The sequence below is a fragment of the Streptomyces sp. JJ36 genome (assembly GCF_021696945.1).
Taxonomy (GTDB): domain Bacteria; phylum Actinomycetota; class Actinomycetes; order Streptomycetales; family Streptomycetaceae; genus Streptomyces.
The window spans coordinates 56,912-114,582 of the sequence record NZ_JACYHE010000003.1 but is presented as its reverse complement, the minus strand read 5'-3'; the positions used below and the strand labels follow the sequence as shown (position 1 = coordinate 114,582).

The 57,671-nt window shown below is 74.1% G+C and carries 45 protein-coding genes and 1 pseudogene (1 of these 46 cut by a window edge); 21 read left to right on the top strand and 25 right to left on the bottom strand.

Annotated elements, in window-relative coordinates:
* Both HOY81_RS27245 and HOY81_RS02230 read left to right on the top strand, forming a co-directional pair.
* Positions 1–861, top strand: partial view of an NAD(P)-binding protein gene (locus HOY81_RS27245; RefSeq protein ID WP_237317439.1) — the 3' portion only. The gene continues 657 nt to the left of window position 1, outside the view; only the last 861 of its 1,518 coding nucleotides appear in the window; its start codon lies beyond the left edge, outside the window; it ends in the stop codon at positions 859–861.
* Positions 858–1,040, top strand: coding sequence for a hypothetical protein (locus HOY81_RS02230; protein WP_237317437.1), 183 nt, complete (start codon positions 858–860; stop codon positions 1,038–1,040). Before HOY81_RS27245 ends, HOY81_RS02230 begins: the two co-directional genes overlap by 4 nt.
* Before the next feature lie 159 nt (positions 1,041–1,199).
* Here the strand turns inward: HOY81_RS02230 and HOY81_RS02225 are convergent, their stop codons facing one another.
* The 5 genes from HOY81_RS02225 to HOY81_RS02205 all read right to left on the bottom strand — a co-directional run bounded on the left by HOY81_RS02225 (position 1,200) and on the right by HOY81_RS02205 (position 8,023).
* Positions 1,200–1,970: a polysaccharide deacetylase family protein gene (locus HOY81_RS02225; protein ID WP_237317435.1), complete on the bottom strand. Its 771-nt coding sequence runs from the start codon at positions 1,968–1,970 to the stop codon at positions 1,200–1,202.
* Positions 1,971–2,151: 181 nt separating this feature from the next.
* Positions 2,152–4,785 carry a glycoside hydrolase family 3 N-terminal domain-containing protein gene (locus HOY81_RS02220; RefSeq protein ID WP_237317433.1) on the bottom strand — a complete coding sequence of 878 codons (2,634 nt, stop codon included), beginning with the start codon at positions 4,783–4,785 and terminating at the stop codon, positions 2,152–2,154.
* 50 nt (positions 4,786–4,835) lie between these two features.
* A complete protein-coding gene (locus HOY81_RS02215; RefSeq protein WP_237317431.1) occupies positions 4,836–5,804 on the bottom strand; it encodes a carbohydrate ABC transporter permease in 969 nt (322 codons plus the stop codon).
* Positions 5,805–5,813: 9 nt separating this feature from the next.
* Entirely contained in the window at positions 5,814–6,710 is an 897-nt protein-coding gene (locus HOY81_RS02210; RefSeq protein WP_237317428.1) for a carbohydrate ABC transporter permease, read from the bottom strand.
* On the bottom strand, positions 6,707–8,023 hold the full coding sequence (locus HOY81_RS02205) for an extracellular solute-binding protein (RefSeq protein WP_237317427.1): 1,317 nt from the start codon (positions 8,021–8,023) through the stop codon (positions 6,707–6,709). The genes HOY81_RS02210 and HOY81_RS02205 overlap by 4 nt, the downstream gene beginning before the upstream one ends.
* A 173-nt stretch (positions 8,024–8,196) precedes the next feature.
* Between HOY81_RS02205 and HOY81_RS02200 the strand changes: the two genes are divergently transcribed.
* The 5 genes from HOY81_RS02200 to HOY81_RS02180 all read left to right on the top strand — a co-directional run bounded on the left by HOY81_RS02200 (position 8,197) and on the right by HOY81_RS02180 (position 13,995).
* Positions 8,197–9,270, top strand: coding sequence for a LacI family DNA-binding transcriptional regulator (locus tag HOY81_RS02200; protein WP_237317424.1), 1,074 nt, complete (start codon positions 8,197–8,199; stop codon positions 9,268–9,270).
* A 171-nt stretch (positions 9,271–9,441) separates the two neighbouring features.
* On the top strand, positions 9,442–10,713 hold the full coding sequence (locus HOY81_RS02195; RefSeq protein ID WP_237317422.1) for a Gfo/Idh/MocA family protein: 1,272 nt from the start codon (positions 9,442–9,444) through the stop codon (positions 10,711–10,713).
* Positions 10,714–10,742: 29 nt separating this feature from the next.
* Positions 10,743–11,648 carry a PmoA family protein gene (locus HOY81_RS02190; RefSeq protein ID WP_237317550.1) on the top strand — a complete coding sequence of 302 codons (906 nt, stop codon included), beginning with the start codon at positions 10,743–10,745 and terminating at the stop codon, positions 11,646–11,648.
* Positions 11,642–12,421, top strand: a complete 780-nt coding sequence (locus HOY81_RS02185) for a cupin domain-containing protein (protein WP_237317420.1) — start codon at positions 11,642–11,644, stop codon at positions 12,419–12,421. The genes HOY81_RS02190 and HOY81_RS02185 overlap by 7 nt, the downstream gene beginning before the upstream one ends.
* Positions 12,422–12,639: 218 nt before the next feature.
* Positions 12,640–13,995 carry an endo-1,4-beta-xylanase gene (locus tag HOY81_RS02180; protein WP_237317418.1) on the top strand — a complete coding sequence of 452 codons (1,356 nt, stop codon included), beginning with the start codon at positions 12,640–12,642 and terminating at the stop codon, positions 13,993–13,995.
* A gap of 304 nt (positions 13,996–14,299) precedes the next feature.
* Here the strand turns inward: HOY81_RS02180 and HOY81_RS02175 are convergent, their stop codons facing one another.
* On the bottom strand, positions 14,300–14,743 hold the full coding sequence (locus HOY81_RS02175) for a DoxX family protein (RefSeq protein ID WP_237317416.1): 444 nt from the start codon (positions 14,741–14,743) through the stop codon (positions 14,300–14,302).
* 176 nt (positions 14,744–14,919) lie between these two features.
* Between HOY81_RS02175 and HOY81_RS02170 the strand changes: the two genes are divergently transcribed.
* A complete protein-coding gene (locus tag HOY81_RS02170; protein WP_237317414.1) occupies positions 14,920–15,912 on the top strand; it encodes a sigma-70 family RNA polymerase sigma factor in 993 nt (330 codons plus the stop codon).
* A 42-nt stretch (positions 15,913–15,954) separates the two neighbouring features.
* On the opposite strand, the gene HOY81_RS02165 is transcribed toward HOY81_RS02170, so the two are convergent.
* Positions 15,955–16,845 carry a Gfo/Idh/MocA family protein gene (locus HOY81_RS02165; RefSeq protein WP_237317548.1) on the bottom strand — a complete coding sequence of 297 codons (891 nt, stop codon included), beginning with the start codon at positions 16,843–16,845 and terminating at the stop codon, positions 15,955–15,957.
* Between the two features lie 470 nt (positions 16,846–17,315).
* On the opposite strand from HOY81_RS02165, the gene HOY81_RS02160 reads away from it, so the two are divergent.
* From HOY81_RS02160 to HOY81_RS02145, 4 genes are all read left to right on the top strand, one after another.
* Complete coding sequence (locus HOY81_RS02160) at positions 17,316–18,623, top strand: histidine kinase (RefSeq protein WP_237317412.1); 1,308 nt, start codon at positions 17,316–17,318, stop codon at positions 18,621–18,623.
* Positions 18,624–18,628: 5 nt separating this feature from the next.
* Positions 18,629–19,279, top strand: coding sequence for a response regulator transcription factor (locus HOY81_RS02155; RefSeq protein ID WP_237317545.1), 651 nt, complete (start codon positions 18,629–18,631; stop codon positions 19,277–19,279).
* Positions 19,280–19,384: 105 nt separating this feature from the next.
* Positions 19,385–20,149, top strand: a complete 765-nt coding sequence (locus HOY81_RS02150; RefSeq protein ID WP_237317543.1) for a TetR/AcrR family transcriptional regulator — start codon at positions 19,385–19,387, stop codon at positions 20,147–20,149.
* Positions 20,150–20,253: 104 nt separating this feature from the next.
* Positions 20,254–21,399 carry an alkaline phosphatase PhoX gene (locus HOY81_RS02145; protein ID WP_237317410.1) on the top strand — a complete coding sequence of 382 codons (1,146 nt, stop codon included), beginning with the start codon at positions 20,254–20,256 and terminating at the stop codon, positions 21,397–21,399.
* A gap of 19 nt (positions 21,400–21,418) precedes the next feature.
* On the opposite strand, the gene HOY81_RS02140 is transcribed toward HOY81_RS02145, so the two are convergent.
* The 8 genes and pseudogenes from HOY81_RS02140 to HOY81_RS02105 form a co-directional block, all read right to left on the bottom strand.
* Positions 21,419–22,015, bottom strand: a complete 597-nt coding sequence (locus HOY81_RS02140; protein ID WP_237317408.1) for a hypothetical protein — start codon at positions 22,013–22,015, stop codon at positions 21,419–21,421.
* A gap of 254 nt (positions 22,016–22,269) precedes the next feature.
* Entirely contained in the window at positions 22,270–27,636 is a 5,367-nt protein-coding gene (pulA, locus tag HOY81_RS02135) for a pullulanase-type alpha-1,6-glucosidase (RefSeq protein ID WP_237317406.1), read from the bottom strand.
* 100 nt (positions 27,637–27,736) lie between these two features.
* Positions 27,737–29,077: pseudogene (locus HOY81_RS02130) on the bottom strand (alpha-amylase family protein); the annotation flags it as partial.
* A 259-nt stretch (positions 29,078–29,336) separates the two neighbouring features.
* Entirely contained in the window at positions 29,337–30,362 is a 1,026-nt protein-coding gene (locus tag HOY81_RS02125; RefSeq protein ID WP_237317404.1) for a LacI family DNA-binding transcriptional regulator, read from the bottom strand.
* A complete protein-coding gene (locus HOY81_RS02120) occupies positions 30,359–31,987 on the bottom strand; it encodes a glycoside hydrolase family 13 protein (RefSeq protein ID WP_237317402.1) in 1,629 nt (542 codons plus the stop codon). The genes HOY81_RS02125 and HOY81_RS02120 overlap by 4 nt, the downstream gene beginning before the upstream one ends.
* 63 nt (positions 31,988–32,050) lie before the next feature.
* Positions 32,051–32,881, bottom strand: coding sequence for a sugar ABC transporter permease (locus HOY81_RS02115; RefSeq protein WP_237317541.1), 831 nt, complete (start codon positions 32,879–32,881; stop codon positions 32,051–32,053).
* A gap of 2 nt (positions 32,882–32,883) precedes the next feature.
* A complete protein-coding gene (locus tag HOY81_RS02110; protein WP_237317400.1) occupies positions 32,884–33,909 on the bottom strand; it encodes a carbohydrate ABC transporter permease in 1,026 nt (341 codons plus the stop codon).
* A gap of 15 nt (positions 33,910–33,924) precedes the next feature.
* Complete coding sequence (locus HOY81_RS02105) at positions 33,925–35,196, bottom strand: extracellular solute-binding protein (protein WP_237317398.1); 1,272 nt, start codon at positions 35,194–35,196, stop codon at positions 33,925–33,927.
* A 198-nt stretch (positions 35,197–35,394) separates the two neighbouring features.
* Between HOY81_RS02105 and HOY81_RS02100 the strand changes: the two genes are divergently transcribed.
* Together HOY81_RS02100 and HOY81_RS02095 are read left to right on the top strand one after the other, a co-directional pair.
* On the top strand, positions 35,395–36,450 hold the full coding sequence (locus HOY81_RS02100; protein WP_237317395.1) for a LacI family DNA-binding transcriptional regulator: 1,056 nt from the start codon (positions 35,395–35,397) through the stop codon (positions 36,448–36,450).
* A gap of 42 nt (positions 36,451–36,492) precedes the next feature.
* Entirely contained in the window at positions 36,493–37,368 is an 876-nt protein-coding gene (locus HOY81_RS02095) for a phosphatase PAP2 family protein (protein ID WP_237317392.1), read from the top strand.
* 54 nt (positions 37,369–37,422) lie between these two features.
* Here HOY81_RS02095 and HOY81_RS02090 read toward each other — a convergent pair whose 3' ends face one another.
* From HOY81_RS02090 to HOY81_RS02070, 5 genes are all read right to left on the bottom strand, one after another.
* Complete coding sequence (locus HOY81_RS02090; RefSeq protein ID WP_237317390.1) at positions 37,423–40,407, bottom strand: bifunctional [glutamine synthetase] adenylyltransferase/[glutamine synthetase]-adenylyl-L-tyrosine phosphorylase; 2,985 nt, start codon at positions 40,405–40,407, stop codon at positions 37,423–37,425.
* A 104-nt stretch (positions 40,408–40,511) separates the two neighbouring features.
* Positions 40,512–41,873, bottom strand: a complete 1,362-nt coding sequence (locus HOY81_RS02085; protein WP_237317388.1) for a glutamine synthetase family protein — start codon at positions 41,871–41,873, stop codon at positions 40,512–40,514.
* 187 nt (positions 41,874–42,060) lie between these two features.
* The gene (locus HOY81_RS02080; RefSeq protein ID WP_237317386.1) at positions 42,061–43,089 is read right to left on the bottom strand and encodes an endonuclease/exonuclease/phosphatase family protein; all 1,029 of its coding nucleotides are present in this window, start codon (positions 43,087–43,089) and stop codon (positions 42,061–42,063) included.
* A 238-nt stretch (positions 43,090–43,327) separates the two neighbouring features.
* Positions 43,328–43,939, bottom strand: coding sequence for a TetR/AcrR family transcriptional regulator (locus HOY81_RS02075; RefSeq protein WP_237317384.1), 612 nt, complete (start codon positions 43,937–43,939; stop codon positions 43,328–43,330).
* Positions 43,936–45,564 carry an MFS transporter gene (locus tag HOY81_RS02070; protein ID WP_237317382.1) on the bottom strand — a complete coding sequence of 543 codons (1,629 nt, stop codon included), beginning with the start codon at positions 45,562–45,564 and terminating at the stop codon, positions 43,936–43,938. The genes HOY81_RS02075 and HOY81_RS02070 overlap by 4 nt, the downstream gene beginning before the upstream one ends.
* A gap of 192 nt (positions 45,565–45,756) precedes the next feature.
* On the opposite strand from HOY81_RS02070, the gene panB reads away from it, so the two are divergent.
* The 4 genes from panB to HOY81_RS02050 all read left to right on the top strand — a co-directional run bounded on the left by panB (position 45,757) and on the right by HOY81_RS02050 (position 49,610).
* Positions 45,757–46,602 carry a 3-methyl-2-oxobutanoate hydroxymethyltransferase gene (gene panB / locus HOY81_RS02065; protein WP_237317380.1) on the top strand — a complete coding sequence of 282 codons (846 nt, stop codon included), beginning with the start codon at positions 45,757–45,759 and terminating at the stop codon, positions 46,600–46,602.
* 165 nt (positions 46,603–46,767) lie between these two features.
* Positions 46,768–47,781, top strand: coding sequence for an ATP-binding cassette domain-containing protein (locus tag HOY81_RS02060; protein WP_237317378.1), 1,014 nt, complete (start codon positions 46,768–46,770; stop codon positions 47,779–47,781).
* Entirely contained in the window at positions 47,778–48,632 is an 855-nt protein-coding gene (locus tag HOY81_RS02055) for an ABC transporter permease (protein ID WP_237317376.1), read from the top strand. The genes HOY81_RS02060 and HOY81_RS02055 overlap by 4 nt, the downstream gene beginning before the upstream one ends.
* Before the next feature lie 165 nt (positions 48,633–48,797).
* Complete coding sequence (locus HOY81_RS02050) at positions 48,798–49,610, top strand: site-2 protease family protein (RefSeq protein ID WP_237317373.1); 813 nt, start codon at positions 48,798–48,800, stop codon at positions 49,608–49,610.
* On the opposite strand, the gene HOY81_RS02045 is transcribed toward HOY81_RS02050, so the two are convergent.
* Positions 49,597–49,797, bottom strand: coding sequence for a hypothetical protein (locus HOY81_RS02045; RefSeq protein WP_237317371.1), 201 nt, complete (start codon positions 49,795–49,797; stop codon positions 49,597–49,599). The two genes, HOY81_RS02050 and HOY81_RS02045, sit on opposite strands and share 14 nt — an antisense overlap.
* Before the next feature lie 185 nt (positions 49,798–49,982).
* Positions 49,983–50,675, bottom strand: a complete 693-nt coding sequence (gene npdG, locus HOY81_RS02040; RefSeq protein WP_237317369.1) for an NADPH-dependent F420 reductase — start codon at positions 50,673–50,675, stop codon at positions 49,983–49,985.
* Positions 50,676–50,804: 129 nt separating this feature from the next.
* On the opposite strand from npdG, the gene HOY81_RS02035 reads away from it, so the two are divergent.
* Together HOY81_RS02035 and HOY81_RS02030 are read left to right on the top strand one after the other, a co-directional pair.
* Entirely contained in the window at positions 50,805–51,431 is a 627-nt protein-coding gene (locus HOY81_RS02035) for a hypothetical protein (RefSeq protein ID WP_237317367.1), read from the top strand.
* A 42-nt stretch (positions 51,432–51,473) separates the two neighbouring features.
* A complete protein-coding gene (locus tag HOY81_RS02030) occupies positions 51,474–52,814 on the top strand; it encodes an MFS transporter (RefSeq protein WP_237317365.1) in 1,341 nt (446 codons plus the stop codon).
* 189 nt (positions 52,815–53,003) lie between these two features.
* Here HOY81_RS02030 and HOY81_RS02025 read toward each other — a convergent pair whose 3' ends face one another.
* Positions 53,004–53,243: a hypothetical protein gene (locus tag HOY81_RS02025; protein WP_237317363.1), complete on the bottom strand. Its 240-nt coding sequence runs from the start codon at positions 53,241–53,243 to the stop codon at positions 53,004–53,006.
* A 52-nt stretch (positions 53,244–53,295) separates the two neighbouring features.
* On the opposite strand from HOY81_RS02025, the gene map reads away from it, so the two are divergent.
* Positions 53,296–54,153, top strand: coding sequence for a type I methionyl aminopeptidase (gene map, locus HOY81_RS02020; protein ID WP_237317361.1), 858 nt, complete (start codon positions 53,296–53,298; stop codon positions 54,151–54,153).
* Positions 54,154–54,204: 51 nt separating this feature from the next.
* Here map and HOY81_RS02015 read toward each other — a convergent pair whose 3' ends face one another.
* Complete coding sequence (locus HOY81_RS02015) at positions 54,205–56,400, bottom strand: AAA family ATPase (RefSeq protein ID WP_237317539.1); 2,196 nt, start codon at positions 56,398–56,400, stop codon at positions 54,205–54,207.
* Positions 56,401–56,788: 388 nt separating this feature from the next.
* A complete protein-coding gene (locus HOY81_RS02010; RefSeq protein ID WP_237317360.1) occupies positions 56,789–57,331 on the bottom strand; it encodes a TerD family protein in 543 nt (180 codons plus the stop codon).
* Positions 57,332–57,671: the final 340 nt, after the last annotated feature.

The following is a 57,671-nucleotide window of genomic DNA, read 5'->3' as shown; positions in this document are numbered from 1 at the left end:
CACCAGCCGCCGGCGGCCGCGGCCCGGCACGCGGCGCTGGTGCTCACCACGGTGGACGCGGGCACGGGCGGCGGCGCGCACGCCTCCCCGGCCTGGTATCTGGTGCTGTCCACCGGCACGCTGCTCTGCGTGCTCGGCTTCACCGCGCTCTTCACCGCCGGGCTCGTCGACCACCTCACCTCCGGCCGGCTCACCGGCCTGGTGGGTGCCCGGGCGGTGCCCCGGCACGGCCATGTGCTCGTGGTGGGCCTCGGCCAGGTCGGGCTGCGGCTCTGCCGGGAGCTGCGGGCGCTCGGCATCCGGGTGGTGGCGGTGGAGCGGGACCGGGAGGCGCCGTGCGTGCCGCTGGCGAAGGAGCTCGGCATACCGGTGGTGTTCGGCCGCGGTGGCGACCGGTTTCTGCTCCGGAAGCTCGCGCTCTCCCGGGCCCGGGCGATCGCGGCGGTCTCCTCCGACGCGCTGGAGAACATCACGGTCGCGGTGGCGGCCCGCGCCGTCGCCCCGGAGCAGCGAATCGTGCTCCGCTCGGGCGGCGAGGAGGACGTGATCTCCGAGTCCCGGTCGCTCTTCCGGATCGCCACCGCCTGTGACCTCGCCGAGGTCGGCGGCTCCCATGTCGCCGCCACCGCGCTGGGCCTGCGCCCGCTGGCCACCTTCACCTCCGGCCGCGGGGTGCAGGTGCTGCACGCAGACGGCCGGGTGCACCCGGCGGCGCACTGCGCACGGGTCTGCGCGCCCGCCGGACCGCCGGGCCCCGGCTCCCCCGGCCCCCACATGGCGGCGCGTCCGCGCCCGGCCGCCGCGGCCTCCCCCGCGGCCACCGCCGGCGCCACGCACCGTACGGAAGGAGAGACGCGATGAGCGAAACCGTGCACCCCGTCCACACCACCGCCCCCGGGTACGGCGGCCCGGAGCCGGACGCCCGCGGCGGACCGACGGGCTGGTGCCACTGCGGGTTCCCGCTGCTGCCCTGCCGGGACTGCGCCGAGTCCCGCTGCCTGAGCTGCGACCCCTACCGCTCCGACGACTGCTTCCGCTGACGCCCGCCGCCGGGCGTGCCGGCCCCGGGCCGCCGGTCGCAGCACCGCCCACCCCGTCGCGTCCGCACCGCCTGCTGCTCCACCGGGCCCGCCGCGGCCGGCCGCCGGCCGGGCCGGCGGCCGGCGAGCGGGCGGTACGCACCCTGCGCGGGTGCGGTGTCAGCCGCGGCGGGCGGGGAGGTCGAAACGCCAGCCGGCGGCGCGCAGCTCCGGGATCAACCGGTCCACGGCCTCGACGGTCTGGCTGCGATCACCGCCGCCGTCGTGCAGCAGCACCACGGCACCCTCGGTGAGGCCCTCCCGGAGACGGCGGAGCAGCTCCTGCGTACCCGGCGGCTCCCAGTCGGTCACCGCCAGCCGCCAGCCGAGCGGCTGCATCCCGAGCCGGGCCGCGACCTCGGGCGACCGCCCCCAGTTTCCGTAGGGCGCCCGGAAGTACGGGATCCGGGCCCCCGGCGCGGCACGGCGGATGGCCGCCGTGGTGCGGGCCAGGTCCCGCCGGATGCGGTGCTCCGGCCAGGCGGCCAGGTCGTCGTGGTGCATCGAGTGGTTGCACAGCGTGTGCCCCTCGGCGGCGATCCGGCGGACGATCCCCGGGTGCTGCGCGACATGGTCGCCCCAGAGACAGAAGGTGGCGGTGACCCCGTGGTCCCGCAGCACCTCCAGGAGCCGCGGCGTGTGGACCGGGTGCGGCCCGTCGTCGAAGGTGAGCGCGACGGTGCGGCCGGGGTGCCGGGCCGACTCGACCGGTTCGGAGGTGGGCCGGCCCGCCCCGCCCGGCCCCCCGTGCCCGGGCGGGGCGGCGGCCGCGCCGGCCGTGCCGGTCAGCAGCAGCGCGGCGACCAGCCCGCCGAGCAGCCGGGTGCGGGGGCGGGAGGGCCGGGCGGGGCGGCGCGACCGGGGACGGGACGAGGATGCGGGACGGCTCAACGGAGTCTCCTTCTGCTGCGGCTCGTCGGTGAGGGCCAGGGAGGCGGTACGCCGGCGCGGGACCGGCGTACGCGCCCCGGCGTACGCGCCCCGGCATGCGGGGACGGGCGTGCGGCTGCCGGGAGCCCGCCCGTCGTGCCCGCCCGCCGGCCGGGCTGATGCGGGCGGACGGGCGGCACGGTCAGCCGGCCGGCCGCGGGTCGTCCAGCGTCACCGGGCAGACCAGCGCGCGGTCGTGCCCGACCCGGCGCTCCGGTCCGGTGAGCCGTACCCGCATCCGGTGCCGCACGTCCGCGCTGGAGGCGGCGAACCGCAGCTCCAGCTCGCCCGGTTCGACCAGGCGGTGCCCGGCGAGACCGGTGAAGGAGGACAGGTCGGCGTGGAAGCGGAAGCGGACCCGGCGGGCCTCCCCGGGGGCCAGCGGCACCCGGGCGTAGCCGATCAGCCGGGTGTCCGGCCGGGTGGTCTGGGCGACCGGGTCGTGCAGATAGAGCTGCACCACCTCGGCGCCCTCCCGGTCGCCGGTGTTCCGCACGGTCAGCGCGACCTCGGCGGCGCCGTCGGTGGGGAGCTCCGGCGGCGGGCCGGCGCAGTCCTCCCAGCGGAAGGCCGTGTAGGACAGCCCGTGCCCGAAGGGGTACAGCGGTGTCGGGTCGATGCTGCTGCTGCCGCCGGCCAGCCCGAGCGGCGGCTGGAGATACGTCCAGGGCTGACCGCCGGGGTCGCGCGGGACGCCGAGCGGGAGACGCCCGGAGGGGCTGACCCGGCCGGAGAGCACCCCGGCCACCGCCGGGCCGCCCTCCTCGCCGGGGAAGAAGGCCACCAGCGAGCCGGCCAGCCGGTCCGCCCAGCGGCCCAGGGCGTAGGTGCGGCCGGTGAGCAGCACCAGGACGACCGGGGTGCCGGTGTCCAGCAGCGTCTCCAGGAGCTCTCCCTGCACGCCGGGGAGGGCGAGGTCCGGCGCGTCGCAGCCCTCGCCGGAGGTGCCGCGCCCGAAAAGACCGGCGCGGTCGCCGAGCACGGCGACGCAGACGTCCGCGTCGCGGGCGAGCCCGGCCGCGGCGGCGAAGCCGGCGGTGTCCGGCTCGCTGACGTCGCAGCCGGGGGCGTGGGTCACCTCGCAGGCGCCGAACTCGGTGCGCAGCGCGTCCAGCACGGTCGGGACCCGGACGCCCAGCGGCACCTCCGGGTGGGCGACGCCGACGTGGGCGGGAAAGGAGTAGCAGCCGAGCATGGCGAGCGGGTCGTCGGCCCGGGGGCCGACGACGGCGATCCGGGATCCCCCGGCGGGCCGCAGCGGCAGCGCGCCGTCCCGGTTGGCGAGCAGCACGCAGGACCGTTCGGCGAGGGCACGGGCCAGGGCGCGATTCCGCGGCGGGTCCAGGTCGAGGCGGCCGGCGACGGTGCTCTCGGCGTTCCCGGCCTGCTCGGCGTCCCCGGCCTCGCTGTCGAGGCTCGCACCCACGGCGCCGCCCGGGCGGCCGCCGGTGCGGCCGTCCGGGACGCCCTGCACGTCGCCGTCCACGCCGCCGTCCACGCGGCCGCCGTCTGCCGCGTGCTGCTCCCCGGGCGCCGGCTCCGCCGCGCGCGGCTCCCGCAGCAGGGCGGACAGGACGGGAGGCACCGGCGACCAGTCCGGGTCGAGCAGCCCCAGTTCGCATTTCTGCCGCAGCACCCGCTCGGCCGCGCGGTCCACCAGTTCCTCGGGCACCTGTCCGGCGCGTACGGCCCCGACCAGCGCGTCCCCGTAGCAGCGGACGGTCGGCAGCTCGGTGTCGACGCCCGCGGCCAGTGCGAGCCGGCCGGCGTCGGCCGGGTCGGCAGCCACCCGGTGCACCGTCTCCAGGAAGCCGATGCCGAAGTAGTCGGCGACGACGGTGCCGTCGAAGCCCCAGGTCTCGCGGAGCAGCCCGGTGAGCAGCTCCCGGTCGGCGGCGGCCGGGACGCCGTCCACCTCGGCGTAGGAGTGCATCACCGAGCGCGCCCCGGCCTCCCGCAGGGCCGTCTCGAAGGGCGGCAGCACGATGTCGCCGAGCTCCCGCGCGCCCGCGCGCACCGGCGAGAGGTTGCGGGCGCCGGCCGAACCGGCGTAGCCGGCGAAGTGTTTGAGGGTGGCGACGACGCCGGCGCTCTGCAGGCCGCGCACATAGGCGGCGCCGATGGTGCCCACCAGGTACGGGTCCTCGCCGATGGTCTCCTCGACGCGCCCCCAGCGCAGGTCCCGTACGACGTCCAGGACCGGCGCCAGGCCCTGCTGGACGCCGACGGCGGCCAGGTCCGCGCCGATGCGGGCGCCCATCTCGGCGACCAGCTCGGGGTCGAAGGCCGCGCCCCAGGCGAGCGGCACCGGGTAGGCGGTGGCGCCGTGCGCGGTGAACCCTGCCAGGCACTCCTCGTGGGCGACTGCGGGGATGCCGAAGCGCCCGGCGTCCGCGATACGCCGCTGGGTGCGGGCGAGGGCGAGCGCGCCCAGCGCCGGGTCGACGGGTGCGGTGCCGAAGCAGCGGGTGATCTGCCCGAGCCCGCGCGGGATCAGCGCGTCCCAGTCCACGGCCTCCGTCATCTCGTGCTGGTGCGGGGCGACGCCGTCCCCGGAGGCGTCGGCGCCCGCCCAGATCCCGTAGAGCTGTGCGGTCTTCTCCTCCAGGGTCATCCGGGCGAGCAGATCCGCCACCCGTGCCTCGGCGGGCAGCGCCGGGTCGCGCCAGGGGGCGCCGGAGCCGGCGGCCGGCCCCTCCCCGGGGGTCTCCCGGGAGGGGTTCTGCTGTGCCGGAGTCTCCTGTGCCGGGGTCTCCTGTGCAGGGCGGACGGTCATGGGGGCAGGGGTCCTCTCTGTCGTACGAAGGGGCGCGGGCGGGCCCGGTGTCACCGGCCGCCGGCTCCCATGAGCCCGTTGATCAGTGCCCGGCGGGCCACCAGGTAGACGGCGAAGATGGGGATGCCGGAGAGCACCACCGCGGCGAGCAGCGCGGGGATGTCGATGCCGAACTGGCCCATGAAGGTGAAGAGTCCGAGGGTGAGCACCCGCGGGCCCTCGGACTGGGTGAGGATCAGCGGGAAGATGAAGCCGTTCCACGCCTGGAGCGCGGAGAAGATGGCCACCGTGCTGATCCCGGCCCGGGACATCGGGATGGTGAGCTGCACCAGCATCCGCAGCGGGGAGGCGCCGTCCAGCGCCATGGCCTCGTAGAGCTCCTCGGAGATGTCCCGCATGGTGCCGGTCAGCACGATCACCGCGACCGGCATGGCGAAGGCGGCGGTCGGCAGGATCACCGCGGGCAGGGTGTCGTACAGCCCCATCTCGGCGATGAGCAGGTAGAGCGGCACCACGACGGCCTGGGCCGGGATCGCCACACCGAGCAGGAAGAGCCGGAAGGCCAGCCCGGACCAGCGGTCGCGGGTACGGACGGCGACGTAGGCGATGGGGACGGCGAAGAGCAGCACCAGGCCCACCACCGCAGCGGCGACCAGCGCGGTGTTGGCCATCAGCCGGGGGAAGCCGCTGGTGAGCACGGTGTGGTAGTTGCCGAGCGTGGGGTCCTCGGGCGGGGCGAGCGGGTTGCCGGTCAGCGCCTGGTCCTGCTCCATCAGGGAGGCGGAGAGCATCGTGTAGACCGGCACCAGGACGACGACGAGCCAGAGCAGCGAGGCCCCACCGGCGACCGCGTTGGCCCGGCGGGCCCGGCGCACCGGGCGGACGCGACGCGGCAGCAGCGGGCGGCGGGGCCGTCCGGCGCCGGACGGGCCGGACCGGCCCCGGGCGGGCGGCGGGCCGGCGTGCTTGCGCGGTCGCGCGGCGGCCGGTCCGGGGGTCCGGGTGGTTCCGGTGGACATGTCCGTCGGTCACATCCCTTCGCGGGTGCTGCGCATGGCACCGAAGCCGGTGAAGCGGACGAGCAGCAGCGACAGGCCGGTGGCGGCGAGCACCAGGAAGGTGGCGATGGCGCTGGCGTAGCCGAGGTCGTAGCTCTGGAAGCCGGTGCGGTACATCAGGTAGGGGAGGATGGTGGTGTCGGTGCCCGGCCCGCCCTTGGTGAGGATCAGCACGGTCTCGAAGTAGGTGAGCGTGCCGACCACCATCAGCACGGTGGAGGTGGTGACGGTGTGGCGGAGCTGGGGCAGGGTGATCGAGAAGAACTGCCGCACGCGCCCGGCGCCGTCCACCTCGGCCGCCTGGTAGAGCACCTGCGGGATCTGCCGGGCGCCGCCCTGGTAGATCAGGGTGTGGAAGGGGATGAACTGCCAGCCGCCGACGAAGACCACGGCGAGGAAGGCCCCGGTGGAGGAGCCGAGGATGTTCTGGTTCTCCAGCCCGAGCCACGGCCCGAACTGCTTGACCACGCCGAAGTTGGGGTCCAGCACGGAGTGGAAGAGCAGCGCGACGGCGGTGCTGGAGAGCAGCAGCGGCACGAAGAAGACGGCGGACAGCAGCGCCCGGTTCTTCTGGCGCCCCGCGGCCCACACGCCGAGCAGCAGCGCGACCGGCGTCTGGAAGCCCCAGCTCGCCACCAGCAGCAACGCGGTGAGCCCGGCGGCCTTGCCCATCTGCGGGTCGGTGAGCAGCCGGGACCAGTTGTCCAGGCCGGTGAGCCGGGGCGCGGTGAGCCCGTTCCAGTCGGTGAAGGAGAGATAGCCGGCGAGCACCATGGGCACCACGGCGAACAGGCCGAAGAAGAGGATGCCCGGCAGCGCCCAGGCGGGGTGCGGCCGGCCGACCCTGCGGTCGAGCCGGGCCGTCACCGCCGCAGGCCCTTCAGCCCGTCGACGAACTGGCGCGGCGAGGACTGGCCGACGAACAGCTTGTTGATCTCGGTGAGCATGGGGGTGGCGACGTCGGCGCCGAGGGCCTGGTCCCAGGAGAGGGTGAAGTCGGGCGCGTCCTGGACCAGCCCGTACTGGAACGTGGAGAACTCGGGGCTGGGTGAGGAGGCGAGCAGCTTCTCGGCGCCGGTGGTGGCCGGCACGTCGCCGTTGTCGATCAGCGCCTGGGCGTAGGTCTCGGAGGCCATCCGGGTGAGGAAGGCGATCGCGGCGTCCTTGTCGGCCACGTTGGTGTTGAGGGACCAGTAGTTGGTGGGGTTGCCGACGACGTTGCGGATGTCGCCGCTGCCGCCGGTCACGGAGGGGAAGACGGTCCAGCCGAGCCCGTCCTCGGCGAACTCCGGGTGCTTGCCGAGCTGGGTGGCGTACTCCCAGGAGCCCATCAGGTGCATGGCGGCCTTGCCCTGGGCGAAGAGGGCCGGGGCGCCGCCCTGGACGTAGCTGACGGAGGAGAAGTTCTTCCCGAAGGCGCCGGCGTCGATGAGGTCCTTGACGGTCTGCGCGGCGCGGAGCACCGCCGGGTCCTCCCAGCCGGGGTCCTCGCCGTTCTGGATGCGGGCGAAGACCTCGGCCCCGCCGATCCGGTCGACGAGGTACTCCAGCCACATCAGCTCGGTCCAGGTGTCGGAGCCGCCGAGGGCGAAGGGGGTGATGCCGGCGTCGCGGAAGGTGTCGACCGCCTTCTCCAGGTCCTTCCAGTTCTCCGGGGGCGTCACGCCGTGCTCGTCGAAGAGCTGCTTGTGGTAGAAGAGGATCACCGGCTGCATGCCGCGCATCGGGATGCCGTAGTTCCGGCCGTCCAGCTCGCCGGCCTTGAGCACGGCGGGCAGGAAGCCGTTCTTCAGCCTCGGCTCGGACTGCACGACGTCGGTGAGGTCGACGAGCTTCCCGGCCTCCTGGAAGGGCCGGATGCTGCCGCCGCCCCAGTTGAAGAAGATGTCCGGGCCGCTCGGCGACCCCATGGCGGTGCGCAGCTTGGTGCTGTAGTCGGAGCCGGGGATCTCCTCCAGCTTGATCTGCACCTCGGAGGACTTGTTGAACCGGCGGACCGCGCCCTGCTGCACCTTCACGGCGTCGTCGCCGTAGACGAAGGCGGTCAGCTTCCCGTCCCCGGAGCCCCCGACGCCTCCCGAGCCGCAGGCGGTGAGGGCGGGGGCGGCCAGCGCCGAAGCCCCGGCGGCGAGGAACCAGCGCCGGCTGAGTGTGCTGTCGGTGAAAGCTCCGGGTGTCATGACGGCCACCTTCTGTCGCATGTTTCGAATCTCACATCGAATTTTCGAAGCAACGTAGAAGTGCCGGGGCCCGGCGTCAAGGGTGCTGCCGCACTCTTTCGGCCCGGGTCTCCCGCGGAGCGCACCCGGCGGGCGGCTACGGGCGGAGCGCCGGACGGGGCTACCATCGCCGCATGAGTCCCGCCAAAGCGCAGCGGCGCCGCGCAGAGCAGCCGCAGGAGGAAACCGCGGAGAGCACCGGGTCGGGCACCGCCACCCTGGCGGAGATCGCCCGGGCGGCCGGGGTCTCGGCTCCGACAGTTTCGAAGGTCCTCAACGGCCGCGCCGACGTCGCCCCCGCCACCCGCACCCGGGTCGAGGAGCTGCTGCTGCGCCACGGCTACCGCCGCCGGCGGGCCGAGTCGAGCCGTTCCCCCCTGCTCGACCTGGTCTTCCACGAGCTGGAGAGCGCCTGGGCCATGGAGGTCATCCGGGGCGTGGAGAACGTCGCCCGGGACTCCGGGCTGAGCGTGGTGCTCTCGGAGAGCGACGGCCGGCTGACGCCCGGGCAGTCCTGGCTGGACCGGGTGCTGGCCCGCCGGCCACACGGGGTGATCCTGGTGCTCTCCGGCCTGGAGCCGGCCCAGCGCGCCCAGCTCGCCAGCCGGGACATCCCGTTCGTGGTGATGGACCCGGCCGGCGACCCGGGCGACGAGGTGCCCTCGGTGGGCGCCACCAACTGGCAGGGCGGGCTCGCCGCCACCCGGCACCTGCTGGAACTGGGCCACCGGCGGATCGCCGTCCTCGGCGGCCCGCCGCGGATGATGTGCAGCCGGGCCCGCATCGACGGCTACCGCGCGGCCCTGGAGGCGGCCGGCGTGGAGGTGGACCCGGAGCTGATCCGGGAGGGCGACTTCCACCACGAGACCGGGCACACCGTGGGCCGCGAGCTGCTGCGGCTCCCGGACCGGCCGACCGCCGTGTTCACCGGCAACGACCTGCAGGCCCTCGGCCTGTACGAGGCGGCGCGCGAGCTGGGTCTGCGGGTGCCGGAGGACGTGAGCGTGGTGGGCTTCGACGACCTTCCGCTGACCCGCTGGGTGGCGCCGCCGCTCACCACCGTGCGGCAGCCGCTGACCGAGATGGCGGAGGCGGCCGCCCGCATGGTGCTGGACCTGAGCCGCGGCGAGCGGCCGGCGGTACCCCGTATCGAGCTGGCCACCAGCATGGTCGTCCGCGCCAGCACGGCCCCGCCGGCCGCCGGCTGAGCCGGCGCGGGGGCCGCGTCGCGGGGCGGCGGCCTCCCGGGAGCCGCGGGGAAGGACGGTTCGGGTGCGGGGTCTTGACGCCTCGAATGGGATCGGACATCGTGGCGAAAGTTTCGTCCGACCTGTCGCCCCTTGTGCGGAGGGAGGCCCGCGGGACGTCCCGCGTTCGCCATGCCCGATCCCCAGCTCCCCCACCAGCGCCGCCCCGCCTCCCACGGCAGACGCCTGCGCGCCGCCCTGGTCGGCACCGGCGGCATCGCCGAGGCCGGGCACCTGCCCGCGCTGCGTTCCCAGGCGCACCGCGTGGACCTGGTGGCCGCCGTCGACACCGACCCCGCCCGCCTGCGTGCCTTCACCGGACGGCACGGCGTACCCGCCGGTTTCGCCACCGTCCCGGAGATGCTCGACGCCGTACGCCCCGACCTGGTGCACCTCTGCACGCCCCCGGCCGCGCACGCCGCGGACGCGGTGGCCTGCCTGCGGGCCGGCGCCTGGGTGTGGGTGGAGAAGCCGCCGGTCCTGTCCCTCGCCGAGTACGACCGCATCGAGGGCTCGGAGCAGCCCGGCGGCCCGTACGCCAGCGTCGTCTACCAGCACCGCTTCGGCTCCGGCGCGCGGCGCCTGGCCGGGCTGGTCGCCTCCGGCGCACTCGGCAGACCACTGGTCGCCCAGTGCGTCACCGCCTGGTTCCGCGGCCACGACTACTACGAGGTGCCGTGGCGGGGCGACTGGGCCACCGAGGGCGGCGGCCCGACCCTGGGCCACGGCATCCACCAGATGGACCTGCTGCTCTCCGTCCTCGGGAGGTGGACCGAGGTACGCGCCATGGCGGGCCGGCTGGACCGCGCCGTGCAGACCGAGGACGTCTCCGCGGCCCTGGTGCGCTTCGCCGGGGGCACGGTGGCCACGGTGCTCAACAGCGTGCTCTCGCCCCGGGAGGAGAGCCGGCTCCGCTTCGACCTCACCGAGGCGACCGTCGAGCTGACCCACCTCTACGGATACGGCGACGACGACTGGCAGATCACCCCCGCGCCCGGCGCCACGGACGCCGCGCGCCTCGCCCGGCTGTGGCGCACCGCCGAGCCCGCCGCGGAGATCCGCAGCTCGCACGCGGCCCAGCTCCCCCACCTCCTCGACGCGCTGGAGCGCGGCGTGCGGCCGCCCGCCAGCGGACCCGCGGGACGCGCGGTGCTGGAGCTGATCACGGCGCTCTACCGGTCGGCGTTCACCGGGCAGCCGGTGCGCCGCGAGGAACTCGGGCCGCACGACCCCTTCTACCACCACCTGCACGGTGACACCCCCGAGTGGGCGCCTGCGGACCGCGCCCCCGGACCGCCGCCGGGCACCGCGGCGGAACCGGCGGCTCCGGAGGGCCGGGACACGGACGCCGCACCGGCGGGACCGGCCGCGCCCGCCGCCGGGCGTCCGGGAGCGTCCCGGTGAGCGCCCGCGAGGCGCCCACGCCCGTGACCGTGGAGCACGACCCGGATGCCGCCGAGCCGGTGGTGCGCTTCACCGCGGCCGGCACCGAACTGCTGCGCTACCGCTACCGGCCGGCCCTGCCCGCCGCCGAGTGCCCCTGTCCGTACGCACATCCGCTGCGGACTCTCTCCGGAGGCGTGGTCACCGGCAACCGGCCGCACGACCACCGCTGGCACAAGGGCCTGGCCATGACCGCCTCCCACCTGTCCGGGCAGAACTTCTGGGGCGGCGGCACCTATGTCCCCGGCGCCCCGGGCCACGGCTACCGCGACCTGCCGAACGTCGGGCGGCTGGACCACGCCGGCTTCGCCTCCCTCTCCCCCGGCGACCGCCCCGCCCTGACCGAGGAGGTGCACTGGCGCACCTCCGGGGGCGAACACTGGCTCACCGAGGAGCGCACGCTGGCCGTACGGGACGTGGAGCCCGCCCGGGGAAGCTGGACCCTGGAGTTCCGCACCGCCCTGCACAACGTGCGGGGCGCGGCCCTGGAGTTCGGCAGCCCCACCGTCTTCGGCCGGGAACTCGCCGGCTACTGCGGCTTCTTCTGGCGCGGCCCGCGCTCCTTCACCGGCGGCCGGGTGCTGCTCTCCGACGGCAGCCGGGAGGACACCGCGATGGGGCGTACCGGCGACTGGCTGGCGTTCACCGGGGAGTTCGACGAGGAGGACGGCGCGGCCACCCTGGTCTTCGCCGCCGCGCCGGAGAACCCCGGGCACCCGCCGCACTGGTTCGTGCGCAGCGAGCCGTATCCGGTGGTGAACCCCTCGCTGGCCTTCTTCACGCCACGGCAGTTGCCGGCCGGCGGGACGCTGCGCCTGCGCTACCGCATGGTGATCGCCGACGGCGCCTGGGACGCCGGGCGGATCACCGCCCACCTCGCGGAGCACCCGTGGTGACCCCGGCGCCGGAACCGCCCGCCTTCCCCGGCGGCACCGGCGTCTCGGGCCTGTCGGTGTACGACTGGCCGGCGGCGGACGGGCTCTGCGGCGGCTCCCCGCACGTCCATCTGGTCTGCACCGAGGCCTACGTGGTGGTGGCGGGCGCCGGCCGGCTGCAGACCCTGACCGCCGCCGGCACCGCCGAGACCCCCCTGCGCCCGGGCACCGTGGTCTGGTTCGGCCCCGGCACGGTGCACCGGGCGGTCAACGACGGCGGGCTGCGGGCCGTGGTGGTGATGCAGAACAGCGGCCTGCCGGAGGCGGGTGACGCGGTGTTCACCTTCCCGTCCGGGGTGCTCGCGGACCCGGAGGCGTACGCCGCGGCGGCCCGCGCCGGCGACGCCCGGGAGGCCCGCCGGCGCCGCGACCTGGCGGTGGCGGGGTTCCGCGCACTGGCCGGGCGGACCGGCGACGGCGTGGCAGCCGGTGCCGACGGCGGTGGCACCGACGGGGGCGGCGGACACGGCGCGGCCGCGCTGGAGGAGTTCCACCGGCAGGCCCTGGCGCTGCGCGCCGGCCGGCTGACCGAGTGGGAGGAGGTCTGGCGGGCGGGGGCCCGGCAGGCCGCCGACCGCACGGCCGCGCAACTCGCCGCGCTGCGCGCGGGCGACACCGGCCACCTGCGGACGGCCGCGGTCGCCGTACGGGAGCCTCCCGGGACCCCGCGCTGGGGGATGTGCGGCCGGCTGGACACCTACGACCTCACCCCCGGCGGCGCCACCGGCGGCTGAACCGCCGCCGCGGCCCCGGGGCGCGCTCAGACACGGAACGCTCCCGCGACCGATCCGAGAGGGTCCGAGAAGGAAGGATGGACATGAGACCACCACGGAGCAACCGGCCGGCGGCCGTCTCCGGCCGCACCGGGAGCGTGCGCGGACCACGCGGACCCCGAGGACCCCGCGGAACACTGGGCGTCCGACGGGCGGGCCGGCGCCTGCACCGCACCGCGGTGACGCTGGCCACCGCCGCGGCCACCGGCCTCGCCGCACTGGCGGGGGCCGCCCCCGCCCAGGCCGCCGACGCCCCGCTGCGCGACCTCGCCGAAGCCAAGGGCGTCTACATCGGCAACGCGCTGGCCGCCGGGAAGCTGGACGGCAACGCCCGCTACCGGCAGATCGCCGGCCAGGAGTTCAACTGGGTCACCGCCGAGAACGCCATGAAGTGGGGCGTGCTGGAGCCCTCCCGGGGGAACTACGACTGGTCCGGCGCGGACCGGATCATGGAGTTCGCCGCGGCCAACGGGCAGCAGGTGCGCGGCCACACCCTGGTCTGGCACAGCCAGGCCCCGGGCTGGCTGGAGAACGGCGGCTTCCCCGCCGCTGAGCTGCGCGGGCTGATGTACGACCACATCGACACCACCATGGGGCGCTACCAGGGCCGGATCGCCCACTGGGACGTGGTGAACGAGGCGTTCAACGAGAGCGGCGGCTTCCGGGACTCCTTCTGGTACCGGACGCTCGGCGAGAGCTACATCGCCGACGCCTTCCGGCGCGCCCGGCAGGCCGACCCGAGCGCCGACCTCTACATCAACGACTACAACGTGGAGGGGGTGAACGCGAAGAGCACCGCCATGTACAACCTGGTGCGGGACCTCAAGGCCCAGGGCGTGCCGATCGACGGCGTCGGGCTCCAGGCGCACCTCATCACCGGCCAGGTGCCCTCCTCGCTCCAGCAGAACATCCAGCGCTTCGCCGACCTCGGGGTGGACGTGGCCATCACCGAGCTGGACATCCGGATGAACCTGCCGGCCGACGCCGGCAAGCTGGCCCAGCAGGCGCGGGACTACCGCACCGTGGTCGAGGCGTGCCTCGCCGTGAGCCGCTGCGTGGGCGTCACCGGCTGGGGCATCTCGGACGCCGACTCCTGGGTGCCCGACGTCTTCGAGGGCCAGGGCGCGGCCACGATGTACGACTCCGGCTACAACCCCAAGCCCGCGTACGACGCGGTGGCGCAGGCGCTCGGCGGGACCGGCGACGATGACGACGACCCCCCGGGGAACGGCGACGGTGACGGCTGCACCGCCGACTACACCGTGGCCAGCCAGTGGAACACCGGCTTCACCGGCAACGTGGCGATCACCTGCTCCGGCGGCTCGCTGAACGGCTGGACGGTGAGCTGGGACTTCCCCGCGGGACAGCGGCTGTCCCAGGCCTGGAACGCCGGCTGCACCCAGAGCGGCGCCCGGGTGACCTGCACGAACGCCGGCTGGAACGGCACGGTGCCGGACGGCGGCTCGGTCTCCTTCGGCTTCAACGCGGAGTGGAGCGGCAGCAACCCGTCACCGGACACGGTGACGGTGAGCTGAGCACCGGACACGGTGACCGTGAGCTGAGCACCGGACACGGTGACCGTGAGCTGAGCACCGGACACGGTGACGGTGAGCCGGCTCCCCCACCGTGACGGTGCACCGAGCACCGCGCCCGGTGAGGCGGGCCGGCGCCCGGCTCTGCCCACCTCCGGCGCCCGCCTTCGGTCGGTCACCGGGCGCCGGGTCCGGGCGGGCACCCGCGTGCCCGCCCGGACCGCCCGCCGCCGCGCGGCGCCCGCCCGGCGGTCAGCTCCGGCCGTGCACCCGCCGGACCGGGCGGACCCGCCGGACCGCCGGGGACCTACCGCACCCGCCGCACCCGCCGCAGCAGCTCCGCGGTCCCGCCGCGGCGGTACCAGGCGAGCACGGACACCGCGGCCAGCGCGCCCAGCGGCGCGACGATCATCCCGGCGCCGTGGGTCGCCGCCTCGATCACCACGGCCCCGGCCATCATCGGCACGAACGCCAGCGCCGCGAGCCCCGCCAGGCGCGGGATCAGCAGCCCGATGCCGCCGGCCAGCTCCGCCGTGCCCACCAGGTACATGCCGGGGGTCCCGAGCCCCATCGCGTCGAAGGCCTCCGGGGCCCCGAAGGCGCCGGCGAGCTTGAGCACCCCGCCGTTGAGGTAGAGCACCGCGGTGACGAGCTGGAGGGCCCACAGCGCGCCCCTCCCCTTGCGGGTGCGGGGCGCGGAGCCCAGGGTGGAAGAGGAACCTGCGGTGACGGCGAGGGTCTGCGTGGTCATGGTCCCGGCCTCTCTCGGTGGCTGCCAGTGGTGTCGGGAGTACGGACGGGAGCGGCCGCGGAAACTCATCGGAGCCCGGCACGGAAGCCGGACGTGGCTACGGCGGGGCCCGTTGTCAGTCCCCGGTGCCAGGATGAGCACGACCGCATCCGCTCGGGCGACGAGAGGGCACGACCATGGCAGAGAAGCAGCCCGTGGAGGACTTCCCCCGGCTGGCCGACCCCTTCCGCCGGGAGCTGCTGGCGCACTGCTATCGCATGCTGGGCTCGGTGCACGAGGCGGAGGACCTGGTGCAGGAGACCTATCTGCGCGCCTGGAAGGCCTACGAGCGGTTCGAGGGCCGGTCCTCCATGCGGACCTGGCTGCACCGCATCGCGACCAACACCTGCCTGGACGCCCTGGAGAGCCGCGGGCGGCGGCCGCTGCCCACCGGTCTGGGCGCTCCCAGCGCCGACCCGGCGGACGATCTCACGGAGCGGCAGGAGGTCCCCTGGCTGGAGCCGGTCCCGGACGCGCTCGCCGGGGCGGACGGCGCGGACCCGGCCGAGGTGGTGACGTCCCGGGAGAGCATCCGGCTGGCCTTCGTGGCCGCGTTGCAGCACCTGCCGCCGCGCCAGCGGGCGGTGCTGCTGCTGCGGGACGTGCTCCGCTGGAAGGCCGCCGAGGTCGCGGAGCTGTTCGGCACCAGCACGGCCTCGGTGAACAGCGCGTTGCAGCGTGCCCGCGCCCAGCTCGAGAAGGTGGGGCCGGAGGAGGGCGGCGTCGTGGAGCCCGCGGAGGCGGAGCAGCGCGCGTTGCTGGAGCGCTATGTCAGTGCCTTCGAGCGCAAGGACATGGACGCGATCGTCACGCTCTTCACCGAGGACGCGGTCTGGGAGATGCCGCCGTTCACGGGGTGGTACCAGGGCCCGGTGGACATCGGCCGGCTCATCGACACCCAGTGCCCGGCCGGCCCCGACGAGCTGCGGCTGGTTCCGGCGGCCCTCAACGGGCAGCCGGCCTTCGGGATGTACTGGGTGGGCGAGGACGGGCGCTTCTGGCCGTTCAACATCATGGTGCTGACCCTGGACGGCCCGAAGGTCTCGCATGTGGTCGCCTTCTTCGACCACGGGCTGTTCAAGGTCTGCGGCCTGCCGGAGTCGCTGCCGGCCGAGGGCGCCGGGAGCTGACCGCCGCGCGGGCCGGCTCCCGGTGCCCGCCGGACCGTCGGGTCACCCCGGGCGTTCCCCGTCGAGCTGGGCCGCGGCACGGGCGAGCACCTCGGTGACCCGCGCCCCGAAGCGGGCGTCGCAGGAGTGCGGGGTGCCGGTGCGCACGGCCTCCAGCAGCGCGTCGACGGCCTGCCCGAAGGCGTCGGCAGGGTCCTCGTCGCGCTGTGGCAGGACGTGCACGCCGGCGGGTCCGCGGACTTCGGCCACCACACCCGCCGCGGCCTTCGGCACGGTGTGGCTGACCGTCACGGTGGCGGCGGCTCCCCCGGCGTGGCGGAGGGCGAGCTGCACGGTGTCCCCGGGTCCGGCCGTGGCCCGCACCCCGGTCACCTCGCCGAGCACCGGCAGCAGGACGGAGAGCGCGTGCGGCCCCACGTCCCACAGCGCGCCCTTCTCCCGGCGCCATGGGGAGGCCGCGTAGGGCGAGTCGGCGTCGGCGAAGACCGGGGAGAGCCAGTCCGCCCGGCCCAGCAGCCAGTCGCCGGACTGCTGCTGCTCCGCCATCCAGTCCCGCGTGGCGGTGCTGAAGTGCAGGGTGAAGAAGACCACGGAGGAGACGCCGGACGCCGCCGCGGCGTCCGCGACGCGTGCCGCCGCCTCCGGCGTGGTGGCGACGGGCTTGTCCAGCAGCAGATGGCACCCGGCCTCGGCCGCGCGCACCGCCAGCGGGGCCTGCACGTCCGGGGGCAGCGCGACGGCGACGGCGTCGCAGTCGGCGAGCAGCGCGTCGGCGTCCTCGTACGGCCGGGTCCCGAGGGTCCGTGCGAGGTCGGCCGCGGCCTCGGGGCGCCGGCCCCAGACCCCGGCGAGCTCGGCCCCGGGGTGGGCACGCAGGGCCGGGCCGTGGGTCATGCGGGCCCAGGGACCGGTGCCCAGCAGGCCGAACTTCAGCGGAGCGGAATGCGGGGCGGCGTCGGTGGCGTCCGTGGCGTCGGTGTGCGGCATGCCCCCACCCTAGGCCGCGGACCGCCGCCCCCGGCCGGGCGGCCGCCGGCCCGGCAGTCCCCGGGCAGGCCTCGGGCGCGGCGCCGCGGGGAGGGCGCGCCGGGCCGGATCCGCTCACCGCCGTCCGGCCGTCACCTCCCGGTTTCTCCTCACCGCGACCGCGACGACGGCTTCGCGGGAGGAGCCCGGACACGGGGCGCAGCGCACCACCGGACCGTACCGGTGGTGGTGGCTCCACCCGCGGTACGGGTGCTGCCACCCGTGCCCGGACGGTCTCCGCGTCGGCAGACTGACCGGGGCGGGGGCTCTCCCTGCGGGCAGGGGCTCCGGAACGGCCGGGCGCTCCGGAGTTCCCGCGGACCGCCACGGACGACCACGTGGACGCGGCGCCCCGCGGACGGTGAAGGGAGCAGACGATGGCAGGCACGACGGCCGGCGGAGGACCGGTGCGGCGGCGGGCCCGCGCGGGACTGGTCGCGGTGGTCCGGGGGCTCGCGTTGTGCCTCCTCACGCTCGGGGTCTCGCTCGCGCTCTTCGTCCTCTCCGTGCTCTCCCTCGCCTTCCTCCTCCTCGGTCTCGGGTTCCTCGCCACCCCGGTGGTGCAGGCGGCCGTGCGGATGCACGCCAACCAGCGCCGGCTGCTGGCCCACGACTGGGCGGGCGTGCACATCCCCGCGCCGTACCGCCCGCTGCCCGCCCGGGCACGCGGCGGCCTCCCCGGCCAGGTCGAGCGGACCACCGCGCTGCTGCGGGACCCGGCCACCTGGCGGGATCTGCTCTGGCTCCCGACGGACGCGGTGGCGGGCTTCCTCACCGGCCTGCTGCCGCCCGCCCTGGTCGCCTACGGGCTGGAGGGCTGCGCGCTGGCGGCAGGGCTGTGGCGGGTGACGGACGACCGGTACTGGTACGCCTTCGTCCCGGTCACCGGCCCGGGCAGCGCCGCGCTCTGCGCACCGCTGGGCCTGCTGCTGCTGGCGCTGGCCGCGGTGGCGGCCCCACCGCTTCTCCGGGCGCATTTCCTGCTCTGCCGGGCCCTGCTGGCGCCCACCCGCGGCACCCGGCTCGCCGAGCGGGTGGAGCGGCTGCGGGAGACCCGGTACGACGCCGTGGACTCCTCGGCGGCCGAACTCCGGCGTATCGAGCGCGATCTGCACGACGGCGCCCAGGCACGGCTGGTCGCGATGGGCATGAGCCTGGGCACCGTCGAGGCGCTGATCGAGCAGGACCCGGAGCGGGCCCGGGAGCTGGTGGCGCAGGCCCGTTCGTCCTCCGCGGAGGCGCTGACCGAGCTCCGCGGCCTGGTGCGCGGCATCCGCCCGCCGGTCCTCGCCGAGCGCGGTCTGGCCGACGCGGCGGAGGCGCTGGCGCTGCGCACCGCGGTGCCGGTGGAGACGGACATCGAGCTCCCGGGCCGGCTCGGGGACGCCGTGGAGGCGGCGGCCTACTTCGCCCTCGGCGAGGTGCTCACGAACGCCGCCAAGCACTCCGGAGCGGCCCGGGTGTGGCTGGACGTGCACCACAGCGCGGCGGCGGGGATGTTGCGGATCGCCGTCACGGACGACGGCCGGGGCGGCGTCGATCCCTCGGCCGGCACCGGGCTGCGCGGGCTCCAGCGGCGGCTCGGCCCGTTCGACGGCGTGCTGGCGGTGAGCAGTCCGCCCGGCGGGCCTACCCTGGTCACGGTCGAGATCCCGTGCGCGGTCGCCGCGCCCGCGGGAGGCTGACCGCGGTGCGGGTCGTGGTGGCGGAGGACCTGTTCCTGCTGCGGGACGGGCTGGTGCGGCTGCTGGAGGCGCACGGCCTGCGGATCGCGGCCGCGGTCGAGGACGGTCCCGCGCTGAGCCGTGCGCTGGAGGAACTGCGGCCGGACGTGGCCGTGGTGGACGTGCGGCTGCCGCCGTCGTTCCGTGACGAGGGGCTGCAGTGCGCGCTGCGGGCCCGGCGCGCACATCCCGGCCTGCCGGTGCTGATCCTCTCCCAGCACGTCGAGCGGCTCTACGCACGGGAGCTGCTGGCCGACGGCGACGGCGGCGTCGGCTATCTGCTCAAGGACCGGGTCTTCGACGCCGCGCGGTTCGTGGACGCCGTCCGGCGGGTGGCACGGGGCGGCACGGCGATGGACCCGCAGGTCGTGGAGCAGCTCCTGGCCCGCCGGCCGCGGGAGGACGACCCGGCCGCCCGGCTCACCCCGCGGGAGCGGGAGGTGCTGGAGCTGATGGCGCAGGGGCGCTCCAACGCGGCCATCGCCGGGCAGCTCGTCATCACCGAGCGGTCGGTGGCGAAACACACCGCGCAGATCTTCGCCAAGCTGCGGCTGCCGCCCTCCGAGGACGACAACCGCCGGGTCCTGGCGGTGCTGGCCCATCTTGACCGTGCCTGACGCCACATCACCTGACGCCCCGTCGCCGCACGGGAACGGGAGCGTGCCCGCGGCCGTTAGGGTGACGGTATGACGACTACTCCGACTCCCCGCACGCGCCGCAGAATGGGCGTCGAGGAGCGCCGGCAGCAGCTCATCTCCGTAGCGCTGGAGCTGTTCAGCCGCCGTTCGCCGGAGCATGTCTCGATCGACGACATCGCGCATGCGGCGGGCATCTCCCGGCCGCTGGTCTACCACTACTTCCCGGGCAAGCACAGCCTGTACGAGGCGGCGGTGCGCCGGGCCGCGGACGAGCTGTCGGCACGCTTCGTGGAGGCGCCCGAGGGGCCGCTGAGCCGTCGTCTGCTGCGGGTCATGCGGCGGTACTTCGACTTCGTCGACGAGCACGGGCCGGGCTTCTCCGCGCTGCTGCGCGGTGGCACCGCGGTCGGCTCGCCGCAGGCCAACGCCGTGATCGACGAGGTCCGGCAGGCCGCGTACGAACAGGTGCTGACCCATCTGGGCATCGCCCGGCCCGGCCCGCGGCTGGCCCTGGTGGTCCACTCCTGGGTGGGGCTGGCCGAGACCACCGCGCTGACCTGGCTGGACGGCCGCCGTATCCCGCGTGCGGAGCTGGAGCAGCAGCTCGTGCACAACTTCGCGACGCTGGCGGCGGTGACGGCGGTGCAGGACGCGGAGACGGCCGCCGTGGTGCGCCGCGTCCTCGCCCAGGAGCCCGCGGACGGCCCGCTGCGCGAGCTGGCCGCGGCGGTGGCCGGGCTGCTGCCGCGGGACGCCCTGGACGGCGCGGCGACCACGCACGCCCCCGGCGCCGCGGAGACCGGCGCCGCCGCGGAGGAGACCCCCGCGGACGCCCGGGCCCCGTCCTGACCGGCGGGAACCAGCCGTTCACCGCGTCTTCCCGCGCACTCCCTTCTGCTCGCGCCGCCCGTGCGCCACTGTGGCACGGCAGCGACGAGACCAGGGAGTAACTTATGCAGCGTCGTACGTTCCTCCGCGCCGCCTCCGCCGGAGCCGTCGCCCTCTCCGGCAGCCTGTGGCAGGGAGCCGCCACCGCGGCCGGCCCCGCCTCCGTCCTCGCGGACAGCGGCCCGTACGGACCGCTCGGCCCGCCGGACGCCCACGGCGTGGCGCTCCCGGCGGGCTTCCGCAGCCGGGTGGTCGCCCGCTCCGGCCGCCCGGTCGGCGGGATCCTCTGGCACGGCGCCCCGGACGGCGGGGCCTGCTTCCCGGACGGCGACGGCTGGATCTACGTCTCCAACTCCGAACTCCCGCTGATCGGCGGTGTCTCGGCGCTGCGCTTCCGGGCCGACGGCTCGCTCGACCGCGCCTACCGCACCCTCAGCGGCACCACCCTCAACTGCGCCGGCGGGGCCACCCCGTGGCACACCTGGCTGTCCTGCGAGGAGACGTGGCGCGGCAAGGTCTACGAGACGGACCCGTACGGCCGCAGGGACGCCGTCGCACACCGCGCCATGGGCCGCTTCCAGCACGAGGCCGCGGCCTGCGACCCGGACCGCGAGGTGGTGTACCTGACCGAGGACGAGGAGGACGGCTGCTTCTACCGCTTCACGCCGGACACCTGGGGCGACCTCTCCCGCGGCCGGCTCGACGTGCTCTGCGACACCGCCGGCGGCGGCGTGACCTGGCGGGAGGTGCCGGACCCGTCGGCACCGCTGTTCGGCGACCAGACCCGCCACCAGGTGGACTCCGCCCGGCACTTCGACGGCGGCGAGGGCTGCCACTACCACGCCGGCGTCTGCTGGTTCACCACCAAGGGCGACGGGCGGGTGTGGGCGTACGACGCGGAGCGCGGCACGCTCGGGCTCACCTACGACGGCGGCGGCACCCTGGACGGCGTGGACAACGTCACCGGCACGGCCGGCGGCGACCTCTATGTCGCGGAGGACGGCGGCAACATGGAGATCGACATCATCACGCCGGACGGCGTGGTCGCCCCGGTGATCCGGGTGGACGGCCATGAGAAGTCCGAGATCACCGGCCCGGCGTTCTCGCCCGACGGCTCGCGGCTGTACTTCTCCTCGCAGCGCGGCGCGCTCGGCGACCCCGCCGGCCTGGACGGCATGACCTACGAGGTGTCCGGCCCGTTCCGCCGCTGACGGTCCGGGCGGACAGGCGCTAGGCACCGCCGTGCCCGGCGTGGCCGCCGTCCTGCCCGCTGTGCTCACCGCCGCCGGCGTCCGCGGCGCGGCCCGTCACCCGCACCGCGTCCTCGATGGGCCGCCCGTCCGCCGCCCAGGCGCTGTGGTCGGATGCGGTGAGGATCGCGGACAGCTCGTGCGGGCCGTCCGGCACGGCGTCCGCGGGCACGTGGAACCACTCCCCGTACAGCCGGGCGATCCGCTCGCCGTCCAGGTACAGGTGCGCGTGCCCCTCCCCGCCCGCCGCCTGCTGGCCGGCCTTGCCGGGGGCCCACCGGTAGCGCTCGGTCTTCACCTGGACGTTCCAGCCGGACTCGGAGTCGGGGGTCACCTCCAGCCGTACGGCCGGGGCGGTCTCCCGCGGCACCTCGCGCAGCGGATGGCCGTCCGGCGACGTGGCGTCGATCAGCTTGCCGGCCGGGGCGGGGGCCGCGGCGGACCCGGCGGCCGCCGGGGCGGCGCCCGCCGGGTCCGCTCCCCCGCCGTCGTCGCCGCCCGCGCATCCCGTCGCGAACAGCCCGGCCGCGGCCAGGCCAGCCGCGGACGCGCACAGGCGGATGCGGATCTGGGTCATGGCGCTCTCCCCTCTCAGGCGGAGGCCCGCGGGGGCCGTACCGGCCTCCCGCGGATCTCCCGCGGATCTCTGCGGATCTCCGTCGGACGTGCCGGCGCGGGGACTGACGCGCCGGCACGGGGACGAACGTACGAACGGCCCGGGAGGCCCGGGCCGTTGTTGTCCGTATCCGACAACTATCCGGAGCGGAGGTAACGCGCCGGCGGCGGCACGCGTACGGTCCTGCCGCGTGCCGCCGCCCCGCGGCCGCCGGTTCAGTGCGCCCGGAACACCGCCACCGTCCGTGCGGGGACGGTGAAGGTCCCGGTGGACTCCTCGAAGGAGGCGGCGGTGACCGTGGGGTCGGAACCCGCCTTCTGCACCGGGTGCAGGGAGTGGCTCTGCCCGGCGAGGCCGGGCACCCGCTGGTCCCGGCTGCCCGGGGTGGCGTTGAAGACCACCACCAGGTCGCCGGCGCGCATGGTGAGCACCCCGGGCGTCTCCCCCTTCCCGGAGAGCGGGAAGGACACCCGCCGCTGCACCTCGGCGGTGCTGTCCAGGGAGAACGCCTCCTCCGTGGCGCGGATGCGCAGCAGGTCGCGGTAGGCCGCCGAGGCGCCGCGGATCTCCGCGCAGCCCGGGGTGAGTTCCGCACGGGTCAGCAGCGGCCGGGCGTACGGCCACTTGTCCTCGTTGTCCCAGGCGGGCGGGAGGCCGCGGCCGAAGCCGTTGCCGTCCCGGCAGTCCCAGTGGATGGCGTTGAACCAGTCGCCGGAGTCGTAGGAGTTGCGGTCCAGCGACTTGGAACGCAGCAGGTCGGTGCCGGCCTGGCTCAGCGCCGGGCCCTGGGAGAGGGCGGCCGTCGCCATGGCGAGGACCTGCATCCGCGCGCGGTCGGCCGCCGTGGTGCCGGGCGGCAGCTTGTAGGCGAGCGCGTCGTAGAGGGACTCGTTGTCGTGCGCGTCCACGTAGGCGAGCGCGTCGCCGGGCGCCTCGGCGTAACCGGCGGGCGAGCCGTTGTAGTCCACCTCGGACCCCCGGACCGTCCGGCCGCGGGAGTCGGTGAAGGTGTAGCCGGCGAGGTTACCGGTGAGGCCGACCTTGATCAGGTCCTGGTAGTGCAGCAGCCGGGCCCGCTGCTCCTCCCGGGTGCCGTTGGCGTCCGAGCCGTTCGGCTCGGTCCACAGGCCGGAGGCGAAGCCCTGGACGCCGGGGTCGGCGTCGAACGGGCCGCCGCCGCGCACCGCGTCCCGGGCCCGGTCGGAGAAGGTGGCGATGCCGGTGCCCGCCATGTTCCGCTGGGTGGCCTGGACGAAGCGGGCGTCGTCCGCGACCTCGCCGAAGTTCCAGCCCTCGCCGTAGAGGATGATCTTCTTCCCGTCCACCCCGTCCTTCTCCGGGGTGAGCGCGTCCAGGGCCTTCCGCACCGCCAGGATGTTCGCCTTCGGGTGGTGGCCCATCAGGTCGAAGCGGAAGCCGTCGATCTTGTACTGCTTCGCCCAGGTGACGACCGAGTCCACCACCAGCTTGCCCATCATGGTGTGTTCGGGGGCGGTGTTGGCGCAGCAGGTGGAGGTGGCCGGCGTGCCGTCGGCGAGCAGCCGCTGGTAGTAGCCGGGCACGATGCGGTCGAGCACGGACGTGCCGTCCTGCCCGGCGGCGTGGGTGTGGTTGTAGACGACGTCCTGCACCACCCGCAGCCCCGACCGGTTGAGGCTGCGCACCATCTCCCGGTACTCGCGGGTGCGCCGCGGGCCGTCCGGGTCGGTGGCGTAGGAGCCCTCGGGGACGGTGTAGTGCAGCGGGTCGTAACCCCAGTTGTAGGCGTCCTCGTCGCGCACCGCGCCGACGCACCGCTGCTGCCCGGCGGAGTCGGCGGGCATGGCCGCCAGGTCGCACTCCGGCTCCGCCCGGTCCTTCCGGCGCTCCGGGATGGTCGCGATGTCGTAGGTGGGCAGCAGGTGCACGTGGGAGGTGCCGGCCCGGGCCAGCTTGCGCAGGTGCCGCATGCCGTCCGAGTCGCGGTCGGTGAAGGCCCGGTAGGTGCCGGGGTGCGCGTTGGTGTCGTCCGCGACCGAGAAGTCGCGCACGTGCAGCTCCTGGATCTGCGCCTCGTCGAGCGGCGTGGCCTCCGGCTTCCGCAGCCGGTCCCAGCCCTTCGGCTTCAGCCGGGGGTCGGACAGGTCGGTGATCAGGCTGCGCCGGGAGTCGGCGGTCAGCGCGGTGGCGTAGGGGTCGGTGACCTTGTTGGTGACCGTCTTCTGCACCGAGGGGGCCCAGACGGTCACCGCGTACCGGTACGGCTTCCCGCGCCAGCTCCGGTTCCCGCGCGCCCGCCAGACGCCGGTGGTGTCGTCGCGGTGCATGCGGACGGTACGGCCGCCGAGCTCCAGCGTGACCGTGCGGGCGGTCGGGGCCCACACCGCGAGGGTGGGCCGGCCCTTGCGGTCGAAGACCGGCCCGAGTGCGGCGTCGCGGGCGCGGTCGCCGTAGAGGTCGTCCAGCACGCCGGGGATCTGCACGCCGGTGGCCCGGAGCAGGGCGCCGTCCGTGGTCCGCTGGGTGGCGAGGAGCTGGCCGCGGAGGGCCGGGCGCACCCGGTCCCGGTCGCGCGGGTCGACGGTGAAGGCGGCGTGGTCCTTCAGATGCGGGTACGCCTTCCGCTGCTCCTCGGTGAGCCCGCCGGGCACGGGCCGCAGCCGCAGCCAGCGGCCCTCGTCCGAGAGCGCGCCGTCCTCCAGCTCGATGCGGCCCTCGGGGTCGTATACGAGCTGCTCGCTGGTGCCGCCGGTGGCCCGGACGTCCCAGGCGACGGTGTCCCGGTCGATCCACTGGGCGGTGGCCTTGGTCAGGTCCAGCTCGGTGGCGCCGCCGGTGGTGGGCAGCAGGTAGCCGTCACGGCCGGAGAGCTTCCACGCCTCCCGGCCGTGGGTGGCGAAGTCCAGCGACTGGTCGGCGGGCTGGTCCTTCTGGTCGCCCTTGTGCAGGATGTAGCTCAGCGAGGTGGCGCCGTCGGCCAGCGGGACCTCGAAGGTTACGCCGAACGGGTCCTCGCGGACAGGCTCCAGAGGCTCGGCCCAGTCGGTGGGCTCGGCGGCGCCGGTCCAGGTGTGCAGGCCCCAGCCGTCGTAGTCGCCGTCGGGCCGGTGGTAGTGCAGCACCGCCGTCCCCTGCTCCTGTGGCGGGTAGGCCCCATCGGGCGCCTGCGGCAGGGTCTCCTCGCTGCCCTGTTCGATCCAGACTTCTCCGGTGGCGGTCAGGTCCACGGTGCGCCCGGGCCCGTCGGTGGTGCCGTCCCGGGCCACGCGGAAGTCGAGGCGGGTCTCGCCGTCCTCGACGGGCACCCAGGCGAAGGCGCCGTAGGCGTCGCGTCCGGTGAAGGGCGCGGTGCGCTCCCCCGCGGTGACCTGCCAGCCGTCGTAGTCCTCGCCGGGCCGCTGGTAGTGGATCACGGCCCAGTCGCGGTCGACGGCGGACGGCGGCTGTTCGGCGGGGGGCTGCCCGGCGAGGCTGCGTGCGGTGGCGGAGCCGGTGCGGCCCGCGCGGTCGACGGCGACGGCCTTGTAGCGCAGCGGCGTGCCGGCGGCGACGTCCTCGCCGAGGTGCTGGGTGACGCGGTAGGGCGCGTGGTCGGCGGTGCCGAGGGTGCGCCACCTGCCGTCGCCGGTCTGCGCGGCGAAGACCACCCGGGTGAGCGGCCCGCCGTCGACGTCGGCGGTCAGCTCGACGGTGCCGGTCGCGCCCGGTGCCGGTGCGGTGAGGGAGACGGACGGGCCGCCGTCCGCCGCGGGCACCGGTGCGGCGGCGCGCAGCACCACGGCGGAGAGCGCGGGCACGGTCACCCCGACCGTGCCGGAGGTGTCGCTGCGCGGGGCGGCGTCGCCGCCGTAGAGCTGCCGGAACGTGGTCTCCGGCGAGTCGGTGTGCAGGGTGACGGTCCGCTTCTCCTCGGCGTTGTTGACCGCGACGAGGTACTCGTGGGCGGGGGCGTCCGGGTCCGCGGGGAAGCGGGAGGCGGCGTAGACGCCGGCGCCGGCGGCCGCGTACCGCTCGGCCTGCACGCCGTCGCGGAGCGCCGGGTGCTCCTGGGTGAGCTCGGACAGCCGGGCGATGGACCGGTACAGCGGGTGCCCGGTGTCGTAGGCGTCCTGCGCGTGCGTACGGTCGGTGCCGAGCTGGTCGTCGTCCAGGTAGTCGGGCGTCTGCGAGGCGAAGAGGGTCTGGCGGGCGTCCTTGTCGCCGCCGGCGCCGGTGAAGCCCTGTTCGTCGCCGTAGTAGACCACCGGGTTGCCGCGGGTGAGGAACATCAGCTCGTGGGCGAGGGTGTCGCGCCGCAGCAGCTCGGCGTCGTCCGCGTCGGGGTTGTCCCGGCGTACGAAGGTGCCGATGCGGCCCATGTCGTGGTTGCCGAGGAAGGTGACCTGCTCGTAGGCGTTGGCCCGGCCGGTGGTGTAGCGGTAGTCCTGCGCGAAGACCTCCGCGACTTCGCGGGCGGAGCCGCCGCGGGAGGCGAAGGAGCGGGCCGCCTCCTGGAACGGGAAGTCCAGGGTGGCGTCCAGTCCGCCCCGGGTGACGTACGGGGCGGTCGTCGTCACGTCCGAGGAGTAGACCTCGCCGAACATGAAGAAGTCGTCCCGGCCCTTCCGGGCGGCGTAGCGGTCGAGGGCGGTGGCCCAGCGCGTCCAGAACTCCATGTTGACGTGCTTGACCGTGTCGATCCGGAAGCCGTCGATGCCGAAGTCGCGGACCCATCGCTGGTAGATCCGCTGCATGCCCCGGACGACCTCGGGGCGTTCCGTCCACAGGTCGTCCAGGCCCACGAAGTCGCCGTACCGGCTGGACTCGCCGGCGAAGGTGGAGTCGCCGCGGTTGTGGTACATCGTGGGGTCGTTCAGCCAGGACGGCACCTTGACGTCGCGCTCACCGGGAGCGACCACGGGGGTGCGGGGGAAGGAGTCCCGGTCCACGGCGGGGAACCGCTTCCCGCTCGCGTAGTCGGTGTCGTCGAAGGGCTCGCCGTCCTTCGTCAGGTAGGGGAAGGCGCCCTTGGACAGGTACTCCTGGGAGTCCGGCTCGTACCCCACCACGTCCGCGGTGTGGTTGGTGATGACGTCGAAGAAGACCTTCATGCCCTTGTCGTGGGCCTTGTCGATCAGGGTGCGCAGCTCGGCGTTGGTGCCGAAGTGCGGGTCCACCTGGGTGAAGTCGGTGATCCAGTAGCCGTGGTAGCCGGCGGAGGCGTTCTCCCCCTCGCCCTGCACCGGCTTGTTCTTGAAGATCGGGGCCATCCAGATCGCGGTGGTGCCCAGCTCCTTGATGTAGTCGAGCCGCTCGGTGATCCCCTTCAGGTCGCCACCCTGGTAGAAGCCCTTGTCCTCCGGGTCGAGGCCGGTCTCCAGCCGTCCGCCGGTGAGGCCGCCGCGGTCGTTTCCGGGGTCCCCGTTGGCGAAGCGGTCCGGGAGCACGAAGTAGAACTGCTCGCGGGTGAGGTCGTGGCGGCCGGCCTCGGCGGCGAGCCTGCGGTCGGACGGCGGGGGCGGTGCCTTGCCGGCGGCCGCGGGTGGCGCGGCGGTGACGAGCGTCGCGAGCACGGCGGCCGCGATGCCGGCGGCCGCCCCTCTGCGCGCGGAGGGACCGGGCACGGTGGTTCTCCTTCGGGCGTGCGGTGCGGGGTGACGGGTGGTACGGGCCGCCCGGCGGCGGGGTCGGACGTGCCGGGCGGCCCGGGTTCGGAGGGGGTCAGCAGTCGCGGGCACCGGTGTGCAGCGCCAGCGCCGTGTCCGGGCCGAGGGTGGCGGTGAACCACCCGTTGCCGTCCACGGTCACCGGGGTGCCGCTCTGCACGTCGCAGTAGGTGCCGGCGGGCAGCTCGCTGTCGTAGGAGCGGGTGACGGAGGAGCCCTCATGGTTGATCACCACATGGCCCTTGCTGCCGCGGCCGAAGGCGATCAGGTCGTTGCCGTTGTCCCACCAGCCGGTCACCGGCTCACCGCGGGTGGTGTTGCGGAAGCCCACCATCGAGGCGATCTCCGGCCAGGCGTGCTGGCACTTCCACCCGTCCTGCCAGCAGGCGTTCACCTGGCCGCCGTTGGGCGGACCGGCGTCCTTGTCCGACCACTCGTAGCCGGAGTGGACGTCGGGAGCGCCGTACGGCCAGGCCAGCATGAAGACGTTGGCCAGGGTGTAGTCCGCGCCGTTCTTGTAGTTGAGGGTCTCGCCGTTGCGCTCGGTGTCGTGGTTGTCGACGAAGACGCCCGCCTTCGCGTCGTCCAGGTAGCCCCAGCCCTCGCCGAAGTTGCTCAGGTAGGCCAGCCGCTCGTTCTGGAAGACCCGCTTGAGGTCGCGGCCGTACTGGAACTCCTGGACGTCGCCCACCCCGGTGTACTCCTCGGGGGTGACGGGCTCGCCGGCGCCGCGGATGACCTCCTGCTTGAAGTAGATCCCGGGGTCGCTGAGCCGGGAGCGGACGGCCGAGAGGTCCCCGGCGGGGATGTGCTTGGCGGCGTCGATGCGGAAGCCGTCGACGCCCAGCGACAGCAGGTCGTTGAGGTAGCCCGCGATGCGGTCGCGGACGTGGCTCTCGCCGGTGTCGAGGTCGGCGAGGCCGAGCAGCTCGCAGTGCTGGACCTGGTGCCGGTCGCCGTAGTCGCTGATGTCCGTCCGGCAGTCGTCCATGTCCCAGCCCGAGTAGGTCCCCGGGTAGTCGTAGTGGGAGTAGGACGAGCCGCCGGTGCCGGTGCCGGAGCCGGCGGTCATGTGGTTGACCACCGCGTCGACGACGACCTTGACGCCGGCGCCGTGACAGGCGTTCACCATGTCCCGGAACTGCCCGCGGTCGCCGAGCCGCCCGGCGATCCTGTAGCTGACGGGCTGGTAGGAGGTCCACCACTGCGGTCCCTGGATGTGCTCCTGGGGCGGGGAGACCTGGACGAATCCGTAGCCGGCCGGGCCCAGCCGGTCGGTGCACTCCCGTGCGACGTCCTCGAAGTCCCACTCGAAGAGGACGGCGGTGACGTCCTTGGCGCCGGGGGGCGCGGCCTGCGCGGGGGGTGCGGTCGGGGCGGCCAGCGATGCCGCTGTCATGCCTGCGACAAGCGCAAGCGCGCCGGGGATCCTGCTTCCTCTGGCCACGATGCCTCCTGGGGAGAAGCGATGCGGATGCGGGGGTCGTATACGCGCCCAGGGCAACGCGCCGCGCCCGTCAGGCCGTCGAGCCGGTCCGGCCGGCCGGGCGCGTGGGGTTCCTGGCCTGGAACCCCCGGCCGGCCGGACCGGACGCTGGAGAACGTAACAGCTTGCAGAAACTTGCGGAAGAGGTTGCGCGGAGGTTACCGGGACCCGTTCAGCGCAGGGCGCCGGGCGCCTGCCCGGTGGAGCCCCGTACCACCAGCTCCGGCTGGAAGACGTACTCGGCGCGCTGCACCGGATCGCCGCCGAGCTCCTCCAGCAGCGCGTGCACGGCCGCGTTGGCCATGGCCCGCACCGGCTGCCGCACCGTGGTCAGCGGCGGGTCGGTGAAGGCGTTCAGCTCCGAGTCGTCGTAGCCGACGACGGACACCTGCCCGGGTACGCTCAGTCCGCGTTGCCGAGCGGACCTGATGGCGCCGAGCGCCATCAGGTCGCTGCCGCAGACCACGCCCGTACAGCCCGCGTCCAGCAGCTCCCCCGCAGCGGCGTGCCCGCCCTCCACGGTGAACAGCGTGTGCTGCACCAGGCCCTCCACCGCGCCGCCCAGGGCCGCGACGGCCGCCTGGAAGCCCTCCGCCTTCCGTCGCGAGGGCACGAAACGCTCGGGACCGACGGCGAGCCCGATCCGGCGATGCCCGAGATCGGCCAGGTGCCGCACGGCGGTCCGCGCGGCCGCCCGGTCGTCCGGGGAGACGAAGGGGGCGCTGATCGCCTCGTTGTAGCCGTTGATGAGCACGAACGGTACGCCGCGCCCGGCGAGCCGGGCATAGCGGCCGGGATCGGCGGAGAGGTCGGCGTGCAGCCCGGAGAGGAAGACGATGCCGGTGACGCCCCGCTCGACGAGCTGGTCGACCAGCTCGTCCTCGGTGGCGCCACCGGGCATCTGGGTACCGAGCACCGGGGTGTACCCGTAGCCGCTCAGCGCCTGCTCGATGACCTGCGCGAACGCGGGGAAGATCGGGTTGGTCAGCTCGGGTATCACCAGCCCGACGAGCCCGGCGCTGCGCTGCCGCAGCCGGACCGGCCGCTCGTAGCCGAGCACGTCGAGCGCGGCGAGCACCTTCTGCCGGGTGCCCGCCGCGACGCCCGCCTTGCCGTTGAGCACCCGGCTCACCGTGGCCTCGCTGACCGCGGCCTGCACGGCGATGTCGGCCAGGCGGGCGGTGGGGACACTCGTCATGCCGCGGACCACCAGACCGTGGTGTCGCCCGGCAGCGTGGTGGCGCCCTCCGCGAGTCGCTCGCCGCTGCTGAGCAGCGGGCGCCCGGGCGACCGCGGCAGCTCCGCCGGCGCGGTGCCGGTGTTGGCGGTGCACACGAAGGCGCCGCGCCGGAAGGCCAGCACGCCCTCGGGCGCCGGGAGCCACTCGACGGACTCGCCCGCGCCCAGGTCCGGGTGGTCGCGGCGCAGCCGCAGGGCGGTGCGGTAGAGCTCCAGCGTGGAGTCCGCGTCGCCGGTCTGCGCCTCGACGCTGAGGCCCGCCCACTCCGCGGGCTGCGGCAGCCAGCTCCCGCCGGTGCCGAAGCCGTACGAGTCGCCCGTACGGTTCCACGGCAGCGGCACCCGGCAGCCGTCCCGCAGCCCGTCCTGCCCGTCCGACTTGAAGAACGAGGGGTCCTGGCGCACCTCGTCCGGCAGGTCGGTGACCTCCGGCAGGCCCAGCTCCTCCCCCTGGTACACGTAGGCGGAGCCGGGCAGCGCCAGCATCAGCAGGGTGGCCGCCCGCGCCCGGCCCAGGCCGCCGCCGAGCCGGGTGCGGTGCCGGACCACGTCGTGGTTGGAGAGCACCCAGGTGGTGGCGGCGCCGACCGGGCGCATGGAGTCCAGCGACTCGTCGACCACCGCCCGCAGCGCCCCGGCCTCCCAGGGCGCGCCCAGGTAGTGGAAGTTGAACGCCTGGTGCAGCTCGTCCGGGCGCAGGTAGAGCGCGGTCCGGTCGGCGCTGGGCGTCCAGGCCTCGGCGACGCCGATGCGGTCGCCGCCGTACTCCTCCAGGATCCGCCGCCACTCACGGTAGATCTCGTGCACGCCGTCCTGGTCGAAGAAGGGCAGCTCACGGTTGCCGAGGAGCTTGAGCTGCTCGCCGTGGCCCATGTCGGGCAGCCCCTCGGCCTTGACCATGCCGTGGGCGACGTCGATCCGGAAGCCGTCCACGCCCAGGTCGAGCCAGAACCGCAGCACGGTGCGGAACTCGTCGCGCACCGCGGGGCAGTCCCAGTTGAAGTCGGGCTGCTCGGGGGCGAAGAGGTGCAGATACCACTCGCCGTGGGAGCCGTCCGGGTTCTTGGTGCGGGTCCAGGCGGGGCCGCCGAAGATGGACTCCCAGTCGTTCGGCGGCTCCTCGCCGTGCTCCCCCTTGCCGGGCCGGAAGTGGTAGCGGTTCCGCAGCGGGGAGCCGGGGCCCTCCCGCAGGGCGCGCTGGAACCACTCGTGCTGGTCCGAGGAGTGGTTGGGCACCAGGTCGACGATGACCCGCAGGTCCAGCCGGTGGGCGTCGGCGATCAGCGCCTCGGCGTCCGCCAGGTCGCCGAACATCGGGTCGATGACGCGGTAGTCGGCGACGTCGTAGCCGGCGTCGGCCTGCGGGGAGGCGTAGAAGGGGCTCAGCCAGACGGCGTCCACGCCGAGCTCGGCGAGGTAGGGCAGCCGCTCGCGCACGCCCGCGAGGTCGCCCATGCCGTCACCGTTGCCGTCCGCGAAGGAGCGAGGATAGACCTGGTAGATGACGGCGTCACGCCACCACTGCGTGCCGGCCGGGGCGCGGCCGGCAGGGTGGGGGGACGCGGCGGATGAGTGCTGGGTCATGTCTTCCCTGGGTTGTAAGGAGTGGTGCGACATCGAGGCGGGCCGTCGGTCCGTACGGCCGGCTCAGGACTTGACCGCGCCGGCGGTCATGCCGGAGACGAGGTAGCGCTGCGCGAAGCCGAACACCAGCGCGGCGGGCACCGCGATGACGACGGCGGCGGCGGTCATGGACCCCCAGTCGGAGCCGTAGCGGTTGACGAAGGTCTGCAGACCGCCGGCGAGGGTCAGGTTCTCCTCCCCCGTCATGAAGGCGGTGGCATAGGCGACCTCGGCCCAGGCGGTCACGAAGGTGTAGAAGCCGGTGACCGCGAGGCCCGGCCGGGCCAGCGGCATGATGAGGCGCCAGAAGGTGCCGAACGGGCTGAGGCCGTCCACCCGCCCGGACTCGTCGATGGAGACCGGCACGGTGTCGAAGAAGCCCTTCATCATCCAGGCGCAGAACGGCACCGCGATGGTCAGATAGGTGATGATCAGCCCGACCGGCTGGTTGAGCAGGCCGAGCTTGGCCATGGTGTTGTAGAGCGGCACGATCAGCACCGCCATCGGGAACATCTGGGTCACCAGCAGCACCCACAGCAGCGGACGCATGCCGGGGAAGCGGAAGCGGCTGAGGGCGTACCCCGTGGTGGAGGCGATGAACACGCCGATCACCGTGGTGCCGAGCACCACCAGCAGCGAGTTGCCGAACCAGGTGAGGAAGTAGGTGTCGGCGAGCACATGGTCGTAATTGCCCAGGGTGAACTCCTCCACCAGGGAGGTGGAGAACGCCCGGTCGTTGGGCTTGAAGGAGGTCACCAGCAGCCACAGCGGCGGGAACAGCGCGACGGCGGTCCCCAGCAGCAGCGCGGCGTGCAGCCCGGCGGAGGCGAGCGGGCTTCGCTTGTGGGTGCGCATCGTCACCACACCTCTCCCTGCTTCTTCAGCGCCCGGCGGTAGACGAGGGTGAACAGCGTCAGGAGCACCAGGATGAGCACGCCCCACGCGGCGGAGGTGGCGAAGTCCCGCGGGCTGTTCACGAACGAGAGCCGGAAGGCGTAGGTCACCAGGATCTCCGTGGAGTCACCCGGACCGCCCCGCGTCAGCAGGAAGATCACGGGGAACATGTTGAACGTCCAGATGGTGCTCAGCAGGATCACCGTGGTGCTCACCGCGCGCACGCCGGGCAGCGTGATGTTGACGAAACGCTGCCAGGGTCCCGCGCCGTCCATCTCGGCGGCCTCGTAGAGCTCGCCGGGGATGGACTGAAGGGCGCCCAGCATCGCGACGATCATGAAGGGCACGCCCAGCCAGACGTTGACCGCGATCACCGCGAGCTTGGCCCAGGTGGGGTCGGAGAGCCAGGGCACCCCCTCGATGCCGCCGCCGTTCAGCACCTCGTTGAGCAGCCCGTACTTCTCGTTGAAGAGCATCTTCCAGGCGAAGACGGACACGAAGGCCGGCACGCCCCAGGGGAGGATCATCGCGATCCGGTAGAAGGTGCGCCCCTTCACCTGCCGGTTGAGCAGGTTGGCGAGGGTGAGGCCGAGCAGGAAGGTGACGCTGACGCAGCCCACCGTCCAGAGCGCCGTCCAGCCGAGCCGGTCCCAGAAGACGCCGTCGGAGAGGATCTCCGTGTAGTTCTCCAGCCCGACGAACTCGTAGGTCGCCGGGATGGTGTTGACACCGATGGTCCGCTCGACGTTCGCCTCGTCCGCGTCGGTGAGCGAGAGGTAGACGCCACGCCCGAGCGGATAGCCGATGATGACGCCGATGACGATCACCACCGGGGCGATCATCGCCCAGGCGTACCAGTGCCGGGCCAGCGCCCTGCGCAGCGGCCCCGGCGTCCTGCTGTTCTTCGCCGCCGGGCGCCCGCCGCCGCGGACGGAGCGTGTCGCTCCGTCCGCGGGGCGGGTCGCCGGCCGGCCGGTCTCCACAGCCATGGGTGGGGGCAGCCCTTACTTGTAGTCCTCGAGCAGCTTGCCGAACTCCTCGCCGACCTTGTCGGCGGCCTTCTCCGGGCTGGTGTCGCCGAAGAGCACCTCGTTCATCTGCACCCGGATGGGCTCGAAGAGCGAGTTGGCCTCCGGGATCCACGGGCGCTGGTGCGCCTTGTCCACCGCGGGCTTGAAGAACTGCACCATCTCGTTCTTCTGCACCGACTCCTCCTGGTAGACGGAGGCGCGGGTGGGCAGCAGGCTCAGCTCCTCGGTGGTCCGCTTCTGGACCTCGGCCGAGCTCATGTACTTCGCGAACTCGTAGGCGGCGTCGAGGTTGCCGGAACCGGCGTAGACGGAGAGGTTCCAGCCGCCCTGCGGGGCGCCCTGCGCCTCGCCGCCGGCCGGCACCGCGGCGACGCCGAGGTTCTCCGGGTCCTCGAACGCCTTCCCCTCCAAGGCGCCCGCGATGTCCCAGGGACCGTCGACGATCATGGCGACGTCGCCGTCCTTGAACGCCTTGAGGCCGTTCTCCTGGCCGTTGCTGGCGTCGGTCACCGCGGCGCCGGATTCCACCAGGTCCTTCATGGTGGCGAAGGCGGCGGCCCCCGGGCCGTCGTCGATGGTGATCTTCTTGTTCTCGGCGTCGACCATGTCGCCGCCCTCGCCGTAGAGGTACGGCAGGAACCAGTACGGGTCGTCGCCGCGCAGGTAGAGGGCGTCCGCGCCGGTCCGGTCCTTGATCTTCTTCGCGTTCTTCTTCAGCTCCGCGAAGCTGGCCGGGACCGGGACGCCGGCCTCGTCCAGCAGCTCCTTGTTGTAGAAGAGGCCCAGGGTGTCCGTGACCTGCGGGACGGCGTAGGTCTTGCCCTCGAACTCGGTGCTGCCGAGCGGGGCCTTCAGGTAGTCCCCGGTGTCCGCCAGCGCCGGGGTGCCGTCCAGCGGTGCGAGGTAGCCGAGATTGGCGAAGTCGGCGACCCAGGCGACCTCGGTGCGCATCACGTCGGGTGCGCCGGAGTTGCCGCCGGCCGCGTTCTTGAACTTCGCGTTCGCGTCGCCGAAGTTCACATGGACGTACTTGACGTCGACCTTGGGGTACTTCTTCTCGAAGTCCTCCGCGATCTTCTTGTACGTGCCCTTCTCCGCGTCGTTCGAGGTGTCCCAGTAGGTGACGGTGCCGGAGATCTCCCCGTCCGCACCCTTGTTGCCGTTGCCGCCGTCGTCACCGCCGCAAGCCGTTGCCGCAAGCGCCAGCGCCGCGGTCAGCGCGGTGGCCGCTATGCCACGCCGCATGTCAGTCCTCCCAAGGTGTTACGCCTGCACGCCCCTGGGGCGCCCGGCTGCCGAGGAACGTAACAGCGCTGAAAACTTTCCGAAAGACCTTGCGGCAATTTTCTGCAAGCCGAGATCCGGTCGTGTCCCGGCCGTCCCCGGGGAGGCGGGCGCCGGGGGCGCTGTGCAGTACGGAACGCTCCGGGTACAGTCCGGTCCGTGACCGCACGGCTAGCTGACATCGCAGCCCAGGCGGGGGTCAGCGAAGCGACGGTCAGCCGCGTCCTGAACGGCAGGCCGGGCGTCTCCGCGGCCACCCGCGAGTCCGTCCTGGCCGCGCTCGACGTGCTGGGCTACGAGCGGCCGGTCCGGCTGCGGCAGCGCAGCGCCGGCCTCGTCGGGCTGATCACCCCGGAGCTGGAGAACCCGATCTTCCCCGCTTTCGCACAGGTGATCGGGCAGGCGCTCACCCGGCAGGGGTACACACCGGTGCTGGCCACCCAGACCCCCGGCGGCTCCACCGAGGACGAGCTGACCGAGATGCTGGTGGACCGCGGCGTCTCCGGGATCGTGTTCGTCTCCGGGCTGCACGCCGACACCACCGCGGACACCGGGCGCTACGAACGGCTGCGCGGCCAGGGCGTGCCGTTCGTGCTCGTCAACGGGTACGCGCCCCGGGTGCGCGCCGCCTTCGTCTCCCCGGACGACCGTGCCGCGATGCGGCTGGCGGTCACCCATCTGGTCTCCCTGGGACACCGGGAGATCGGGCTGGCGCTCGGCCCGGAACGGTTCGTGCCGGTGCAGCGCAAGACGGCGGGGTTCCTGCGGGCCGTACGGGACGAGCTGGGATGGGACGAGGCCGCCGCGCGACGGCGGGTCCAGCACTCCCTCTACACCCTCGAGGGCGGCCAGGCGGCCACCGGGCCGTTGCTGGACCGCGGCTGCACCGCGGTGGTGTGCGCCAGCGACATGATGGCGCTCGGGGCGATCCGGGCGGCCCGGCAGCGTGGCCTGGCGGTGCCCCGGGACCTCTCGGTGATCGGCTTCGACGACTCGCCGCTGATCGCCTTCACCGATCCGCCGCTGACCACCATCCGGCAGCCGGTGCAGGCCATGGGACAGGCCGCGGTGCGCGCGCTGCTGGAGGAGATCGGGGGCACGCCCGCCCCGCCGGGAGAGTTCGTGTTCCTCCCCGAACTGGTCGTTCGCGGGTCGACAGCCTCCGTACCGTCCTACACTGGACACCGGACCGTTTCCGCCGAAGACCCGACCTGAGGATGATCGGCGGAGCCCGTACATCTGGCAGACTGTGGGGCCATGGGGGCACCGACGAAGATCGAGGATGCCCGCCCACCGGCCACCGCCACGCCCGATGAGGAGACGCGCGCGGCAGGCCGGGCGGCGGGACGGACGGACGCGTTCCTCACCCGGCTGCGGACGCCGCGCAGACCTCGCCTCTGGTTCGAGATCGCCCTCATCGCGGTCAGCTACTGGACGTACTCCCTGATCCGGAACGCGGTGCCCGAGCAGCAGCGGGAGGCGCTGCGCAACGCCGACTGGATCTGGCGGGCCGAGCACGCCCTGGGCATCGCCGTCGAGCACTCGGTCAACCACGCCCTCAACGGCGTGACCTGGCTGATCGTCTCGATGAACTACTACTACGCCACCCTGCACTTCGTGGTCACCATAGGTGTGCTGGTCTGGCTCTACAGGCGGCACCCGGGCCGCTACGGCGCGGTGCGCACCGTCATCTTCCTGACCACGGGCAGCGCCCTGGTCGGCTACTACCTGTACCCGCTGGCGCCGCCGCGGCTGATGCACGGCGAGCAGTTCGTCGACACCGTGCAGGTGCACGGCACCTGGGGCTCCATGGCCTCCGGGAACCTCGCCGAGATGTCCAACCAGTACGCCGCGATGCCCTCCATGCACATCGGCTGGTCGGTGTGGTGCGGCATCACCATAGCCGTGCTCGCCGCCCCCCTCTGGGCCCGGCTGCTCGGCGCGCTCTACCCCGTCGCCACCCTGCTGGTGATCGTCGCCACCGCGAACCACTTCTGGCTGGACGCGGTCGGCGGCCTGCTCTGCCTCGGCCTCGGCTTCGCGCTCACCCGCGCCTGGTACGGACGCGGGCCGTACGCCCTCCCCCGCCGGGCCGCGACCGCCCCCGCGGCCGCCTCCCCCGCCACGGCCTGACCAGCCGGGGGCGGGCCCCGGCGCACGGGCCCGCCGTCCGTCGGCCTGCCGGGCTCACGCCCCGTAGAACAGCCGCTCCATCACCGCGCGGGCCCGCCGGGTGGTCCGCCGGTAGGCGTCCAGCATCTCCCCCGTGCTCCCGTCGTAGCCGAGGTACCGCGCCACCGCCGCGAGCTCGCGCGGCTCGGAGGGGAAGGTGTCCCCGGGACGACCGCGCACCAGCATCACCGCGTTCCGCACCCGGGTGGCCAGCAGCCACGCCTCGTCGAGGGTGCGGGCGTCCTCCGCGTCCAGGAGCCCGGCCTCCCGCGCCGCGGCCAGCGCGGCCCGGGTACCGGTGGTCCGCAGCGCCGGCTCCTGCCAGGCGTGCCGCAGTTGCAGGAGCTGCACCGTCCACTCGACGTCGGAGAGGCCACCGCGGCCCAGTTTGGTGTGGGTGGTCACGTCCGCGCCACGGGGGAGCCGCTCACCCTCCATCCGGGCCTTCAGCCGCCGGATCTCCCGCACCGCGTCCTCCCCGACACCCCGGTCGGGGTAGCGCAGCGGGTCGATCAGCTCGGTGAATCGCCGGCCCAGCTCCCCGTCCCCGGCCACCGGCTCCGCCCGGAGCAGCGCCTGGCTCTCCCAGACCTCGGACCACCGCTGGTAGTAGGCGGCGTACGAGCGGAGGCTGCGCACCAGCGGCCCGGACTTGCCCTCCGGGCGCAGGTCGGCGTCGATGACCAGCGGCGGGTCGGTGGAGGGGAGCTGGAGCAGCCGGCGCATCTCGTTGGCCACCGTGAAGGCCGCCTTCGCCGCCTCCTCCTCGGCCACCCCCTCCCGGGGCTCGTGCACGAAGAGCACGTCCGCGTCCGAGCCGTACCCGAGCTCGCGGCCGCCGAAGCGGCCCATGCCGATCACCGCGAAGCGGGTGGGCAGCTCGTCGCCCCACTGCGCGCGCACCGCGGCACGCAGCGCGCCCGCCAGGGTGGCGGCGTTCAGGTCGGAGAGCGCGGTGCCCGTCCGGTCCACCGCCGGCGCGGGGTCCTCGGCGGCCGGCGCCTCCTCGGTACCGTAGGCGCCGATGATGTCCGCCGCTGCGGTGCGGAACAGCTCCCGGCGCCGCACGCCCCGCGCGGCGGCCACCGCCTGCTCCGGCCCGTCCGCGCGGTTGACCGCGGCGAGCACCTCCTGGGTGAGCGCGGCCCGGCCGCGCGGCTGCAGCTCCTGCGTGGAGCCGAGCAGGGCGACCGCCTCCGGGGCCCGCAGCAGCAGGTCCGGGGCCAGCCGGCCCGCGGAGAGCACCCGGGCGAGGTTCTCGGCAGCGGCGCCCTCGTCCCGCAGCAGCCGCAGATACCAGGGGGTCTGCCCGAGGGCGTCGGAGACCCGCCGGAAGCCCAGCAGTCCGGCGTCCGGGTCGGCCGAGTCCGCGAACCAACCCAGCAGCACCGGCAGCAGCGTCCGCTGGATCGCCGCCTTCCGGCTGACCCCGCTGGCCAGCGCCTCCAGATGGCGCAGGGCGGCCTCCGGGTCGGCATAGCCGAGCGCCTCCAGCCGCTGGCCCGCCGCCCGGGCGGAGAGCCGGGCCTCGCCGGGCGCGAGCTGGGCGACGGCGTCCAGCAGGGGGCGGTAGAAGAGCTTCTCGTGCAGGCGGCGCACCGAGGCGGCGTGCCGTCGCCAGGCCCGGTGCAGCTCCGTCACCGGCTCCCCGCGGAAGCCCAGCGACCGTCCGAGCCGCCGCTGGTCGGTCTCGTCCTCCGGCATGAGGTGGGTGCGGCGCAGCCGGTGAAGCTGGATCCGGTGTTCCAGGGTCCGCAGGAAGCGGTACGAGCCGTCCAGCTCGGCGGCGTCCTGACGGCCCACATAGCCGCCGGCGGCCAGGGCGGCGAGCGCGTCCAGCGTCGTCGGACTGCGCACCGAGGCGTCGGAGCGCCCGTGCACGAGTTGCAGGAGCTGCACGGCGAACTCCACGTCCCGCAGACCGCCGGGCCCCAGCTTGAGCTCCCGGTCGAGCTGCGCGGCCGGGATGTTGGCCACCACCCGGCGCCGCATCTGCTGCACGTCGGGGACGAAGTTCTCCCGCTCCGCCGCCTGCCAGACCAGGGGGGCCACCGCGGCACAGTACTCCTCCCCCAGCGCGGCGTCGCCCGCCACCGGACGGGCCTTGAGCAGTGCCTGGAACTCCCAGGTCTTCGCCCAGCGCTGGTAGTAGGCGAGGTGGCTGCCGAGGGTGCGGACCAGTGGCCCGTTGCGGCCCTCGGGCCGCAGGTTGGCGTCCACCGGCCAGATGGTGCCCTCGGCCGTGGTGTCGGCGCAGATCCGCGTCAGGTGCGCGGCGAGCCGGGTGGCGGCCTGCAGGGCCTGGTCCTCGCCGGCGCCGCCGGCCGGCTCGGCGACGTGGATCACGTCCACGTCCGAGACGTAGTTGAGCTCGCGGCCGCCGCACTTGCCCATGCCGATCACGGCCAGCCGGCAGGACGCGGCGTCCTGCGGCGCCTCCCGCTCGGCCAGCGCGAGCGCGGCCCGCAGGGTCGCGGTGGCCAGGTCGGCCAGCTCGGCGGCGGTCTCGGCCAGCCCGGAGGTGCCGCACACGTCGCGGGCGGCGAGCACCAGCAGGCAGCGGCGGTAGGCGACGCGCAGCTCGTCCGGGTCCGCCGCGCCCTCCAGCGCGGCGGCGAACTCGTCCAGACCGGGGTGCAGGTCCGCGGTGTCGTAGGTGACCAGCGCCTCCCAGTCGCCGGGGTGCCGGGCCAGGTGGTCGCCGAGGGCCTCGGAGACGCCGAGCACCCCGAGCAGCCGGTCGCGGAGCGGCTTCGCGGTGAGCACCGTGTCGAGCAGCCGCTGCGCGCCGTCGCCGAGCGCCTCCACCAGCCGTACCAGCCCGCGCAGCGCCAGGTCCGGGTCCGCGGTGGCGCCCAGCGCGTCCAGGAACAGGGCGTCGTCGCGGACGGCGGCCAGCGCGGGATCGTCGAGCAGCCGCTCGGCCGAGCCGGGGTCGGTGAAGCCGTGCCGCACCAGCCGCCCGAACCTGCTGTCCCGTCGCCCGCCCTGCGTGACCACCGACTTCCGCCTTTCCTCGCCGCGGCTCCATGATGACCCCTGCCTGCTCGCGGACGCGCCGGGGCGCGCGCCGCACCGCCCGTGCCCGGGCCGCCGGACAGGTCCTAGAGCACGGGCAGGGACCGCTTCAGCTCGAAGGCGGTGACCTGGGAGCGGTACTCCTCCCACTCCTGCTTCTTGTTGCGCAGGAAGAAGTCGAATACGTGCTCCCCGAGCGTCTCCGCGACCAGCTCGCTCTGCTCCATCAGCGCGATCGCCTCGCCCAGGTTCTGCGGCAGCGGCTCGATGCCCAGGGCGCGCCGCTCCGAGTCGGAGAGCGCCCACACGTCGTCGTCGGCGCCGGCCGGCAGCTCGTACCCCTCCTCTATGCCCTTCAGGCCGGCGGCGAGCAGCACCGCGTAGGCGAGGTAGGGGTTGGCGCCGGAGTCGAGCGAGCGCACCTCGATGCGGGTGGAGCCGGTCTTCCCCGGCTTGTACATGGGCACCCGGATGAGCGCCGAGCGGTTGTTGTGCCCCCAGCAGATGTACGACGGGGACTCGCCGCCCTCGCCGGCGGTGCGCTGCGCGCCGCCCCAGATGCGCTTGTAGGAGTTGACCCACTGGTTGGTGACGGCGGAGATCTCGCCGGCGTGCCGGAGCAGGCCGGCGATGAAGGAACGGCCGATCTTGGAGAGCTGGTACTCGGCGCCGGACTCGTAGAAGGCGTTCCGGTCGCCCTCGAAGAGCGAGAGGTGGGTGTGCATGCCGGAGCCGGGGTACTCCGAGAACGGCTTCGGCATGAAGGTGGCCTGCACCCCCTGCTCCAGCGCGACCTGCTTCATCACCAGCCGGAAGGTCATGATGTTGTCGGCGGTGGAGAGCGCGTCCGCATAGCGCAGGTCGATCTCCTGCTGGCCGGGGGCGCCCTCGTGGTGGGAGAACTCCACCGAGATGCCCATGGACTCCAGCATGGTGATGGCCTGCCGCCGGAAGTCCTGCCCGACGTGCTGCGGGGTGTGGTCGAAGTAGCCGGAGGAGTCCGCCGGGGTGGGCCGGGTGCCGTCCACCGGCTTGTCCTTGAGCAGGAAGAACTCGATCTCGGGGTGGGTGTAGAAGGTGAAGCCGAGGTCGGAGGTCTTGGCCAGCGCCCGCTTGAGGACGTACCGCGGGTCGGCGAAGGACGGCGAGCCGTCCGGCATCAGGATGTCGCAGAACATCCGCGCGGTGCCCGGTGCCTCCGCCCGCCAGGGCAGGATCTGGAAGGTGCTGGGCGCGGGCTTGGCGATCATGTCGGACTCGTAGACCCGGGCGAAGCCCTCGATCGCGGAGCCGTCGAAGCCGATGCCCTCCTCGAAGGCCTGCTCGAGTTCGGCGGGGGCGACGGCGACGGACTTGAGGAAGCCGAGGACATCGGTGAACCAGAGCCGGACGAACCGGATGTCGCGCTCCTCGAGCGTGCGGAGCACGAATTCCTGCTGCTTGTCCATGGATCCCATCCTCGCTGGTCAGCCGGGCTCTCGCAGCCCCGGCGCGGGTCGGGGCCCACCAGCATTCCACCACAGGGTTTCCGCCGTGTTGCGAACCCTTGCCCGTATGCGCTGCGGGTGCGGCGCCGGGCCCCTCACGTGCACGGTCTCACACGCCCACGCGCCCGGGCAGCGGCGCCGGAGCGGCTCACGGGAGGTCCACCGTGGCCGCCACCGGCAGATGGTCGCTGCCGGTGCCGCCCAGCGTCCAGGAGGAGACCGGCTCCAGCCCCTTCACCATGATCTGGTCGATCCGGGCCATGGGGAACCCGGCCGGCCAGCTGAAGCCCATGCCCGCCCCGGCCGCGCCCTGGGTGGAGCGCATCTGCGCGGTCACCGGGGCCAGCGCCCGGTCGTTCATGGTGCCGTTGAGGTCGCCGAGGAGCACCACCCGGTCCGCCGGGTCGGCGGCGATCGTACGGCCCAGCATGCGGGCGGCGTCGTCCCGCCGGCCGGCGGTGAAGCCGGAGCGGAACTCCACGCGCACCGACGGCAGATGGGCGGCGTAGACCGCGACGTCCCCCTGCGGCGCCTCGACGGTGGAGCGCAGCGCCCGCTTCCACCCCATGCCGATGTCGACCGGCGCGGTGTCCCGCAGCGGGTGGCGGCTCCACAGCCCGACGGTGCCCTGGACGGTGTGGTACGGGTAGGCGTCCGCCAGCTCCTGCTCGTAGAGGGGGACCCGGGCGCCGGCGATCTCCTGCAGCGCCAGCACGTCGGCGCCGCTCCCCGCCAGCTGCCGGGCGGCGCCGCGGGGGTCGGGATTGGCCGCGTCCACGTTGTGCGTGACGACGGTGAGGTCGCCGCCGGCCGCCGTCTTGTCGGAGAACAGCCCGCCGAACAGGTCGAGCCAGACGACGACGGGGAGGAGCAGTGCGAGCAGCGCCGTGAAGGACCGGCGGAGCACCGCCGCGGTCAGCAGCACCGGGACGAGCAGCCCGCCCCAGGGCAGGAAGGTCTCCCAGAGCGAGCCCAGGTTGCCCACCGCGTTCGGCACCTCGGCGTGCAGGATCATCGCCGCGCCGAGGGCGAGCGCCGCCCCGGCGGGCACCAGCCCCCGCGTCCAGCCGCCGTCCCGCCAGCGCCGCAGGGCCGGACCGAGGCGGCTGCCGATGCGGCGGGAGGCCGGCTCCCGCTCGTCGGTCTCCGCGGGGTCCGTCATGAAGGCCCGTGCCATGCGCCGTCCTCACTTGCCGTGCTGCCGCCCGATGAAACGATAGGCGATCATGGGCGTTTCCCGGATCCTGCTCCGGCCGGATCCGGGTCCGTACGCTTGCGAGGACGTACGGCGGCCCGCCCCGGGTTCCCGTGCCCGCCACCGGTCCGGGGCGTTGTGACAGAACGCGGACACGGAGCACGCGTGCGGCCGGGCGGGCCGGGCGGGGGGCACACGCGACCGGCGGGGCGGCGCCCGGTCAGCCGCGCGCGCGGGCGCCCTCCAGCACGGCGTCCACGATGCGCTCGGCCAGCCCCTCCGGCAGTTCACACCCCTCGTGCAGCAGAGCGCGGGAGAGCATCGGCCCCGTGAAGAGCTCGCCGAGCAGTTCCACGTCGATGTCGTCGCGGAGTTCGCCGCGGGTCATGCCGCGGCGGAGCACCGCGTGCAGGGTCTCCCGGCGTGCCCGGATCACGGTGTCGTGGTACGCCTGCCACAGCCGGGGGTGCGAGCGGAAGTGGCTCATCATGGCGCGCAGCAGCGCCGACTCGCGCTTCGCCAGGCCGCGTCGGCGGAGGCGCTCAAGGATGGCGACCAGGTCCTCGCGGACGGAGTCGCCGCGGGGCACGACCGCCGGTTCGTCCAGGGTCCGCATCACCTCCAGCAGCAGGGCGTCCTTCCCCGCCCAGCGCCGGTAGACGGTGGCCTTGCCGACGCCGGCGGTACGGGCGATGCGCTCGACGGAGAGACCGTCGATGCTCTCGCCCTCCTCGATCAGCCGCAGCACGGCCTCGACGATGGCGGTGCCGGCGGCGGCGCTGCGCGGCCGGCCGCGGCGCCCGGCCGCCCCGGTGACCGGCGCGCCGGTCACCGGGAGCCCTCCTCCGTCCCGGCCGGCGCCCGGTCGGAGCCGGGCTGCTGATCGCCGGAGCCCGGGGCGGCCCGGGCGGCGGGCCTGCCCGGCAGCCAGAGCGCCACCACCAGGGCGCCCAGCAGGGCCACGGCGGCCGCGCAGACCACCGTCACGTGCATGGCATCCACGAAGGCGTTCTTCGCGGGGTCGACGAGTGCCTGCCCGGCGGCCCCCATCCGTTCGGCGGCGGTCAGGGTCCCCTCGATGGACTCCCCCGCCTCGCGGCGGGCGCCCGCGGGGACCTGCGCGAGGGCGCCGGCGATGTGGTCCCGGTAGGTGGCGGAGAGCAGCGAGCCGAGCACCGCCACCCCCAGCGAGCCGCCGACCTGGCGGAAGGTGTTGTTGACCGCGGAGCCGGTGCCGGCCTTCTCGCGCGGCAGTGCCTGCATGATCGAGACCGTGGCGGGCGGCATGATGTGCGCTATCGCGGCGCCCATCACGAAGTAGAGGACCTCCAGCACCCAGATCGGGGTGTCGCGGTCGAGCAGCAGGAAGCCGGCGAGGGCCGCGGCGACCAGGACCATCCCGGCGGTGCAGACGGCCTTGGCGCCGAAGCGGTCGACCACCAGCCGTGCCCGGGGCGCGAAGACCATCTGCGCCACCGCCAGCGGGATCATCAGCAGACCGGCCCCGAGCGGCGTGTAGCCGCGCACGCTCTGCATGTAGAAGACGCTGAAGAAGGTGACGCCCATCAGGGCGAAGAAGACCAGCGCGATGGCGCCGACGGCGGCGGAGAACGCCGGGTCACGGAAGTAGGCCATGTTGAGCGCGGGGTGGTCGCTGCGGCGCTCGTACAGGACGAAGAGGACGAGCAGCAGCAGCCCGCCGCCGGAGGTGAGCAGCACCTGCGGTGCGGCGAACTCCGCGAGCTGGCCGCCCTCGATGATGCCGTAGACCAGCAGGACCAGTCCGGCCACCGAGAGCAGCACGCCCACCGGGTCGAGCCGCCCGGGGCGGGGGTCGCGCGAGTCGGGGACGAGCAGCGCCATGGCGACCAGGGCGAGCGCCACGACGGGGACGTTGACGAGGAAGACCGAGCCCCACCAGAAGTGCTCCAGCAGCAGCCCTCCGGTGACCGGCCCGACGGCGATGGCCAGGCCGACGGACCCGGCCCAGATGCCGATGGCCTTGGGCTGCTCCTCGCGCTCGAAGACGTTCATGATGATGGCCAGCGTGGCGGGCATCACGAAGGCCCCGCCGAGCCCCATCACGGCACGGAAGGTGATGAGCTCTCCCGGGCTGCCGGAGAAGGCGGCGAGCACCGAGCCGACGCCGAACACCAGCATGCCGCCGAGCAGCGTCTTCTTCCGTCCGAGCCGGTCACCCAGCAGCCCCGCGGTGAAGAGCAGCCCGGCGAAGACCAGCGTGTAGGAGTTGATCGCCCACTCCAGCTCGCTCTGGGCGGCGCCCAGGCCCGTGGGGGCGGGCTGGGCGATGACCTTCATGGCGACGTTCAGGATCGAGTTGTCCAGCACGACGACGAGCAGGCTGAACATCAGGACCGTGAGGATGGCCCATCGCCTCTGGTGCACGGCCTCGGGGACCGGCGGGGAGGGGGCGGAACCGGCGGGGGAGGCGCTCATCGCTCCAGCGTAGAACCGTAACGATACGGGCCCGTTTCGTATCGCTGCCCGGGGCGTGTCGCCGGCCCGCCCGGCAGGGGCCGCCGGCCGCCCCGGCCGGGGTTTCCCGGCGGGGCGAACCGTGCCAGCATGGACGGCGTATCCGGGGACGCCGTGAGGGCGCCTCGAGACGACGACACAGGAGCATGTGCGATGACGCCTGCCCAGAACTCCCCTCGGACGCTCTACGGCGGGACGCGGAACCGCCGGGTCACGGTCCGCGATCTCGCCGCCGCCAAGGAGCGCGGCGAGCGGTGGCCGATGCTCACCGCCTACGACGCGATGACCGCCTCCGTCTTCGACGAGGCCGGCATCCCGGTCCTCCTCGTGGGCGACTCCATGGGCAACTGCCACCTCGGCTACGAGACCACGGTGCCGGTCACCATGGACGAGATGACCCTGCTCTCGGCCGCGGTCGTGCGCGGCACCAAGCAGGCCCTGGTCATCGGCGACCTGCCGTTCGGCTCCTACCAGGAGGGCCCCCGGCAGGCGCTGCACAACGCCACCCGGCTGATCAAGGAGGCCGGCGTCGGCGCGGTGAAGCTGGAGGGCGGCGAGCGCTCCGCCGACCAGATCGAGCTGCTGGTGCAGGCCGGCATCCCGGTGATGGCGCACCTGGGGCTCACCCCGCAGTCCGTGCACGCCATGGGGTACCGGGTGCAGGGCCGCGGTGAGGAGGCGGCGGCACAGCTGCTGCGGGACGCCAAGGCGGTGCAGGACGCCGGCGCCTTCGCGGTGGTGCTGGAGGTGGTGCCGGCCGAGCTGGCCGCCGAGGTCACCCGCAGCCTGCACGTCCCGACCGTCGGCATCGGCGCCGGGCCGGAGTGCGACGCCCAGGTGCTGGTGTGGACCGACATGGCCGGGCTGACCCCCGGCCGGCTGCCGCGCTTCGTGAAGCAGTACGCGCAGCTCCGGGAGTCCCTGGGCGACGCCGCCCGGGCCTTCGCGGAGGACGTGACCGTCGGCGGCTTCCCGGAGGAGCAGCACAGCTTCGCCTGAGCCGCGCTCCCGCAGGGCCGCCGTCCGCGTGTCCCGCGCCCGGGACGGGCGCACGGCGGGTGCCCGGGACGGGCGGCACGGCGGGTGCCCCGCCGTGCCGCCCGTGCACCGGGATGTCGGCCGGTTGTCGGCCGGTTGTCGGTGGCGGGTGACATCGTGGTCGGCATGACGCGACAGGGAAACACCGGCCACGGGCGGAACGCCGTCGAAGTCCGCGGCCTGGTGAAGCACTTCGGGGACACCAAGGCCGTCGACGGCATCGATCTGGACGTGCGCGAGGGCACGGTGATGGGGGTGCTCGGGCCGAACGGCGCGGGCAAGACGACCCTGGTCCGGATGCTCTCCACACTGCTCGTGCCGGACGGGGGCACGGCCACCGTGGCGGGGTACGACGTCGTGCGGCAGCCCCGCCAGCTCCGCCGCACCATAGGCCTGACCGGGCAGTACGCCTCGGTCGACGAGAAGCTCGCGGGCTGGGAGAACCTCTACATGATCGGGCGCCTGCTCGATCTCTCCCGCGCCGACGCCCGCCGCCGCGCCGACGAGATGCTGGAGCGCTTCTCGCTCACCGACGCCGCCCGGAAGCCGGTCGCCAAGTACTCCGGCGGCATGCGGCGGCGCCTCGACCTGGCCGCATCCATGATCGGCCGCCCCCGGGTGCTCTATCTCGACGAGCCCACCACGGGCCTGGACCCGCGCACCCGGAACGAGGTCTGGGACGAGGTCAAGCGCATCGTCGACGAGGGCAACACCGTGCTGCTCACCACCCAGTACATGGAGGAGGCCGGTCAGCTCGCGAGCGAGCTGACCGTGGTCGACCAAGGCCGGGTCATCGCCGAGGGCCGGGTACCCGAACTCAAGGCCAAGGTGGGCGGGCGCACCCTGGAGATCCGCCCGGTGGACCGCGCCGAACTCCCCCGGATGGCCGAGGCGCTGGCGCAGGCGGGGCTGGACGGCCTCTCCGGTGCCACACCCGACGAGGAGCGGGGCGTGGTCAGCGTCCCCATCATCAGTGACGAGCAGCTCACCGCCGTGGTCGGGCTGCTGGGCGAGCGCGGCTTCGCGATCGCCGACATCGCCACCCATCTGCCCAGTCTCGACGAGGTGTTCCTGGCCATCACCGGCCAGCGCGCCACCCACCAGGACGAGCAGACCGAGCTCGAGGAGGTCGCGGCGTGACCAGCGCCACCGTTTCCCCCCAGGCGTCCCCGGCGGACGCGCCGCGCCCGGAGAAGCCCGGCGCGGACGAGGGCCGGATCGGGCTGCGCGCCAATCTCCGGCACGTCGGGGCGCTCGTACGCCGCAACGCCCTGCAGATCAAGCAGGACCCGGAATCGATGATGGACGCGCTGCTGATGCCCATCATCTTCACCCTGCTCTTCGTCTACGTCTTCGGCGGCGCCATCGCGGGCAGCGCCGACCGCGACCTCTACACCAACTACCTGATGCCCGGCATGATGGCCATGATGGGCATGAACATCGCGATGGCGGTGGGCACGGGCATCAACGAGGATTTCCGCAAGGGCGTCATGGACCGCTTCCGCTCCATGCCGATCGCCCGTTCCTCGGTGCTGGTGGCGAAGGTCGTGGTGGAGATCGGCCGGATGCTGATCGCCATCGTGGTGCTGCTCACCGTCGGTTTCCTGGTCGGGCTCGACATCGACGGCCGCTGGCTGGAGATGCTCGCCGCCATCGGGCTCACCACGGTCTTCGGCGCGTCGCTGGTGTGGATCTTCATGCTGCTGGGGCTGACGATGCGTACCGCCCAGGCGGTGCAGGGCGTCTCGTTCCTGGTGCTGATGCCGCTCCAGTTCGGGTCCTCGGTCTTCGTGCCGACGGAGACGATGCCCGGCTGGCTGGAGGCCTTCACCGACGTCAATCCGCTGACCCATGTGGCGGACGCCTCCCGCGGGCTGATGCTGGGCGAGGGCGCGATAGCCGGCCCGGCCCTGTGGACGGTGGTCTGGGCGGTCGGTCTGACCGCTGTCACGGCGCCGGTCGCCATCGCCAAGTTCCGGAAGAAGACCTGACACCGGGCCGGTTCCGCGTCGCGTCCCCCGGTGGGGCCACGGGCTGCCCGTGGCCCCACCGGTCGTGGCGGCACCGGTCGTGACTCCACGGGTCGTCGCGGCGCCACCGACCGTGCCGCCCCGGCAGGACCGGGGCCCCGGCCGGGGCCGGTACGGTCGAGGGCTATGACGAGCACTGCCGCCGTACGGCACGACCGCAGCGAGAACCGCCGCATCAGCCCGGTCTTCCTCGGGCTGCTCGCCCTGGCGGTGGTGTCCGGGTGGGCGGTGTGGTCGGGTCTCACCGGCGTGACGGGCGTGGCCGTCTTCCTCTTCGTGGTGTCCGGCTGGATCGTCTCGCTCTGTCTGCACGAGTACGCCCACGCCCGCACCGCGCTGCACGGCGGCGACACCTCGGTCGGCGGCAAGGGGTATCTCACTCTCGACCCCCTGAAGTACACCCATGCCCTGCTGAGCATCGTGCTCCCGGTGCTGTTCGTGATCATGGGTGGGATCGGGCTGCCGGGCGGCGCGGTCTTCGTGGAGCGCGGACGGATCCCCGGACGGTGGCGCCACAGCCTGGTATCGGCGGCCGGGCCGCTGGTCAACGTGGTGCTCGCGCTGGCGTTCACCGCGCCGTGGTGGCTGGGGACGATCGGGTCGGTGCCGGTCGCGTTCCGCTGTGCGCTGGCCTTCCTGGCGCTGCTCCAGGTGACGGCGGCGCTGCTCAACCTGCTGCCGGTGCCGGGCCTGGACGGTTACGGCGTCCTGGAGCCCTGGCTCTCCCCGGCGGCCCGCCGCCAGGCCGAGCCCCTCGCGCCGTTCGGGCTGCTGATCGTCTTCGCCTGTCTGTGGATCCCGGAGGTCAACCAGGTCTTCTGGGAGGCCGTCGACGCGCCGATGCGGTCACTGGGCGTCTCGGACGCCGAGACCTACTTCGGGCTGGAGTACTTCCGCTTCTGGGAGGGGGAGCCGCAGAACGTCGTCATCCCCGGCTGACCGCGCGCGCCCTGCGCAGGTAGTACCACGCCATGTTCGAGGTGAGGCCGGCCAGCAGCACCCAGACCACGCCCAGCCAGCTTCCCCGGGCGAAGGAGAGCACGGCCGCGGCGACGGCGAGCAGACAGAGCAGGAGGGCGGCGACCGCGATGCCGCGGGCGGGCCGGGACGGGCTGGGGGCGGACATGGGGCGAGGCTCCCGTGGGGTGTGGGTTCTGCGGGATTCCCTGCCATTGTCCCCCATGGCCGCCGGCCGCCGGCCGCCGGGGCCGGGGCGGGCCCGGCGGCCGGCGGGCGCCGACAGCCGGGGCCGCGTGCGGGAGGCGGGCAGGCGGGAGGCGGCCGGGCCGGGACGCGCCTCCGGGGTCCCGCTCAGATGTCCGTGAGCCGGACCCCCGCGTGCGCCTTGTAGCGCCGGTTCACCGAGATCAGGTTGGCGACCAGCGACTCGACCTGGTGGGCGTTGCGCAGCCGCCCGGCGAAGACGCCCCGCATACCGGGGATGCGGGCGGCGAGCGCCTGCACGATCTCGCAGTCGGCCCGGACCTCGCCGAGGACCATGACGTCGGTCTCGATCCGCTCCACCTCCGGATCGGCGAGCAGCACCGCCGAGAGGTGGTGGAAGGCGGCGGTCACCCGGGAGTCCGGAAGCAGCGCGGCAGCCTGCTCCGCAGCGCTCCCCTCCTCCGGGGTGAGGGCGTAGGCGCCCTTCTTGTCGAAGCCCAGCGGGTTCACGCAGTCGACCACGAGCTTGCCGCGCAGTTCCTCGCGCAGCGCCTCCAGGGTCTTGGCGTGCCCGTCCCAGGGCACGGCCACGATCACCACGTCGGAGCGGCGGGCGCACTCGGCGTTCTCCGCGCCCTCCACGCCCTCGCCCAGCTCCGCCGCCGCCGACCGGGCACGCTCCGCCGCCCGGGAGCCGATGATCACCTGCTGGCCGGCGCGGGCCAGCCGGTAGGCCAGGCCGCGTCCCTGGTCGCCGGTGCCGCCGAGCACGCCGACCGTGAGACCGGACACGTCGGGGAGGTCCCAGGGGTCCTTCTTGGGGGCTGCGGGAGAAGTCATGGGGCGATCCTAACGAGGAACACGGAAAAAGCTACCCGCGAGTAGCACGGCTCACCCCGGCTCGTCCGTACGGGGGAAGGGACCCCGGACCGCCGTGCGCCGGCCCCGCCGTGCGGCATGATGCCGCGCATGGACGCCGTACGGGTCGCGCTGCTGCGCGAAGTGCTCGCGGGGAGCGCGTGGTTGCCCTCGGCCCGCCGGTTCGCGGGCGCGCTGCGCACCTCGGTCGTCCACCGCGGCGGCGGACTGCTGCTGGTGGGCACCGCGGAATACGAGCCGTGGCATCTGGCCGCGCACCTCGACGACGAGGCCGCCTGGTCCGGGCTGCCCGAGCTCTCGCCCACCCTGGTGCGTCACCGGGTGCCGGCCGCGGCCCCGGCCCACCTCGCGGTCGGCCTGCACCGGATCGCCTCCGCGGGCCGCCGGGAGACGCTGCTGGTGGTCGCTCCCGGACCGCCCGGCGGGGGCCTGCTGGAACGGGTGCAGGACGCCCGGCGGGCCGGCGCCACCGTGCTGGCCCTGGACTCCGGGGCGCCGGACGCGGGCACCGGACTGCACGGTCTGGCCCACGACACGCTCACCGCGGACCCGGCGGAGCTGGACCTGGACACCCTCCAGCACCTGGTGAGCGCCGCCGCCGGCGAGCCGGGGGCGGCGGCCCCGCGCGGCCCGGTGTCCCCGGTCCGCCGCCGCTTCCGCGACCGGCTCTCCCGGCTCGCCGATCAGCTCACCGCGCCGCCCCCGGCCCGCTGGTAATCCGGTTGCCCGCCGGTCCGGCACGGCGGAGCATGACTCCTCGTGTCCTCCCGGCTGCGGGCGCTGCTGCCCGACCTCTCCCCCTGGCGCTCCTCGCGGGACTTCCGCATCCTGTGGACCGCCGGAGCCGTCACGGTCCTCGGCAGCTTCCTCTCCTTCGTCGCGCTGCCCTACCAGGTGAAGGAGGTGACCGGCTCCCCGGTCGCGGTCGGTGCGCTGGGCGTCGCGGAGCTGGTGCCGCTGCTGGTCTTCGGGCTCTGGGGCGGGGCGCTGGCGGACGCCTTCGACCGCCGCCGGCTCATCGTGTGGTCCGAGGGCGCCCTCGGCCTGGTCGCCGCCGGGCTGCTGCTCAACACCCTGCTGCCGGAGCCGCTGCTCTGGCCGCTCTACGCCGCGGGCGCGCTGTCCAGCGCGCTGGTCGGCGTCCAGCGACCCGCGCTGGACGCGCTGGTCCCGCGCATCGTGCCGCACGAACAGCTCAGCTCCGCGGCCGCGCTGATGGCCCTGCGCTGGCAGCTCGGCGGGGTGGCCGGTCCGGCCGGGGCCGGGCTGCTGCTGGCGTACGCCGGCCTGGAGGCCGCCTACGCGCTGGACGCCCTCAGCTTCGCCGTGTCGTTCGCACTGGGGCTGCGGCTGCGGCCCGCACCGCCCCGGCGGGACGCGGACCGGCCGTCGCTGCGGGCCATCACGGTGGGCGCCCGGTACGCCTGGAGCCGCAAGGAACTGCTGGGCACCTACGCCGTCGACCTCTCGGCGATGTTCTTCGCCTTCCCGCTGGCGCTCTTCCCCTTCCTCGCCGACGAGCTGGACGCGCCGTGGGCGCTCGGGCTGATGTACGCCGCGCTGCCGCTGGGCTCCCTGCTGGTGAGCGCGACGAGCGGCTGGACCCGGCGGGTCCACCGGCACGGCCGGATGGTGGTGCTGGCCGCGATGGGCTGGGGCCTGGCCATGGCGGCGGCCGGGGTCATGCCGGACGTCTGGCTGGTGCTCCTGCTGCTGACGGTGGCGGGTGCCTGCGACATGGTCAGCGGGATCTTCCGGACGACGCTGTGGAACCAGACCGTCCCGGACGAGCTCCGCGGCCGGCTCGCCGGGATCGAGCTGCTCTCCTACACGGCGGGGCCGCAGCTCGGCCAGCTCCGCTCCGGCGGTACGGCCGCGCTGACCTCGGTGCGCACGGCCGTGTGGGGCGGAGGGCTCGCCTGTGTGGCGGCGGTGGGGCTGCTGGCGCTGGCGCTGCCCCGGCTGATGGCGTACGACGCCCGCACGGACCCGCACGCGCGGGCCAAGCGGGAGGCGGCGCGTGCGGCGGGCCCGGCGGAGGCGCCGCCGGACAGGGCGGCGGAGGCGGCGGGCCCGGACGGGGCGGCCGCGACGCCCTGACCCGGCGTGGCACGGGACCGGCCGGCCCGCCGCCACGGGCGGGCTGCGGGGAAACGGAGACGGCGGGCCCCGGAGGGGCGGCCCCTCTTCCGCAAGGCCGAGAGGAGCGCCTGCCCGCCGGGGGCGGCAGGACGCGGCCCCACGCGGGACCGCCAGAGCGCCGGCCCCCGGCAGCGCGGCGCCGCGGGCTCAGTCCCGGTCGTCCGGAGTGTCGCGGGAGGAGGCGCCGTCGTGCCAGCGTGGGTCGTTCTCCCACTGCAGGTTGCGCTCCCGCGCCGTCTCCAGGGCGTGCGCCGCCGCCTCCGGGCTGCCGTACGGCCCGAAGCGGTCCTTGCCGGGGCACTCCGGTCCCTCCTCGACCTTCTGGTGCTCCAGGCAGTAGTACCACTCGCCGGGCCTGCCCACCGTCTTGCGCTTGAAGAGTGCCATGCGGTCATGCTGCCCCAGGGGCGCGCTCCGTACCACGGATAGACTCGCGCACATGTCTGGCCAGTCCTTTCTCGTCCCCGGCAAGCTCTCCCCGCAGCGCACCGTGCCGCCCGCCGTCCCGCGTCCCGAGTACGTGGGCAAGGAGGCGCCCGCGCCCTACACCGGTCCGGAGGTGCAGGACGCCGAGACGATCGAGCGCATGCGGCACGCGGGCCGCGTCGCCGCACAGGCGATGGAGGAGGCCGCCAAGCTGATCGCCCCCGGCGTGACCACCGACAAGCTGGACGAGGTCGCCCACGCCTACATGTGCGACCACGGCGCCTACCCGTCCACGCTGGGCTACCGGAAGTTCCCCAAGTCGCTGTGCGCCTCGATCAACGAGGTCATCTGTCACGGCATCCCCGACTCCACCGTGCTGCGCGACGGGGACATCGTGAACCTGGACGTCACCGCCTACATCGGCGGCGTGCACGGCGACAACAACGCGACCTACCTCTGCGGCGACGTCGACGAGGAGTCGAAGCTGCTGGTCGAGCGTACCCGCGAGGCGCTGAACCGGGCGATCAAGGCGGTGCGCCCGGGCCGGCAGATCAACGTCATCGGGCGGGTCATCGAGTCCTACGCCCGGCGCTTCGGCTACGGCGTGGTGCGCGACTTCACCGGGCACGGCATCAACACGTCGTTCCACTCGGGCCTGATCATCCCGCACTACGACGACGAGCGGGCCACCACCGTGATGCGGCCCGGCATGACCTTCACCATCGAGCCGATGCTCACCCTGGGGACCCACGAGTGGGACATGTGGGAGGACGGCTGGACGGTGGTGACCAAGGACCGCAGGCGGTCGGCGCAGTTCGAGCACACCCTGGTGGTCACCGAGACCGGCGCGGACATCCTCACCCTGCCCTGAGCCCGGGCCCGCGCGCCCGTCGCCGGCGGTGCGCGGGCCGGGACGCCGGCCCTACCGGACCCGGATCACCCCCAGCCGCTGGGTGGCCCGGGTGAAGGCCACATAGCGGTCGTTGGTGCCGAACCGCTCCGGCTCCACGACGAGCACGGTGTCGAACTCCAGACCCTTCGCCTGCCGGGCGTCCAGCAGCGCGACCGGCCGGGTCAGGTCCAGGCCCGGGCCGTGCGCCGCCTCCGGCAGGGCCGCGGCCAGCTCCGGGTGGAGCGCGGCGGGGGCGATCACCGCGAGCCGCCCCTCCCCCGGCATCTCCCGGGCGACCGTGGCGGCGATCACCCGGGGCAGCTCCTCCGGGCCGCTCTCCGCCTCCCAGGGCGCCACGCCGGTCGAGCGGACGGACCGCGGGGGCTCGAAGCCGGGCTCCTCCGCCCGGCGCGCCGCGGCGGCGTACTCCATGATCTCCGTGGGCGTCCGGTAGTTGACGCCCAGCCGGATGTGCTCGTAACGGTCACCGACGTGCGGTTCGAGCGCGGCGGACCAGGAGCCGGGGCTCGCCGGGGAGGCGCTCTGCGCCGGGTCGCCGACCAGCGTCATCGAGCGGGTGGGCGAGCGGCGCATCAGCAGCCGCCAGGCCATCGGCGACAGCTCCTGCGCCTCGTCCACGATGATGTGCCCGAAGGCCCAGGTGCGGTCTGCCGCGGCGCGCTCGGCGGCGGTGCGGTGGTCCGCCTCCTCGTGCCGCTCGGCCATGCGCTCGGCGTCCATGATGTCCTGCACGCCGAGCACCTCGGAGTCCTCGTCCTCCAGGCCCTCGAACTCGTAGGTCCGGGAGGCGTAGGCGACGTCCAGCACGCCTTGGGCGTAGGCGATCCGTTCCCGGCGCTCGGCCTCCGCCGCGGCCCGCGCAGCCCGCTCGTCCTCGCCGAGCAGCTCGGCCGCCTCGTCCAGCAGCGGCACGTCCGCCGGGGTCCACTCCGCCGTCCGGGGCCGCCGGATCAGCTGGGCGTCCGGGTCCGGCAGCCGTCCGTACGGGTCCTCCAGCAGGTCGGCGACGAGGCGCTGCGGGGTGAGCAGCGGCCACAGCGTGTCGAGGGCCGCGTGGTAGGCGGGGTCGGCGTCCAGCTCGCTGCGGAGCTGGGAGACGTCGGACTCCTCCAGCAGGTTGGGGCCGCCGAAGGGATCGGCGCCGATGCGCTCGGCGAGCTGGTCGGTGAGGGCGTTGAGGATCTCCCCCTCGAAATGCTCGCGGGCGGCGTTGTGCGGCAGCCCGGTGGCCCGCGCCTTCTCCCGGGCCGTCCGCACGGTCTCCCGGTCCAGCAGCAGCACGTCGCCGTCGTGGTCGACCTCCAGCACGGGGTCGGGCAACGCCTGACGGTCGCGCACCGCTTGGGCGATCACCTCGGCCATCCCGGCCCGGCCCTTGACCGCGGCGGCCTGCTCGCTCTCGGTGCCGGTGGCGGCCACCCCGGGGAAGAGCTCGCCGACGGTCGCCAGCAGCACGCCGGTCTCGCCCAGCGAGGGCAGTACCTCGCCGATGTAGTCGAGGAAGGCCGGATTGGGCCCGAGGATGAGCACCGCCCGGCGGGCGAGCAGCTCGCGGTGCTCGTAGAGCAGGTACGCGGCCCGGTGCAGGGCCACCGCGGTCTTGCCGGTGCCGGGGCCGCCCTCGACCACCCGGACGCCCTGGTGCGGGGCGCGGATGATCTCGTCCTGCTCGGCCTGGATGGTCTGCACGATGTCGTGCATCCGGCCGGTGCGCGCCGCGTCCAGCGCCGCGAGCAGCAGGGCGTCGGCGTCGTGCGCCTCGTAGCCGGTGCGTTCGGTGTCGTCCAGGTCGAGGATCTCGTCGTGCAGCGCGAGGACCTCGCGGCCCTCGGTGGTGAGGTGCCGGCGCCGGCGCAGCCCCATGGGGGTGTGGCCGGTCGCGAGGTAGAACGGCCGCGCGACGGGGGCCCGCCAGTCGATCAGCAGCGGGGTGCGTTCCTCGTCGTCCACACGGATCCCGACCCGGCCGATGTGGTGGTGTCCCCCGTCGCGGAAGTCGATGCGGCCGAAGCACAGGCCTGACTCCACCGCGTTCAGCGCGGCGAGCAGGCCGGACTGCTCGTACGCCGCGACATCGCGCTCCAGCCGGGCCTGCATGGCGTTTCCGGTCTGTGCGAAGGTGCGCCGCACGGAATCCTCGGCCTCCCGGCGCAGCGCGTCGACGCGGTCGTACAGCCGGGAGACGAACCGCTGCTCGTGTTGCAGTTCGTCGTGCGCCCCGTTTGACAATTCAGCTCCTCGCCCGCTAAGGTATTCACAGAGGTCACCGGTAATTCCGGTGACTTTTCTCTTTGCAGAGAAACACCCAATATACGCGGCGCGGGGTACCCGGCGTCAATCAGCGGGGGTCCGTTCCCGGGTCGGCGCTACCACCCGGCCGGCGCCCGCACGGCGCGGGAGATCGCGGGCTCGGTCCGGCACCAGGTGGCGGCCGTTGCGCTCAGGCGCGTTCCGCCACGGCCGCGCTCCACCGCCGGGGCGTGAAGGCGGCCGGGCGCGCCGGGGCACGGCGTCACGCCGGGACCACGGTGTCACGCCTGGGGCGTACGGAGACCGTGGAGAGCGCCTGGAGCCCCCGAGGCGGGCGCGGAGCTCAGACCCGTGGGCGGCTCATGAAGGCCGGGAAGGACTCCGGGTCCCCGTCGAAGCCGTGCAACCCGTCACGGAGGGCCCACTCCCCCGACGCGTCGCGGACGAACTCCGCGACGGTCACCGCCGTGCACCCCGCCACCCCGGCGAAGTCGTCCCGTGCCAGCTCGTCGTAGCCCTCGTGGATCTCGACCCGGGTGCCGGACACGTCGCGGAAGCACTTGCGCCCGCCGTCCGGCTGCTCGTTCTGCTGTATGGCGACGCCGACCACCACGCGCCCGTGCTCCGGCCGCATCCGGGAGAACTCCAGCGTCATGGCCTCGTCGACGCCGAAGCCCTGGCCCGTGCGGCTGTCGCGGTTCAGCGTGATGGTGCCGTCGGGCGACCTGCTGTCCCAGTACACGAGGTGCGCCGGCGTGCCGTGCGGATCGTCCGCCCGGAACACCGCCGCGATGATGTCCAGGTCGTCGTCGGGCTCGCCCAGGGGACTGGGGTCCCACTTGAGCCGCACCTCGACCTTGCCGAGTCCCTTGCTGAGACCGCTCACCAGACGTCCTTCCCCCCGGGGCCGAGCAGCTTTGCGAGTGGGGTCATATACCCCCACCCTAGCCCGGCGAAACGACGGCGCGGACCCGACCGGTGGCGTCCGGAGGCGCGCGGAACCGGTGGTTCCTGTGCGGACCGTACCGGCCGACCGCCCAGCACACCACAGCGAGCGCACCATCCCGGACATCGCTGAGAATTTTGCACAAACAGCAGAGGAACCCCGCTCATATGACTTAAGGTCTCCACGACATCATCACATCGTCCTTGGGGAGAGAACGATGTGTTGCGTGACCAGGGGACCGAGGTGTCTGGGGGGTACATGCGACATGACGCCGCGTCTC

Bases quoted from the DNA above. Each gene is read 5' to 3' on its own strand.
- HOY81_RS02080 (WP_237317386.1), bottom strand. From the start codon at position 43,089: ATGGCACGGGCCTTCATGACGGACCCCGCGGAGACCGACGAGCGGGAG.
- HOY81_RS02230 (WP_237317437.1), top strand. From the start codon at position 858: ATGAGCGAAACCGTGCACCCCGTCCACACCACCGCCCCCGGGTACGGC.
- HOY81_RS02060 (WP_237317378.1), top strand. From the start codon at position 46,768: ATGACGCGACAGGGAAACACCGGCCACGGGCGGAACGCCGTCGAAGTC.
- HOY81_RS02070 (WP_237317382.1), bottom strand. From the start codon at position 45,564: ATGAGCGCCTCCCCCGCCGGTTCCGCCCCCTCCCCGCCGGTCCCCGAG.
- HOY81_RS02035 (WP_237317367.1), top strand. From the start codon at position 50,805: ATGGACGCCGTACGGGTCGCGCTGCTGCGCGAAGTGCTCGCGGGGAGC.
- HOY81_RS02195 (WP_237317422.1), top strand. From the start codon at position 9,442: ATGCCCGATCCCCAGCTCCCCCACCAGCGCCGCCCCGCCTCCCACGGC.
- HOY81_RS02045 (WP_237317371.1), bottom strand. From the start codon at position 49,797: ATGTCCGCCCCCAGCCCGTCCCGGCCCGCCCGCGGCATCGCGGTCGCC.
- HOY81_RS02200 (WP_237317424.1), top strand. From the start codon at position 8,197: ATGAGTCCCGCCAAAGCGCAGCGGCGCCGCGCAGAGCAGCCGCAGGAG.
- HOY81_RS02025 (WP_237317363.1), bottom strand. From the start codon at position 53,243: ATGGCACTCTTCAAGCGCAAGACGGTGGGCAGGCCCGGCGAGTGGTAC.
- HOY81_RS02170 (WP_237317414.1), top strand. From the start codon at position 14,920: ATGGCAGAGAAGCAGCCCGTGGAGGACTTCCCCCGGCTGGCCGACCCC.
- HOY81_RS02115 (WP_237317541.1), bottom strand. From the start codon at position 32,881: ATGCGCACCCACAAGCGAAGCCCGCTCGCCTCCGCCGGGCTGCACGCC.
- npdG (WP_237317369.1), bottom strand. From the start codon at position 50,675: ATGACTTCTCCCGCAGCCCCCAAGAAGGACCCCTGGGACCTCCCCGAC.
- HOY81_RS02215 (WP_237317431.1), bottom strand. From the start codon at position 5,804: ATGTCCACCGGAACCACCCGGACCCCCGGACCGGCCGCCGCGCGACCG.
- map (WP_237317361.1), top strand. From the start codon at position 53,296: ATGTCTGGCCAGTCCTTTCTCGTCCCCGGCAAGCTCTCCCCGCAGCGC.
- HOY81_RS02125 (WP_237317404.1), bottom strand. From the start codon at position 30,362: ATGACGAGTGTCCCCACCGCCCGCCTGGCCGACATCGCCGTGCAGGCC.
- HOY81_RS02145 (WP_237317410.1), top strand. From the start codon at position 20,254: ATGCAGCGTCGTACGTTCCTCCGCGCCGCCTCCGCCGGAGCCGTCGCC.
- HOY81_RS02205 (WP_237317427.1), bottom strand. From the start codon at position 8,023: ATGACACCCGGAGCTTTCACCGACAGCACACTCAGCCGGCGCTGGTTC.
- panB (WP_237317380.1), top strand. From the start codon at position 45,757: ATGACGCCTGCCCAGAACTCCCCTCGGACGCTCTACGGCGGGACGCGG.
- HOY81_RS02150 (WP_237317543.1), top strand. From the start codon at position 19,385: ATGGGCGTCGAGGAGCGCCGGCAGCAGCTCATCTCCGTAGCGCTGGAG.
- HOY81_RS02085 (WP_237317388.1), bottom strand. From the start codon at position 41,873: ATGGACAAGCAGCAGGAATTCGTGCTCCGCACGCTCGAGGAGCGCGAC.
- HOY81_RS02095 (WP_237317392.1), top strand. From the start codon at position 36,493: ATGGGGGCACCGACGAAGATCGAGGATGCCCGCCCACCGGCCACCGCC.
- HOY81_RS02120 (WP_237317402.1), bottom strand. From the start codon at position 31,987: ATGACCCAGCACTCATCCGCCGCGTCCCCCCACCCTGCCGGCCGCGCC.
- HOY81_RS02175 (WP_237317416.1), bottom strand. From the start codon at position 14,743: ATGACCACGCAGACCCTCGCCGTCACCGCAGGTTCCTCTTCCACCCTG.
- HOY81_RS02220 (WP_237317433.1), bottom strand. From the start codon at position 4,785: ATGACCGTCCGCCCTGCACAGGAGACCCCGGCACAGGAGACTCCGGCA.
- HOY81_RS02105 (WP_237317398.1), bottom strand. From the start codon at position 35,196: ATGCGGCGTGGCATAGCGGCCACCGCGCTGACCGCGGCGCTGGCGCTT.
- HOY81_RS02140 (WP_237317408.1), bottom strand. From the start codon at position 22,015: ATGACCCAGATCCGCATCCGCCTGTGCGCGTCCGCGGCTGGCCTGGCC.
- HOY81_RS02110 (WP_237317400.1), bottom strand. From the start codon at position 33,909: ATGGCTGTGGAGACCGGCCGGCCGGCGACCCGCCCCGCGGACGGAGCG.
- HOY81_RS02160 (WP_237317412.1), top strand. From the start codon at position 17,316: ATGGCAGGCACGACGGCCGGCGGAGGACCGGTGCGGCGGCGGGCCCGC.
- HOY81_RS02050 (WP_237317373.1), top strand. From the start codon at position 48,798: ATGACGAGCACTGCCGCCGTACGGCACGACCGCAGCGAGAACCGCCGC.